Here is a 57,671-nt window from a genome sequence, read left to right as displayed (position 1 = left end):
TCGAGATTAAAGGCGTCCTGCGCGTGGGCAGCATCGCCAAGCGCCAGCGAGAAGATGAGGGAAAGGGCTGAAGCCGCCATCCGCCGCCGCCGCTCGCCACCACATCGGTTCTTGGTCATGATATTCACTGTGTCGGTCCCCCCGTTATTTCTTGTAATTCACACGCCAGAAGTCCTGCCAGGTTTCGCGCGCATCCCAGTCTTCCAGGCTGGTGGCCATGCTGTAGGGCAGAACGCGGTCGAGCACGGCGCCGATACCCGAAGGTTCGTCGGCAGGCAGTTTCACGTCTTTGTTGGTGGACATCTTGCCGTCGATCGCCTGCGGCGCGATGCCTTCAGCAGTCATGACGTAGTGAATGAAGAGCTTTGCAGCATTGGGGCTATCCGTGCCCTTGGTGATCAGGCCGACACCTGGATAAAGCCAGCCGATCCACGGCTTCAGCTCCTTGCAGAGGCCGAGTTTCATGCCCTTGTCGGCATTATCGCGAAACTTCGCCGAGCTGATGAGGCCCATGAAGGGCTGCTTCTGGCCAGGCGTGCCAACGGCTTCCGCCGCCGCTGCATCGGCATCGGTCAGCAGCGGCGCGTTGGCGGCAAGTGCCTTGACCCAGGCCGCTGTCGCGCTTGACTCTGCGGTCTCGAGGTCCTTGCCGTAAAGCGCCTTGTAGGCCGCCTTCACCTCCCCATCGCCATGCTTAGCCATCTGGTTGAACCAGTCGACATAGGATGCCTTGCCGAGCGGATCCTGCATCGCCACCTTGCCCTTCCACTTCGGGTCGGTCAGTTCCCAGATATTGGAAACGGGGCATTTGTCGAAAAGCTCGGTATTGTAGGCCCAGACATTGGCGCTGGTGACGACGGTCAGCGGATCCTGATATTCCAGCGGAATATTGCCAGCGAGATCCGGCGGCAACCAGCTTTCGACAAAGCCCATTGGAATAAGCTGTGCCATCGCCGCCGGGGCATCGCTGATGATCGAGACGTCACCCTGAATATTGTTGGCCCGCGCCTCGCGGATGACCATCTCCAGCTGCGCTGTTGCCTTTACCTTCGCACCCTCCGCGCCCACGCCATACTTCTTGGCGAAATTCTTCGCCATTTCCACGATCTTGCCGGTGCTGTCATAGACGGTGATCGGCTTTTCCTTTTTGGCAGCCTCGATCAGGGCGTTGAGGTCGAAAGGCTCCCCCGCCTTCGCCACGCCGCCAAACGTTGCCAGAATTGCCGTTGCACACAGGAGACGGCTAAGGCCGCCCGTCATTTTCCGCTTCATACTGCTCCTCCTTCAGCAAGCGATTGTCAGTCTTTTCGTCGTTGTCAGTTGTAGCTACTGCTCCTCAGCACGGCGTCCGCTTCGGTAATCCGTTGCCCCTTGGCATCGAACACATGCAGGGCGTCGGGAGGCACGTGGAAAAACACACGGTCGCCACTATCGACGCGCGGCAGGGCATGGGTGGTCAGGAACAGCGTGTGGTTCTCGCTCCTCAATTCGAGAATCCAGCTGCCGCCCGTCGGAAGCACGCCGGTCACCGTCATTTCACCGAAGAGGCTGCCCTGCGGCACATCCTCAGACCTTTCCGTGTAACCCATCGCCTCCGGCCGCATGCCGACCGAGGCGATGCCGCGCAACTGCGGATAGCGCGTTGCAAAATAAGCCTCCGCATTGTCGGCGATATCAGACACGCCGGGCTGGCCGAAGGTCAGAATATTGATCGGCGGACTGCCGACGAATTCGGCGACGAAGCGGTTGGCCGGACGGTCGTAGATATCGTTCGGCGTACCCATCTGCTGGAGCGTGCCCTCGTTCATGACGGCGATTGTCGTTGCAAGTGTCATTGCCTCCCACTGGTCATGCGTCACGAAGACGATGGTGGTCTTGAACTCCTTGTGCAGCCGCTTCAGCTCGGCGCGCATTTCCAGCCGCAGCCGGGCATCGAGGTTGGACAGCGGCTCATCCAGAAGCAGCACACCGGGATTGACGGCAAGCATGCGGGCCAGCGCCACACGCTGCTGCTGCCCACCGGAAAGCTGTGACGGATAACGGTCGCGGTACTTGGCAATGTCGAGCGCCTGCATGACGCGCTCGACGCGGGCCTCCCGCTCGGCTTTCGGCAGCTTGCGCAGGCGCAGGCCGAAATCGGTGTTGCGCTCGATGGTCAGATGTGGCCAGAGCGCGTAGCTCTGGAAGACGAGCCCCATTTCGCGCTTTTCCGGCGGCACGAATATGCCGTCATTGACGGAATCTATCACCCTGTCGCCGACACGGATTTCACCGCCGGAGAGGTTTTCAAGACCCGCGATCATGCGCAGCGTCGTGGTCTTGCCGCAGCCGGAAGGGCCAAGCAGGCACATGAATTCGCCGTCGCGGATTTCGAGATCGAGATCGGAAACCGCATTTGCGGAATTCACGCCGTAGTTCTTCTGCGCCCCGCGCAGGTTGATGGTAGGCATCAGCTTCCAAGTCCTTCTGCAAGATTTGTGCGGGTCAGCTTCTGGGCCAACAGGGTACCGAAATAGGCAATGCCGGCGATGATCAGCACCACGGCGTTTGCGGCCTGCGTATAGTGGTAGTCGACCAGCCGCAGCGAATAGGTGGTCAGAACATCCGTGCTCGGCACCGCGAGGATCACGAACAGGCTCAAGCCCTTGATGCCCGAGATGAAGGGCAGGAGAACCCCCGTCACCAGCGATCCCTTCTGGATCGGGATGACGATCGAGACCATGCGGCGGAACCAACCGGCACCGGCGATCTGTGCTGCCTCTTCCGGGTCCTTTCCAAGCTGTGTCATGGCCGAGATACCGGCGCGCGAGGCATAGGGCATCTGGTCGGCAATCAGTGCGAGGATAAGGATCGTCACCGTGCCGTAGAGCGCCGGCATCGGCCCGCGTGGAACCGCAAACAGCGAGAGATAGGCGGCGGCAAAGGCGATGCCGGGCACAAGATAGGGCAGGAACGTGACCTGACGCAGATAGACCGACAGGGCGCGCACCGGCGTGCGGATGACGACATACCCGACCAGAAGACCGAGGACGCCAGATGTGAGCGAGGCAAGACCAACAATCATCATGGTGTTCTTCGCGGCTGCCCATAGATCGGGGCTTAAAAGAACGCCGGTCTGCAAGGCCACCGTGTTGAGATTGCTGCCGATCCAGTAGTCGAGCGTGAAATTGTCGAACGTGAATTTGGCCGGCATCTTCATGACGGTCGAGAGAGCGAGGGTGAGCAAAGGCAGACCAACGCTGAGAATGAAGACAGCGGCCGCAAAGCCCGTTGCCGGAAGACGCATTTTGCCGAGGCGGCTTTGCCGGTTCATCGACCCCTTCGAGCCGATCGTCACGAAACGGCGGGCTTCGCGAACCAGGCGGGCATCGATCATCAGCGTGATGATGCCGATGAGCATGATCGAGGCCGCGACGACACCGGCAACACCGGTCTGGCGCGAGGCGATGCTGCGGAACAGCGATGTCGAGAGGACTTCGAACTTCACTGGAAGCCCGAGAACATAGGGTACGCCGAATTCGCCAAGGCACTTTGCAAAGATCAGCACCATGGAAGAGAGCAGCGCCGGGCGCATCAAGGGCAGGATGACCTGCAAAGCCACCTGATAACGATGGGCGCCGAGAATGCGGGCCGAATCCTCCAGCTGCGAGTCGAAGCGGCGCAGCGCCGAGCCGAACAGCAGGATAACGAAAGGTGTGTAATGCAGGGCAAGGATGATGGTGATCGGGAAGCGCCCATAGGCCACCCAGTCCGGCGGTGTCAGGCCCATCGCCTCGAACCAGCCGGGCTGGCCGCCAACGGTGCGGTTCTTGAACAGCGTCGTCCAGGCGAGAGCGAAGGTCCATGCGGGCAGCATGTAGGGCACGATCAGCGCGGTCGCGAACCAGCGGCGACCGAACATGTCCGTGCGGCTGATAAGCCAGGCAAGCACCGTGCCGATAACAAGCGAAAGCGCAATCGCCCCCAAAGCGACGGTGAGCGTGTTGAAGAGCGGATGCCAGAAAAGGTCTGTTGCGACGGGCGAGAAGAACGCCCTGTCGAGATAATAGAGCGTGAGGTCACCGACATCCTTGCCAAGACGCCGTTCGTGGCCGAACTGGACACGGACGGCATCCAGAACGATAGAGATGATCGGAACGACGATCAGATAGGTGAAAAGTAACGCCGTCAGCACGCCGATGAGCGTCGTCGGCTCCCTGAGCGCGATCTTGAGGCGATATCGCCAGGCCTGCCATGCCGAAGGCGCGGTCGCCGGGGGACGCCCCAGTGCCTCCGCCTTCGTTGATTCGCTTAAAAGAGCCATTATTCCTCCCCATATGGCCGCAACATTGCTCCGACACGCCGGCAAGCATCTGCCTGCGCGCAACCTGCGGAACAGGCGGCGCGTGCGTCGAACATGAGCAATGCGTCAACGCTTCAGCAGCGGGCACATCAGGCCCGCGAGCAACGATGATCCAGCTCCTCCCGGAAACATCGCCGGCAAGCAAAACGTGGAATAAATATTCCATATAGCGCTTAACCTTGGAATGCATGATCCATCCTAAACGGCATTTTGTCAACGAAAAAATGCACACGTGATCATTGATATATGCCATTGTTTTTAAATGGTTTTATTGAACGTGTTTTGCAAATTTTCTTATCGACGCACAAGCAGTCATTTTTTCCCGCAGAATGAAAATGGAAAGGACGATATATTTGCCGGCGAAAGCGAGAACCGCCTTCCATCAGCAAGAGCGCTTCGCACCTGAAATATTTCGATTGGAATAGTCGGCCCTTATGGCCTGTGATATCAGACATGAGGTTTTGCAACGGGGAAGTTGAATGGCGAGAGGGTTCGTGACGGCCGAAGAGGTGGCGAAAAAGGCTGGTGTCTCGCGCTCCGCCGTCTCGCGCACATTCACCCCCGGCGGCAGCGTATCGAAGGCCGTCCGGCGCAAGGTGTTGAAAGCCGCGCATGAGCTTGGCTACCGCGTCAACCGTCTGGCCCAGGGCCTCAACAATGACCGATCCAATCTCATCGGGGTGGTCGGTGCCAATCTCAGCTCGCCGTTTATTTCAAAACAGCTCGACCTCCTCAGCATCGGCCTTCTGCGTCGCGGCTTGCAATGCCTGCTGCTGAATGCGGCCGATGCACGCAAGGATATCGCGCCGCTGATCGAACTGCTTTTCGAGTTTCGCGCCCAGGCCATCGTCGTACTCTCCGGCGAGCCGCCAGCCTCGATTGTCGACGAATGCATTGCCAATGGCGTGCGCCTCATCCTCATCAACCAGCGCCTCGACCGGACCGATACGAACATGGTGCTGAGCGACGATTCCCACGGCGCCGATCTCGCCGCCATGCGGCTTGTGGCGGCTAAATGCCGGAAGGTCGCGGTCGTTTCCAGCGGCAGCCAGACACCGGCACAGCTGCGCCGCGCCGGCGCTTTCACCCAGCGCATGAGCATCGAGGGTATCGAGGTCGTTCCATGGTCGGGCGGTCCGACGAGTTATGACAGCGGCTATCAGGCAGGCTGCGAGTTGCTGACGGACAAGACAATAGACGGCGCCTTCTGCGTGACCGATCTGCTGGCACTCGGCTTCATGGATGCAGCAAGGCTAGAGATGGGCCGCCGAATTCCTGAAGACCTGTCGATTGTCGGTTTCGACGATATTCCGCAGGCGGGCTGGAAAAGCTATCAGCTGACGACCGTTGCCCAATCCTTTGACGCGCTGACCGAGAAGGTCCTGACCGCCCTCGACAGCGACGAGCCCGAGACCCGGCTTCAGGTCGTGCCCGTTGAGATGGTCGAAAGGATCACCGCGCGCTAGAAGCCCACTCCCGGGCAAAAACCACAGCGCCGTTTTACTGGCATGGCTTCAACCCGCCTGCTTGATCCGGCTTTCGATCAGGAGACCGCTTTCATCGAGGATCGGATGTGCGACGGCGGCGATATGGGCGTTGATGCGCTTCAGATCGCGCAGCATGTCGAGATGCACTGAGCTTGTCTGGATGCTGTCAGTCAGGCCGTCGCGCAGGCGCTGGAGATGTCGCTCCGATGACTGTTTTTCCAGCCGGCGCACGTCTTCCTTCACCTCCACCAGCCGACGGGCAAGGTCGGCATTGCGGGTGGCGAAAACGGATTGCGCCATGCGAATATTGTCGAGCGTGATGGAGAATAGACGTTCCAGCTCGCTTTTGCCATCATCGGAAAACCTGAGACCAAGATTGATCTTCTTGGCGATTTCCGGGCGGATGCCCTTCTCGATGATATCGCCGATATGTTCGAGATTGATGGCATATTCAACGATATCCATCGCACGTCGCTGATCCTTCTGGCACAAACCATCCTGGCCCACCTTCGAGACATAGACCTTGATGGCATGCTGGATACTATCGACCCGGCCTTCCAGCGTACTGATATCATTGAGTTTGGAAAGATCGCTGTCGCGCATGGCGTCATTCGCCTGACGCAGCATGCGCTCGATCAGGTCACCAACCAGCATGACCTCGCGGCTTGCACCGGCAAGCGCCGCAACCGGTTGACCCAGATCATGACTGTCGAGATAGCTGCGGCGGCTTTCGGCTCCCTCTTTTTCCGGCAGCAGCGCGGTCGTCATCCGCAGCAACAACGGCGATAGCGGCCATGCGATCGCGGCAACAGCAAGATTGAAAAGGAGATGCGCATCGACCGCTAGATTGGCGTGCGAGAAAGGCGACATGTCGAGCAGTGCCGCGCCGTATCCGGCAAGAGGCAGGGCTGCGACACAGCCGGTGGTCCGGACGATGAGGTTGCCAAGCGCCACCCGGCGCGCCGCGACCGGCGCCTTCAACGTCGCCAGCACCGGCGGAACCGCGCCGCCAAGATTGGCGCCGAGTACCAGCACGATAACGAGGCTTGTTTCAATGCCGCCGCTTGCCGCAAGTGACAGGATGAGGACGACGATAGCAAGGCTCGATGATGCCAGCACGGCCAGCACCGCGGAAAAGATCAACGCGACCGGCCAGGCATTGCCGAGCATGGAAATGAAGAGGTTAAGCGCCGGCGACTGCCGGATCGGATCCGTCGCCGCAGAAAGAAGATGCAGGGAAAGCAGCATCAGGCCGACACCGGCAAGGGCAGCACCCGCACCCTGCCGCTGCACCGACTTTCCACGCAATAGAATGACACCGGCAAGGATCAGCATCGGCGACAGCCAGCCAAGACCGAGTGCGACAATCCACGCGGTCGTCGCAGTACCCACATTCGCGCCGAGCAGCACGATTTGCGCCATCGCCGGTGCGATCAAGTCTTTTTCAACGAAGGAGGCAACCATCAGCGCCGTGGCTGTCGAACTCTGCAGGGCGATCGTCGCCACGAGACCGGCGATGAAGGAGCGAAACCCACCCCGTGTACCGGCGGCAAGCCCGATGCGAAGCTTGGCGCCGAAGGCACGCGACATTCCGTCCTTGATCTGCCCAAGGCCGAAAAGCAGCAGCGCCACCGCGCCGAACAGATTGATGCTGACAACGACCGATTCCACTAGATCACCTCGCCTGTCCTGCTTGCCGCCACTCTTCCCCGAGGGGACGTTGAACTGCCCCGTTGACATCGCGGATTGCGTCGAAAAAACCTACGGATCACACCGCAACGGATTGGAGTCGCGGTGTGAGTGGGAGCTCCAGATGCCGCAAACCGCCTTCGGCACGGTCGAGAAACAGCCCAAGGGCACCGAAGAAGATTTCGATAAAACTCTTAACCGAACCGTCGTGGTGATCGGGCTCACGGCCGAACCGCTCCGCCAGCATCCGGTAAAGGGAAAGCCGTTGAGGCGCGATATGGACAAGCGCCAGACCCGCGCTTTGACGCAGGCAATACCAGTCAGCAATAAGCTCGAACATCGGCAGATCGGAGGAAAGCCCGGCATCATGCGAGGCAAGGCTTTTTTCACCAAGCAGGCCGATAACCTCGGATATGGTTTTATCCGCGATAGCCGCCACGATCCCGGCTGGCCACTCCTTGGTGAAATAACGATGCCTGATAAGCGCGCGTTTGTGGCCAAGCAGGAAATCACCATAATTGCCGGCCGCAAATGCGCGGTCCTCATCCTCGCCCGCAAGTGCCATTTCCTGCGCATACCCACGGCAAATGCGGCTGTTAATCGGCAGCGCGGCCATTTCCACCGTCTCGATGGAAATCTCGTGCTGCTGGGGATGGACGACCTTGAAGGCGGGTGGAAAGGCAACCAGAGACGGCACGGCGATATTGGTGAGCGAGGTTTCCCCTTCCCCACGCCGGGTTACGCCTTCCACATGCAGATGCCCGCTGAAATGGACTTGGAGCCCGGCCTCAACCAGCGCATCCTCAACCGCCTTGCGCGGCGTGCGACGCACCACGTTGGTTTCGCCGAACAGCGCACTTTCGGCACCGCTTGCGCCATCGAAGGGATCGAGCGCCGGATAGTGCGAAAAGCCGAGCAAAGTCTTGCCGAGCGCCTGCGCTCTTTCGCGCACATCGGCAATCCAGTCGATGATGAAGGGCTTGCAGCGCAAAAGCGCATTCCAGCCGCCAGAGGTACTGTCGGTGAAAGCCGCTTCCTCACCCGTCTCGAAAGTGCCGTCAAGCGGTTCGAAAATATTGGCGTCGATCATGAGCAGCCAGAGGCCCGGCTCCGGCTCAACCAAATAAGATGCGTCCATCAGCCGGTAGATATTGGTGCCATCGGGGGAACGCACCTCGTAGAGACGATCTTCCGTCGCATCGGAAAGCCCGAACGGTGTTTCCCAATGCAGATAGTCCGGCTGGCGGAAATATCCGAAAGCCGCCATCGGGCCAAGGCCAACGGGGTAGCCTTCGCAATACATCCGGTCGCTGATCACCACCCGATCACCGGCCCGCCGCGCATCGCTTGAAACGGAAAGGCATTTGCCGTTCTCCGTCAGAAACTCCTTGGTATGATGTCGGCCACGCGGGCCGAAAATATCGTGGTTGCCGGGCAGCGCATAAAAGGCGGTGCCATGGGTATCACGATGACGCTCCAGAATACCCTTCAGCGTTTCGGATGTCGCGCGCTGGCCGTCGTCGGTATAGTCGCCAAGCAGCACCACATGGCGAATGCCCCGCTGCCGCACTTCTTCGAGTGCAGCATGCAGCGCATCGGCGCTTTCGTTGAAAACACGGGTGGATTCGCGTGTATCCGACCAGCTACGCATGGTGATGCGTTCTCCATCGACCTCTATGCCGGGAAAACCGAAATCGGCCGCCGTGTCATGGAAATGGGCGTCGGCAATGACGGCGACGGAAGGAAGCGTGCGTTTCAGCATGGTTGGACAGTCTTTCTGCCTTCGACCATATCGATCCAGTCGGAAGCGCGGCGGGCAGCAGCATAAAGCATCGGTTTCGGTGTCTCGAACCATTCGTCCGGCCGCAATTCCCGCTTCGTGCGGATCACAGCCAGTGCATCGTCGAGGTTAGGGTAAAGATGCGGCTGCTGCTTGTGCAGGAAAAGCGCGACCAGCGATACCGAGCGGCTGCGGCCGCTGCGGCAATTGACGAGCACATTGCCGCCATCGGGGAACGGATAGGTTTCGCGTTTCGGCATGGTCTGCCGCAATGCGCCGTCGAGAATATAATAGGCCCCCAGCATCATCGTGTCCGGACTGCCTTCGCCGTCGATAAGACCGAGCTTATAATAACGGATATCGCCATACCCCACCGCGCACCTGTCGCCATCTTCCGCCGACGCCTGCACGAGATTGATATCCAGATTGACGGCGCAGTTGACGACGGTGTTAATGCCGTGCCGGTGAAGGAGCCCAAGGTCGCTCGCACCATCGCTGCCGCCGATATAGAGCGCAACGTTACGCGGGCCGAGCCCTTCCGCAATCAGGCTGATCGCAGGCCGGGCATAAACGGGTCCATCCATCTCATTCCTCCACATGCACCAAGCACCCTTCACGGACAGGCGCTCGTCTAAACTCAGGCCGATACGGCCCGCTGCCGATCCGAAGGCTGCCGCTCTGCCAAAGGTATCTTCGATGCCCGGCTGACGCCGCTTGCAACACCGCTGGCTGCGGCCAGCACCGGCCCGCCATCTTCAAGACTACCGATCTCCAGGAAAGGGCAGACGTCGCCGCCAGCTTCGCTGACGAGTAGCAGTCCCGCAAGACAATCCCATGAATTCATGTGCAATTCGAGATAGGCATCGGAGCGGCCATCGGCCACATAGGCAAGCGCCAGCGCACCGGAACCGGCGCGGCGCACATTGGTGCCCATATCGAGCAGGTTCTTGACGACATCAAGATAGGTGGCATTCGCGATGCGGGTCGACCAGCCCATTTCGATTGAGGCCGCATCGAAACGTTCCGTCTGCGCAACCTGGATCGGCTGCCCGTTACGCGTTGCCCCCTCGCCGCGTCGGGCGAAATAAAGTTCATTCAGAGCCGGATTATAGATAGCGCCGATTTCGGTTTGCCCGTTTTCGACATAGGCGATGGAGATGCAGAAGTGCGGAATGCCGCGGGCGAAATTTGCGGTGCCGTCCACGGGATCAACGACCCAGACGCGATCACCGATCACACCGCCGCCCTCCTCGCCGAAAAAACTGTCCTTAGGAAAGCAGGTCGAGATCGCGCCGCGAATATGCGCTTCGGAGGCTGCATCCGTCACCGTCAGAAAGTCCTGCGGGCCCTTCATTGAGAAGCTGCGTGTCGCCTCGCCCTGAAAGCCTTTCAGCACCAATTCCCCGGCGGAAAGAATAACGCTGCGGCACAGTTCGGCACGGGCTGCCAACGTATCCGGATAAGGCATCAGGTCCATGCGGAATAACCATCTCTCAAAAGATTGAACACGCGTTCATATTGCACACGTGTTCAATCTTTTCAAGCGTGATTTTGCGGCGGGCGGTCCGCTGGAGTTCATACCAGTCCCCTAAGCGTTCAGACAACCGGTTTAGCCCAAAATCCCCCAGACGCGATGGAACGGTTTTGCACTGCGGGAGTTTCCATATCGCAACCCAAGCAGGAGGAAGAAAAATGGATCATGCCAATCACGTACGCCTCGTTGAAACCGAACTGACCCCGTCGGTTCTGGAAGGTGCAACAGTTTATGGCGCAGATGACCACAAGGTCGGCAAGGTCGATCACGTCCATGGCGTCGGCGCGGCAAGCACCGCGATCATCGACGTCGGCGGCTTTCTCGGCATCGGCGCAAAGCCCGTCGCAGTACCGCTCAGCGATCTCGATTTCATGCGCGATGAAGACGGCGATGTCCACGCGATTACCTCGTGGACCAAGGATCAGCTCAAGGAAATGCCTGAGCACCACCACTAATCTTTAAAAAACGCCCGGCTACCAGCCGGGCGTTTTTTTCTCCTGTCGGGCGACCCCGCCCATACTCCCCATGAGATGAGCTAAGGCCCGATTGTTCTGCCGACCGATGGAACGCTTAAGCGTATCAAGCATTTTCTTGGCGCTCAAAAAATTCGGGCGCAATGCAGTTCAGGGGGACAGTGATTGAACAACCAGATACAGGCCACTCCGCTGAGCATCGACGACGTCACCGTTATCGATGACGAGAAGGTCAAAAAAGCAGTTACGGCAGCCGCTCTCGGTAACGCGATGGAGTGGTTCGACTTCGGCGTTTACGGCTTCGTCGCCTATGCCGTCGGCAAGGTCTTCTTCCCTGACGCGTCACCCGCCGTTCAAACGGTGGCGGCGCTCGCAACCTTCTCCGTCCCCTTCCTCATCCGCCCATTGGGGGGCGTATTTTTCGGCGCCATGGGCGACAAATTCGGGCGTCAAAAAGTCCTCTCCCTGACAATCATCATCATGGCCGCGAGCACCTTCTGTATCGGCCTCATCCCCGGTTATGCCACCATCGGCATATGGGCACCCATTCTGTTGCTGTTATGCAAGCTTGCCCAAGGGTTTTCCGTTGGCGGCGAATATACCGGTGCGGCCATTTTCGTGGCGGAATACGCGCCTGACCGGAAGCGCGGTTACCTTGGAAGCTGGCTCGACTTCGGCTCCATCGCCGGCTTCGTGCTTGGCGCGGGGCTCGTCGTGCTGCTCAGCACCGCGATGGGTGAAGACAAGTTCCTCGACTGGGGCTGGCGCATTCCGTTCTTTCTGGCGGCACCCCTCGGGCTGATCGGGCTCTATCTGCGCCACGCGGCAGAAGAAACACCAGCCTTCACCGAACGCCTGCAGCGCTCTGAAGAAGAAGACCGGCAGTCGCTGAAAGAGCGCCCCATGGTTCCCATCGCCGAGATCGTGAGCCAACATTCCCGCTCGCTGGCAATATGCATAGGCATGGTCCTCGTGACCAACGTCACCTATTACATGCTGCTCACTTACATGCCGACATATCTGTCGAAGACGCTGAATTACAGCGAGGACCATGGCGTCCTCATCATCATCGCGGTTATGGTTGGCATGCTGTTCGTCCAGCCCGCCATCGGGCTTTTGAGCGACCGGATCGGACGCAGGCCGTTTCTGGCGGTTGGCAGCACGGCGATCCTGTTTCTTTCACTGCCGGCATTTCATCTCATCGCCAGCGGACAGGTTGTTCAGATTTTCTTCGGCCTGCTCATCCTGGCGGTCGCACTCAACTGCCTGATCGGGATCATGGCATCCACCCTCCCGGCCCTTTTCCCGGCCCGCATCCGCTACAGCGCGCTGGCTATCGCGTTTAATATCTCGATCATCGTTGCCGGGCTCACGCCGACACTCACCGCATGGTTGGTGGAGGTAACGGAAAATATCTATATGCCGGCCTACTATCTCATGGTCGCGGCCATCTTTGGCATTGTGACGACATTTTTCCTCAAGGAAACCGCCAACCGGCCGCTTTATGGCGACACGCCGAATGCGTCTAGCCGAAAGGAAGCGAAGTCGCTTCTTGCAGAGCAATATCTGCACATCGAGAAAAGCGTCGATGAGATAGACGACGAATTGCTCAAACTTGAAGAACAGAAGGAAATTCTTCAGGCAAAACGCAACCAGCTGGTTGGCAGACATCCGGATCTGACCTGAGCGGATATCCAGTCCTGGAACAGGATGCGCGGCGATGCATTTGCACCCGCGCATCCCTTAAACGTCAGACGGCGAGGAACCCGCCATCGATAGGCAACACCGCGCCGGAAATCATGCTGCTATCATCTGACAGAAGCAGTGCGATGCTCTGTGCCACGTCTTCGGCCTCGGCAAAGCGCTGCAGAGGATGGCGAACCATCATTGGTGTGCTCTTGGCCGGATCGTTCCATGCTTCGGCAGCCAGTTCAGTCAGCGTGATGGTCGGCGCCACGGCGTTGACACGGATGCCGTGCGGCCCGAGTTCCTTGGCAAGAACGCGGGTTGCGCCTTCAAGCCCCGCTTTCGAGGCCGCGTAGCAGAGATGATCCTGAAAACCGCGATGACCGGCAATTGACGTGATGTTGACGATTGCGCCGCCGCCACCCTTTGCGACACGGGCACGGGCGAATTCCTGGCAGGTGACGAGCGCGGCACGCAGATTGATGCCCAGTACAGCCTCATAACCTTCGTCGCTCATATCAAGCACGCTTTCGAGCACGTTGATGCCGGCGCTGTTGATGAGAAAATCGCAAGGACCCGCCTCGACCATCGCGGCCCGCGTCGACGCCACATCTGCGAGATCGACACGGATCGAGCGTCCGCCGATTTCGCTTTTCAGGCTGTCGAGATCGGACTGGGTCCGGCTGATTGCCACGACCTCAGCACCGCGCGCGGCCATCAGGATAGCGCAGGCACGGCCGATGCCCTTGCCTGCGCCGGTGATGATGACGGATTTTCCGGAAAACTGCATGGAATCCTCTTTATTTTGCGGCCAAAACGGCCGGACGATGGAAGCTTGTGGCGCTTCAGGAATGGTTTGCGGAACGAATGGCGCGCGCCGCATTCTGCAGTGCCAGAAACGCGTCGTAGCGTGACTGGTGCACTTGGCTGAATGCAGCGTCCGGTGCCGAATATTTGGCAATACGCGACATGGCGGGCATTGCGGAAATCAGGTCGGGATAGGCCTTGGCAGCAACCGCGCCGAGCATCGCCGATCCCAGAAGCACCGGCTCCTCGCATTCAGTGAGTTCAACCGAAAGCCCCGTCGCATCCGCCAGCAATTGTCTGGCAAGCGGATGCGCGCCCGCGCCGCCGCTGACACTGATCGTTTCCACGGGAGCGCCATGACGCGCCTGCGTCTCGATGATCTGGCGAAGCCCGTAACCGAGGCCGAGAAGCCCCGCCACGTAAAGCGCGACAAGCGAATCCACCCCCGTCTCGGTGCCGTAACCGGCAATGACGGCACGGGCATGAGGATCGGCGAAGGGCGCGCGGTTGCCGAGGAACTCCGGCACCACGTGAAAATTCTCGGCAATCTTCACGGCAGCGGAAGCAGACGTGGCCAAAGCCAGTGCACGGTCGGCAAGCCATGCAGGTAATGACTTGCCTTCTTTTTCGGAAAGCGCCTTTGCCTCTGAAAATGCCGGGTGCAATTGCACCAGATAATCAATGGCCGCACCGGCGGCGGATTGGCCGCCTTCATTGAGCCATGCGCCGGGAACCATGGCGGAATAATAGGGACCCCAAACACCCGGCACGAAAGCCGGCTCCGAGGTGGTTGTCATGGTACAGGAAGAGGTACCAAAGACGTAACCGAGGCACCGCGAAGCGTCGCCGCCCGCAGCCACCGTGCCGACACCCCCGGCATGCGCATCGATCAGACCGGCGGCAACGGCGGTTCCAGCAACCAGCCCCATGGCTTTTGCGGCTTCATCGGTCAAACCATTACCCAGCGCCGTGCCTGGATGAACGACGCTTTCACCGATACGGCGGAATCCCTGCTCCGCCAGATCGCCAAGCCCGATGCGGGTGAAATATTCCGCATCCCAACGTTCCTCATGGGCGAGATAAGTCCACTTGCAGGTAACCGTGCACGCGGAACGATCGAGCGCGCCTGAGGCTTTCCAGGTCAGGAAGTCCGTCAGGTCAAAGAAGTGCTCGGCGCGCGCATAGATATCCGGCCTGTTTTCGCGAAGCCAGAGCAGCTTGGGCGTCTGCATTTCCGGGGAAATCCGGCCACCGACATATTTCAGAACGGCATGTTCGCCCGCATTGATCCGCTCCGCCTGTTCGACGGCGCGGTGATCCATCCAGACGATGATATCGCGCTCTGGATGATCCGGCGCGCCGACCGGAAGGGTCTCATCCTCAGGCCCGCGCACCACGAGCGAGCAGGTGGCATCGAAACCGATGCCAACCACGGCTGCGGGATCTATGCCGGCGCGCGAGACACTTTCCCGCACGCTGTCGCAAACGGCTTTCCAAACCTCACCACTCGATTGTTCGGCTATGCCGCCGTCTTCGCGATGCATCGTGATCGGGCGCTTGGCGGTGGCGAGAAGCCTGCCCGCCACATCAAAGACACCGGCACGGGCAGAGCCGGTACCGACATCGACGCCAATCAGGTAGGAAGCCATTTGCGATACTCCTTGGGAGTGTAGTTTAAACGCGGTCGAAGTTGGTGGGCAGCACCAGCATGTCGCGGATGGTGACGGTGCGCTTGCGGGTCAGCATGTAAACCACCGCATCGGCCACTTCACTCGCGTCGATGAGGCTACCCGATTCCTTGGCCTTGCGAAGATTTTCTTCCGGCCAGTCTGCCAGAAGGGCCGAGACGACCGGGCCGGGAGAGACCTGCGCGACGCGCACACCATGCGGGATCATCTGGCGACGCATGCCCTGCACGAAGCTGGTGATCGCCCATTTCGAACCCGAATAGACCGGCTCCCAATAGGTCGGGAAATGTCCGGCGATCGAGCAAGTGACGATGATGTCGCCGGTCTTGCGCTCCGACATGTGCGGCACGACGGCCTGTACATTCTTCATCACGGCATTGACGTTGAGGTTCAACATCTTGTCGATGGCTTCCGGCGTGGTTTCGGTGAGATCGCCACCAATATAAGTGCCTGCGTTGCAGTAGAGAATATCGATGTGATCGACCTTCTCAAGGATTTCCGGGATCATGGCATTGCAGCTGTCTGCATCCAGAAGGTTCGTGACCTGCGCGATGGCGCGCTTGCCGAGTTTACCGACAAGTTCATTCAGGGCTTTCTCGTTCCAGTCGACCATGACGACGGTTGCACCGTTTTCCAGTAGCGCCTCGGTGGTGGCGAGGCCAATACCGGACGCGGCGCCGGTGATGACCGCGATCTTGCCTTGCAGCAATTCAGACATTTAATTCTCCTGCTTCTTTGAAGATATGACGCGTGGGCTCAACGCCAGTCGCGCCCGATATAGATGGCGAGCAGAATGATGCCGCCCTTGATGACATCCTGCAGATAAGGGTTGATACCCATGAGATTGAGGCCGTTATTCAGGATGCCGAGCAGCACCGCGCCGATAAGGGTACCAAGAATGAGCCCGCGTCCGCCGGCAATCGCCGTGCCGCCGAGAACCACGGCCGCAATGGCATCCAGCTCGAAACCGACACCCGCATTGGGCTGTCCGCTCATAAGCCGGCCGGTCAGAATGAGAGCTGCAAGCGCTGCCGTCACGCCTGAGATACCATAGACGGCAAGCTTGACGCGCCGGGTCTTGACGCCGGAGAGGCGCGCGGCCAGCTCGTTGCCGCCGAGTGCATAGACGTGACGACCGAAAGCCGTACGCTGCAAAAGCACCCAGGCCACGGCGTAAATCACCACCATGATGATAACAGGCACCGGCACGACGCCAACGCGGCCGACGCCAAACCAGGAAATCCAGCTCGGAATGCCGCTGACGGGATAACCGCCGGAGTAGATGAGGCCGAGACCGCGCGCCATTCCCATCGTCGCAAGCGTGACGATGATGGCCGGCATCTTGCCCCAGGCGACAAGTGCTCCGTTGAAGATACCGATGCCAAGTCCGATGAACAGCCCGGCCGGCAAGGCGAGCGACGCAGGCAGGCCGGTATTCACCATCAGGCCTGCAGACAGCGTGCCGACAAGCGCCATGACCGCGCCGACCGACAGGTCGATGCCGCCTGTGAGGATGACGAATGTCATGCCCACGGCCAGAATGCCCACGACTGAAACCTGTCGCAGCACGTTCATGATGTTGTTCACGCTGAAGAAATTGTCGCTCGCAAGACCCATCAGGATCGATACGACAATCAGGCCCGCCAGAGGCAGGGCGAGAGGCGAGCGCAGCATGCTGCCAAGGCCGAAACCGCTCGTCTTTTCGGCAATGCCGGTATTTGCATCAAGCGACATGTTCAACCCTCCCGGTGGTGGCGTTTGTCATTATTGTTTCTGAATTGATGTCTGCGCCCTCGACGGTGGCGACGATGCCCCCGGAGCGGAACACGCAGACGCGGTCCGACATGCCGATCACTTCCGGCAGCTCCGAAGAGATCATGATGATCGAATAGCCCTTGGCTGCGAATTCGCGCATCAGCGCATAGATTTCCGCCTTCGCGCCGACATCGATGCCGCGCGTCGGTTCGTCGAAGATCAGGACGCGCATGTCATGGTTCAGCCAGCGGGCGATAACGATCTTCTGCTGGTTTCCACCGGACAGCGTGTCCACGCGGGCATAGGGTCCCTGTGCCTTGACCTGAACCTGCGCCATCGCCTTTTTCGTGTGCTCCAGCTCTTTTTTCAGGTCGATAAACCAGTGAGCCTTCTGGTACTTGCGATAGTTGTTGAGGGAGATGTTCTGCAGGATGGAGAAACTGGTGATCAGACCCTCTTCCTTGCGGCTTTCCGGCAGCAGGCCAATGCCGCGCATCAGCGCCTCATCCGGGCCGGAAAAGCGGGTCTCGACGCCATCGACCTTGATCTTGCGGCGCGAAGCGGAATGCGCGCCAAGCATGGCCAGCACCGTTTCCGTGCGCCCGGAACCGACAAGCCCGGCAAAACCGAGTATCTCACCCTGCCGCAGGGTAAAGCGCGAGACCGGCCCGCCTTTTTTCAGTTGAAGCTCTTCGACCTCGATCACGTTGCGCGCAGCTGTATCGATCTTCGGTTTGGGCGGAAAATTGGCCTCGATGCGCCGGCCGACCATCATCTCCACCAGACGGTCATTATCGACGTCAGAGGTGAGGCAGGAGCCGATGAGTTCGCCATCACGCAGGACGGTGATGCGGTCGCAGATCTCGAATATTTCCTCGAGATGATGGGAAATGAAGATGATAGCGACACCCTGACGCCGCAGCTCGCGCATGACCTTGAAGAGATGCTCGGTCTCGGACGGGGTAAGCGTCGCAGTCGGCTCATCGAGAACGAGAATACGGGCATCGAGTGAAAGCGCCTTGGCAATTTCCACGAATTGCTGCTGGGCAACGGAAAGGCGGTGCACCGGCACATCGAGCGGAACGTCCACGGCCAGACGGCTCATGATTTCGGCGGCACGTTTACGCATCGCGCGCTTGTTCAGCAGGCGCAGCGGTCCGCGGATTTCGCGTGCCAGAAACATGTTTTCAACCGCATCGAGATAGGGGATCAGGCTGAATTCCTGAAACACGATGCCGATACCGGCGGCAATCGCCTCGTCGTAATTGGCGAAGCGGCGGTCCTTTCCGTCAATGCGGATCGTGCCCTCCGAGGGCTGCAAAATGCCGCACAGGATTTTCATCAATGTCGACTTGCCAGCGCCGTTCTCTCCCAGAAGCGCATGCACCTCGCCGGCGCGCGCCTGCAGGTCAACGCCGCGCAGGACCTCGATCTTGCCGAAGCTTTTTCTTATTCCATTCAGTTCCAGCATTTTACCCTCCTCGATGGTCGGGACATGTCCCGCCCCCACACGAGGCGGGGACGGGACCTGGGGAGGAATTCTTACCAGCTGAAGTCGCCGGCGTTCTTGCTGTCAACGACCATGACGTCGATCGGCACTTCCTTCGGAACGACGCGGGCGCCCCACTTCTGGGCAAGCGCCATGGCAAGGCCAACGCGCACCTGGTCACGCGGGAACTGCGCGGTCGTTTCGATGAAAGGGCCGCCGTCGGCAATTGCCTTCACAGCTTCGGGAGCACCATCAACCGAGGTCAGCTTGATGTCCTTGCCGGAGCCCTGGATCGCAGCGAGTGCACCCATTGCGCCGCCATCATTCACCGAGAAGATACCGGCGAGGTTCGGACGGGACTGGATCATGTTTTCAACGACGCCGAGCGCAACGGAGCGGTCCTGACGACCATTCTGCGTGTCGACAAGCTTGATGTCGGCAAATTCGGCAAGCGCTGCCTTGCAGCCTTCGACGCGCTGCAGGATCGGCACGACCGGGATACCGTCGAGGATTGCGACTTCACCCTTGCCGCCGAGCGCATCACCGAGATGCTTGCAAGACTTGTAGCCTGCGTCACGGTTCTTCGAGCCGACGAAGGTGTCGACCGGGCCGTTTGCGTTGGCGTCGACAGCAACGACAATCACGCCGGCAGCTTTGGCAGCGTGCACGGCGGCTTCGATGCCGGCGCTGTCGGTCGGGTTCAGAAGCAGGATGTCGATCTTCTGCTGCAGCATGTCTTCCACGTCGGAAATCTGCTTTGCCACATCGTGGCCGGCGTCGGTGACGACAACATCAGCGCCGATGCTTGCCGCGGCTTCCTTCAGCGCTTCCTGCATGGACACGAAATAGGGGTTGTTCAGTTCCTGGAACGTCATGCCGATTTTCAGCTTGTCCTGTGCCAATGCCGGAGCGGCCATCATTGCAAGTGCGGCCGATGCCATCAGGAACTTGGATTTCATTCTCATAGTAACTTCCTCCCGTTTGGAAAATCTGGGCAATAAGAGCCCGTTTCCGGACAGTCCTCTGCCCGAATTGGTGAAAAATCGCGATGTATCTTGGTTTAATCCGCCATGACCGCTGCCTTCTGGGCCGCGAATACCGTACGAAACCTCGATGGCGACATTCCCTTCAGCTTCAGGAAATGCCTGTTGAAATTCGAAAGGTTTGAAAAGCCCACGTCGTAGCAGACTTCCGCCACCTTCACGTCCTGATCCACCAGAAGCATCTGGCAGGCCAGATCGATGCGCAGCTGATTGCGATAGCGCACCAAAGTCGTTCCCGTATGTCGCTTGAAGGCACGGGAGAAGGCACTCTGGCTCTGGCCAACCATGTCGGCCAGATCGATTTCCTCGACCTGTTCGGTCAGGTGCTGGCGCAGATGCGACAAGGCGCGGTTGATGCCGCTATCGCCGATGCCCGTCAGGTCCAGCTCGTAGCTCAGGCTCGCCAGCACCTCGGGCGCCGGCGCATTGACCAGCAGATCGAGAATTTCCCAAAAAATCGCAAGACGCTTCAACCCCTGCGCCTCGATCAAACGCAGTATCAGCGGGCGAACGCGATCGCTGGTCTCATCGTCGAACAGAATGCCGCGGCGGCTGCGGTCCAGAAGGGCGCGAACTACCTCCATCTCGGACATGGAAGCGCAGGCATCCTCGATAAAAGCTTCCGGAAACTGGATGACGAGAGAGCGCGTGGGAACGATCTCGTCCGGCTCGATCTCGCTGATCCAGTTTTGAGGGAGATTTGGGCCAGTCATGATTAGCTGGCCCGGGCCGAAGCGACCGACGAAATCGCCAATGTAGAACGTGCCTGACGTCGCCACGACCAGATGAATTTCATATTCGGGATGGTAATGCCAGCGCACGGTGCGGAACGGATAGCCATGCCGCCAGGCGGCGAAGGATTCGCCCTTGCGGATATGTACCAGTTCCAGATCGGGCTGCATCGATGTTTCCTCCCATCGGTCACGTCCGCCGTATTCGCGGAGCAAAGCCATTCCTCTTTATGGCTCGTCCCAGGCGTTGATGGGGAGCATATGGCCTGCGGCACGTTTACTTCCACATCATACCGGGGAAATTACTGATACTTTTTTGACTGTTTTTTGTCAGAAATTGAAGAGTGCCGTGCATCGTCCGACAACTAAGCCAGCGGTTGCGCCCATTTTTTCGCGCAGTTGTACGCCATACGCCCAGAAAATGCGCATCTTAAAGATCGATGTGATGATTTTTTAAAGCTCGACCCGCCGATCACCGGCAGGTCGAGCTTATACTTTTCCGAAGGGTTTTTGACGCCCCTGCATCGGCAGGCGGCTTGCCGGAAGGGATTATTGCGGCATCAGAATTTGCAGCTTCACGTCCGTTTCCCTTGCCTCCACCGCACGGTCAAAACCGGCAATGCTGTCTTCGAAGGGAATGGTCGCGGAGATCAGCGGCTTCAGATCGACCTTGCCGGACGCGATGAGAGCGACCGCACGGTCATACACATTGGCGTAGCGGAAAACCGTCTCCACCCGCAGCTCTTTTGCCTGCAAGCCGACGATATCAACCGGCACCGGATCGACCGGCATACCGACGAGGACGATGGCGCCGCCGGGACGTGCGAGTTTCGCCATACCGAGCACGGCGGGTGCGGCGCCAGAGCATTCGAAAACGACATCGCAACCCCAGCCATCCGTCGCATCAGCCACGGCCTGCGACAGGTCACGTTCGCGGATGTTGACGGTCTCGATGCCGTCATAGGCTGCGATGATATCCAGCTTCGGCTGGGCAAGATCGGCAACGATAACCTTTGCGCAACCGCCGGCTAGCGCCGCCAGCGCAACCATCATGCCGATCGGACCGGCACCCGTCACGATGGCAACATCGCCGGGCTGAATACGCGCCCTGAGTGCTGCCTGCATCCCGATGGCGAAGGGTTCCACCATGGCGCCTTCGGCAAAGGAAACGTTGTCGGGCAACTTGTATGTAAAGGCGGCGGGATGAATGACTTCCGGTGTCAGGCAACCGTGAATGGGTGGCGTTGCCCAGAAGCTGACGGCCGGATCAACATTGTAAATGCCAAGTTTGGAGGCGCGCGAGGTCGGATCGGGAATGCCCGGCTCCATGCAGACGCGATCACCCGGCTTCAGATGCGCAACCTCGGCACCGGTCTCGATTACCGTTCCGGAAGCTTCATGGCCCAGCACCATCGGCGCATGCACAACGAAATGGCCGATTTTGCCATGGGTGTAATAATGGACGTCCGAGCCGCAAATCCCGACGGTATGGGTACGGATGCGCACATCCTTGGGTCCGAGCTTGCCGGGAATGTCGAACTCCCTGAGCGAGAGCTTTCCTTTTTCTTCCAGCACCAGTGCTTTCATCTCATCCTCCGTAGTTTGCGAAAGGCCTTACAGCGAATTCAAACAGCGTGATGCGTTGCAATTTCGACAAAAGTAAACAGAAATCAGCCGGATCGGCCGGTTTTTCTTCAACGAGGAAAAACTGTATCGATGGGCCGGCAATTTCTTATCATCCCTGGCGCGTTAACGAGTCTACGGGGGAGAGAGACAGCACGATTCGCTCAGCGCGCTGCAGGGAATATCGCCGGCTCAGGGTTACCCACTCAGCCGGAACGAGATTGACACTGATGTGTACGCAGAACCGGCGACAAGCGGATCAGCGTGTGATCCTCAGCCCTTCCAGAAAGGTGCGGAAACTGTCGACGGCGCGTTTCGAGGTCGTTTCGGGGTCGTCGGAATTCGCGATCCACTGGGCTGCACTGCTGCTCGCCGCATTGATGAAACGCGCACAGGCCTCCGGATCAATGTCGACGATCGTCCCTTCCTGCTTCAGCGCATCGAGACTTCGCGCAACGGCCGAGATACAGCCGTTGGCATTTGGCCAGCGTGAAGGGTCGCCGAGAACGGCTGGCCCATCACGGAACATGATCCGCTGGATTTCCGGCTCCAGAGCCATGAGAATGTAACCGACATTTTCCTCAACGAAACCCTCCCAACGCGTCGCGGCCCTAGACGAGATGTCACAGAGCCTTTTCGTCATCTCGGCGTCGATCTCACCCACAACCGCCAGCAGCAGGCCTTTCTTGTCGCCAAAATGGTGATAGAGCGCGCCGCGGGTCAGCCCTGCTTCGGCAGTGAAGTCGTCCATCGAAGCTTCGGCATAGCCGATGCTGCCAAATGCCTTGCGGCCAGCGACCAGAAGCTTCGCCCGCGTCTCGGCAATCATTTCACTGCGAGGTTTGCGCATTTTTTCTCCGAATTCTACATACGCCGCGTATACTAGTTGACATACGCGACGTATGCAATTATTTCATTTGCATACGCCACGTATGTTTGTGGTGGGTACTCCCTAAACAAGGTGCATCCCGATGTCTAATCCATATAGAGAAATTTTCCGGGCTCCGGGCGCCAAAGGCTTTTCCGCCGCAGGCTTCTTTGCCCGTCTTCCGATTGCGATGGCACCGATCGGCATCGTCGCCATGCTTTCCCAGACCCATGGTGAATATTGGCTTGCCGGTGCGGTCTCGGCCACCTTCGCGCTGACCAATGCCGCGGTTGCGCCGCAGATTTCCCGATTGGTGGACCGCAAGGGCCAGAGCAGCGTCCTTGTCCCGGCCACCATCATATCGGTCATCGCCTTTGCTATCCTGATTATCGCGACCAACCAGAGATGGCCTGCCTGGACGCTCTTTCTTTCGGCCTTCCTCGCCGCGGCCATGCCGAGTATTCCCGCGATGATGCGCGCCCGCTGGACGGAAATCTTCCGTGACCGGCCTGAGCTGAACACTGCTTTTGCGTTTGAATCCGCCGCCGACGAACTTGTCTACATCGCCGGCGCCTCGCTCTCCGTCGGTCTCGCGGTCTCACTCTTTCCGGAAGCAGGTATGATGATCAGCACCGCCTCGCTGGCACTCGGTACCTTTGCCTTCCTGTTGCAACGATCGACCGAACCCAAGGTACGCGCGGTTGAAAGTGGCAGCAGGCAACATTCGGCTATCCGGCTGCGTTCGGTCCAGATCATCACGGTCGCCCTGATCTTCGTAGGCTCGACTTTCGCCACAGCCGAGGTAAGTGCCGTTGCCATCACCAAAGAACTCGGTCAACCGGAAGCTGCCAGCCTCGTCATCGGCGTCTATGCCATCGGTTCGTTTGTCGTCGGCCTGCTTCTGGGGGCGATCAACCCCAAAATGCCGCTGCAAAGGCAATTGCTGATCGCCGTCAGCGTCCTTGCGCTCACCGCGCTGCCGCTCCTCTTTGCAAGCACGACAGTTTCCCTGCTTGCCTTCGCCGTATTCCTCAGCGGCGTTGCAATCTCTCCCATCTTCATCACGGCATTTGGCCTGATCGAGCGCCGCGTGCCGGAATCGATGCTGACGGAAGGCGTGACCTGGGTGATGACCGGCATCGGTATCGGCATGGCGCTCGGCGCCTTTATTTCCGGCTGGGTGATCGATAATTTCGGCCCGAGCAACGGCTTCTGGGTATCGATTGCCGCCACCCTGTCGACAGTCACCATTATCAGCCTCGGTCAGCGCAGCCTTTCTGGAGAGACCAACCGCTCTGCGACGACAACCGCAGCGCAGCCAGCCGAGTAAAGCACAGGCGTATGAAGCGCGCGCCGGCGCGCTTCTTGGCATATCCGGCCGACGCAATGCACAATCGGCATGAAAAGCTGCAAGCTATGTCGCCAAATAAAACAGTCTGGCATTGCGGTGGCCGATCGATGCCTGCTCGTCGGGCGAGAGCGTTGAAAGAAGCTCACTCGTCATACCGATCCATTCCGGTAGACCCGAGCCGAGATCGACCACCGGCCAGTCGCCGCCCCAGACCATTCTCTCAGGTCCGAACAGGTTGAGCACGGTTTCCACATAGGGTGTCACGCTTTCCAGCGTCGCGCATCCCGGTGCACAATAGGCGGTGATGCCGGAGAGTTTGACGAAGAGATTGGGCAGCGTCGCCAAGTCGGCCATACGCCCACTCCACTCCCGAAAATCGTTTCCGGCAATGTCCGGCGTGCCGCAATGGTCGAGCATGAAGCGCACATCGGGGCAGGCCCCGACAAGTTCGGCGGCAATGGCAAGCTGGCGGGAATGAAAACACAGATCGACCGGCCATCCGGCCTTTCCAATCGTGCGCACGTTTCGTCGGTAATTTTCCTCGCGGCTAAGGTCGTCGGGCATAACGTGGAGAATGCGCCGGAAACCGACCACGTTGAGGTGGCGGCACTCCTCCAGCCAGGCTTCGAAACCATTATCCGTTTCCGGTCGGCAACTGGCGATCTGGCCGAACATCGGCAAGGCACCCTCGCCGATCATGCTGGCGATGAGGCGAGCCTCAGCCTGATAGTCGCCGTCATCCACCCCGCTTTCCATGAAGATCGTACCCACTACGCCACATCCCTCGACAAGCGCTGCGTAATCAGCCTGGGTGAAGCTTCCCGCAAGGCTGGGCTCCCCTCGTGTCCAGGCATAACCGAGCTTGCCTCGCAAGATCAGATGCTGGTGAGTATCGATCAGATCCATGGCGTCCTCCTCCCTGTCGTTGCAGTTAATTTTCGAGGGCGAGCGCGTCGAAACCCGCCCAGGCGGCATCCGGCACGGCCGTTTCGAAAATAGACAGGTTGCGCAAAAGGCTGTCCGGTTTTGCGGTGCCGATCAGGACACTTGCGACATCGGCATTTTGTAGCGGAAAATGCAGGGCAGCGGCCGCAAGTGCAACCCCGTGCCCGGCAGCGTGGACCTCCATGGCGCGCACCCGCTCCATGACATCTGCTGCTGCTTCACTATAGTTGAAAGTCGCACCCGGCCTTGCCCCCGTCGCAAGAATGCCAGAGTTGAAGACGCCGCCGATGACGAGCGAGGTGCCGGTTTCCGCACAACGCCCCAGCAGCTTTGCTGCAGCCGACCGGTCGAGCAGCGTATAACGACCCGCCAGAAGAATGCAGTCGATCTCGTCTATCTCCATGAGGTTCAGACAAGCCGGAACCTCATTCACGCCAAGACCGAACGCGCCGATCCGGCCTGTCGCCTTCAACTCGTGCAGGGCCTCGATGCCGCTTTCGGTGAATATCCTGAAATGATGGCGATAGGCCTCTTCCCCAAGCGTGGTCTCCTCCAGGTCGTGGACATAGAGAATATCCACTGAACCGAGACCAAGCCGGGCGAGGCTCAGTTCATGCGAGCGCATGATGCCATCATAGCTGTAGTCGTATTCCACCACGAAAGGCAGTGCATCGACAAAACCGTAATCTGGTGTCACGCCCGCTTCAGCCGGTTTCAGGATCCGCCCGACCTTGGTGGACAGCACGAATTCGTCGCGTGGTTTCCCCTGAAGAAAATCCCCGAGGCGGCGTTCGGAAAGGCCCTGCCCGTAATAGGGTGCGGTATCGAAATAGCGGATGCCGGCGTCCCAGGCGGCTTGCAACGTCTCCATCGCATCTTCGCGGCTGACGCTGCGATAGAGATTACCGATACCGGCCGCGCCGAAGGAAAGTTCGCTCAGCGACAGCGCCGTGCGACCAAGTTTGCGGGTTTTCATGCGGTACCCTCCTCGCGGCGAAGCTGGCGCTCAATGGTGCGGATGACGCCGCGGAGTTCGCCGAGCCCCTTCATGCGGCCAATGTAGGAATATCCGGGATTGGTCTTTTTGGTGATGTCATCACCCAGCAGATGGCCGTGGTCAGGCCGCATTGGAATATTGGTGCGGCGGCCAGCCTTGGCGGCGGCCCGCTCCTCGCGCAACAATGCCTCGATGACTCCAATCATGTCCGTTCCGCCATCCAGATGATCGTCCTCAAAGAAGGAACCATCCGCTTCAACGGTCACATTCCGAAGATGGGCGAAATTGATGCGAGACGCGAACTCCCGTGCCATCGCCACAAGATCATTGTCGCTACGGGCGCCGTATGAGCCGGTACAAAGGGTGATGCCATTGTTCGGGCTTTCAACGGCCGAGAGGATGGCGCGAATATCTGCAGGTGTCGAGACAACGCGCGGCAGGCCGAACAGGGAGAACGGTGGATCATCAGGGTGGATGCCGAGATGCACCCCCACCTCTTCCGCCACCGGCACGACCTCTCTCAGAAAGGCCAGAAGATTGCCCTGCATGGTCGCGCTGTCGATGCCATCGAACGAAGCAATCAGAGCGGCGATGGATTCGCGCGTCTGCACCAGGGCGCCGCCCGGCAGGCCGGCGATGATGTTACGCTCGAGAAGCGACTGGTCATCTTCGCTCATTTGCGCAAAACGCTTTTCGGCTCGCGCCACGAGGGCAGGATCGTAATTTTCAGCAGCAAGAACACGCTTCAGGATGAAGACGTCATAGGCGACGAAATCCGCCATTTCGAAGCGCAGCGCCAATCCGGTATTGCGTGCCTGCCAGCGCAGGTTCGTGCGTGTCCAGTCCACCACCGGCATGAAATTGTAGCAGACGACGGGAACGCCCGCGTGACCGAGACGGGAGAGTGTATCTTTCCAGCGCGCAATCGCCTTCGGCGCATCGGCATCGCCGCGCTTGATGGACTGTTCCATCGGAATGGATTCGCAGACACTCCATTCCAAGCCGGCCGCCTCGATCATCGCCTTGCGTTTGGCGATCTCTTCGGCCGGCCACGCCGTGCCGTCGGGGATCTGGTGCAGCGCCGTTACAACGCCGCTGGCGCCGGTCTGCCGCACATGCTGCAAGGTGATGGGGTCCGATTCACCGAACCAGCGCCAGGTTTCCTTCATATTCTACTCCTCCGAAAAATGCCGTTCGATGGCGCCGAGCGCGCCGTATTGGACGATGTCGCGATAGGCCGCCCGAAGCGCCGTTACGAATGCCTCATCCGCCTGCCATTCAGGCCCGAAGACGCGACGGAATGTTAAAAACCGGTCGATGACCGCGTCCTGCTCTTCGCCGTTGCCGATGGGTGCACTCCATTCGGAAAATGCCGGATCGGCCATGACAATTGCCTCTCCCCGCTCGTTCAGCGCTGCGCAGGACCGTATCCACATCGCAACCGCAAAAAGAGCGGCCGTATGCGGCGCGCCTGCGGCACGCAGCTCCGCAAGCGGCGCGAGAATGCGTTGCGGCACTTTCTGTGAAGCGTCAGAGGCGATCTGGGCGGCGCGATGACGAAGGGCGGGGTTGGCGAAACGCTGGCGCAGACCGGCAACGTAATCCGGACCACTGACGGCCGGGCTCAATGTCGAACCAACCTCCCGCCAGTAACGGTCGACGTAACCGCGTACACGCGCATCGGCATAGATATCGGAGATCGTCTCAAGCCCGCTGCATTGACCGATTGCGGCCATGGCGGTGTGAGCGCCATTCAGCATCCTGAGCTTCATATGCTCATACGGCTCGACCTCATCAACGATTTCGGCACCTGACAGCTCGATGCCGGGGCGACCGTGCGGAAAGCGATCCTCGATTACCCAGCGGAAGTAGGGTTCCGCAATTACCGGCCAGGCATCCTCGCAGCCGAGACGCGCCGTCACACGCTCGCGGTCAGTTGCGGTGGTGGCGGGCACGATGCGGTCCACCATGACGCAGGGGCAGGAGAGATTTTCCGCGATGAAGGCAGCGAGATCATTATCGGTGAGACCAGCCATCTCCACCAGAAGACGGTGCAGGATGCGACCGTTGGACGGAAGATTGTCGCAGGAGAGCAAAGCCAGCGGCACAGCCGCGGCGGCCCGCCGGCGTCTTGTCGCTTCCAGCAGAAAACCGAGCGCGGAGCGCGGCTTTTGCGGATGCGCCAGATCATGAACGACATCGGGATGGTCACGAAGAAGCGTGCCCGCCGACAAATCGGCGAGGTAACCCTTTTCCGTGACCGTCAACGTGACGATTCTGACCCGCGGATCGGTCATGGCTTGCAGCAGCCGCTCCGGATCCTCAGGAGCGACGATGGTCTCGAGGATTGAACCGACAATCCGCAGCGTTTCGTTTTCACCGTCACGCAGGCAGAATGTATAGAGATTGTCCTGCGGCGCGATGGCATCGCGAGTATCGGGGCTGCGCAGCGAGGCAGCGACAATGCCCCAGCCGCTTTCGCCCCGCGCCAGGCAATCATCGATGAAGACGGCCTGATGGGCGCGGTGAAAAGCGCCAACGCCAAGATGCACGATGCCCGGTGTCACCGCTTTGCGATCATAGGCGGGCAAAAGGACGTCGTTTGGCAGATGCTGCAACGCAAGGGACGAGAGGCGTTCTGTCATGGTTATTTATCTCCGTATCTCAGCCGAATTGCAGGCCGCCATTCATGTCAACGACCGTGCCGGTCATGAAGCCGGACAGCGGCGAGGCGAGGAAACCTACTGTATGGGCCACCTCTTCCGGCTGGCAGAACCGCCCGACCGGAATGGCTGCAAGCTGGCGCTGGCGGTCTTCCTCTGACAGTTGCTCCATGATCATCGGCGAAACCACATAGGCCGGCGCGACTGCATTGGCGGTGACGCCGAAAGGGGCAAGTTCGCGAGCGGACGAGTAAGTGAGGCCCACCAGCGCCGATTTCGAGACCGAATAGGCCGTGCCCGCCGTCAGGCCGCCGGACTTCCAGGCATAGGACGAGATGTTGATCAGCCGCCCCCAGCGGTTTTCCTTCATGGCGGGAACGACGGCCTGCGTCAGCAGCAGGGCGGCATCGAGATTGACGGCCATCAGCCTGTGCCAGTCATCAAGCGTGGTCGCTCCTAGCTTGTGCGGCGACAGCACACCGGCATTGTTGACGAGAATGTCTATGACCTCGAAACGGTTGGCGACATCTTTCATGACGGCCTGCAGCGCCGTCGCATCGCCGAGATCGACAGCGACGGGATCACAAGCACCGCCAAACCCCTCCGCAAGCGCCGCAACAGCTTCGATGTCGCGATCGAAGGCGATTACCCTCGCCCCTTGCGCGACCAGCGCCGCAACCACGGCACGGCCGATGCCGCCACAAGCGCCTGTCACGAGCGCCGTCTTGTGTTTCAGTTCCATTCTGTCTCCTCCACGTCCACTATCAAATGGACAAATGCTTCCGCTCTTCTTCAGGCAACTGTTCGTAGATCACGAAAACCATATCCAGATGCGTCACCAGCGCCTTTTCCGCACCTTCGGCATCGCCACGGTCGAGAGCATCCACGACTGCCAGATGCTCTTCGATGACGGCGGGCAATCGTTCCGGCTTTGCCCAATAACGATGGAACCGCGACAGGGTCACCTTGGCGGCAAGGATCGCCTGCCAGACACCTTCGCGACCGGAAAACGTGCCAAGCAGGCGATGAAACGCCTCGTCGGCATGGAAGAAGCCAGATGCGTCGTTGGCGGCAATCACTCTTTCCTGCTCGGCGATGACGTCGCGCATCGTACGGCTCATTTCTTTCGTCCACTTCGGCGCGACTTCGCGCAGCAAAGCCACTTCGAGTGAACGGCGGATAAAATGGCTGTCCTGAATTTCGCCAAGCCTGATCGGCGCAACAAAGCTGCCGAGTTGCGGATAGACGTCCACAAGACCCTCTTCCGACAGGCGCTGGATCGCGGCACGCACCGGGGTGCGCGACACCGAAAACTGACGGCAGATCGAGTTTTCACTGATCGGTGCCCCGGGCGCTAGGCGGACCTCGACGATCGCCTGACGCAACGCCGCATGAACCTGATCGGCAACCGAGCCATAACGATTGACCACAAGCTCCACGCTTTCGATTCCGGAGCCGGGGGCCTCTTGATGAGCGCCGCGCCCAGTGAAACCGGCAGTGGTGTTTTTCGTCATGAACGCTCCCCTTCAAAAGGCGGTCGTGAAAATCTCATTGCTACTTGGATACAAGTATACTAGTGTCCATGGCGCTTACGCAAGTCGGCTGTTGGGAGAAAGAGCGATTAAGGGAGGTTCCAGTCGCTTTTTTTAAGGAGCAGGCCGTTTCATGGAGGAGAAAAACATGACGTATTTCATGCGCAGCCTCGTCGCTGCCGCAATCATCGGCGCGGGAGCGTGCGGTGTCGCGCAGGCGGCGGACGCCAGCAAGATCGCCCTCGTTCCGGGCGGTCCGCACCCTTATTTCGCCGCCTGGGAACAGGCCGGCAAGGACGCGGCCAAGGACTTCGGCCTGGCTGGCGCCGACTATAAGGTGCCGCAAAAGTGGGAACTGGCACAGCAGAACCAGCTTCTCGAAAGCCTTCTGAGCCAAGGTTATAACGGCTTCCTGATTTTCCCAGGCGATCCCGTCGGCGCGGTCTCGACAGCAGAGGAACTGACCGGCAACGGCGCGAATGTGATTGCTGGCGCCGGATGCTTCAAGGACCCCTCGCCCGCCGCCTTCTGCCTTGGTACCGACACCGGTAATTCCGCTTATCTCGGCACCAAGGAGCTGATCAAGGCGATGGGAACGGGCAAAAAACGCATCGCCCATTTCACCGGCTTCCTTGTTGACCCCAACACCCAGCTTCGTATCGATGCCGTGAAAAAGGCAGCTGACGAAGCCGGCGCCGAGGTCGTTCAGGTCATCGCCGATATCGACGCGCCGGAACCGGCGGAAGAAAAGATCAGCGCCTACCTGGCCGCCCACGCTTCCGAAGTGGACGGCATCGTGACCACAGCCTGGGTTCCTGCGGTCGTTGCCTCCAACGCACTGCGCAAGATCGGCGACAAGCGCATCCACATGGTCGGCATCGACCACGACGAAGTCGTGCTGAAAGCGATCAAGGACGGTTTCGTCGACGGCACGATGCTTCAGAACCCCTATGGCCAGGGTTATATCGGCGCGTTTGCACTGAGCAAACTTCAGGCCGGCTGCAAGGTGAAGGAAGATGCGCCGTTCAAATCCAATGCGCTGACGACCAAGTTCATCGATTCCGGCACCGCCTATGTCGATGCCGCCAAGGTGGACAACTACATCGATGCCATGCGCGCCGAGACCAAAAAGCTGCTCACCAACTTCGATACGACCTATCTGAGCTGCAACTAATCATGCCTCGAGCGATTGCCGGGCGGCAAACGACCGCGCCCGGCAATCTGCCCCGCCAGAAAATATTCTTTCAGGCGGCAGCGCAATGACCAGGCGACCCGCGCAGGCGCTTCGGGCGAACCAATACCGGGACAGTTTCATGACCGTGAACGATACTTTGCTCACAAAGGGCTCGCAGGAGGGCGACAGACGAATGGGGTCCAGCCTTTCGCAAGGCCGCTTTTTTCTGACCAATGAATTCGGCCTCATTCTGCTGATCGTCGTCTTCGCCGTCATTTTCGGCGTCGCGGCCAGCGGCTTCCTTTCGCCTTTCAATCTGTTCACGCTTGGTCGCAGTGCCGCGATCAACATCATGATCGGCCTGTCGATGATGGCGGTGATCGTGACCGGCGGCCTTAATCTTGCCGTTGGAGCGATCGGCGTCTCGGCGGCCATGGCCTGTGGTTATCTGATCGAGGTGCTTGGCGTGCCGTGGCCGCTCGCCCTCATTGGCGGTCTCTCCACCGGCGCGTCGCTCGGTTTCGTCAATGGCTGGACCGTCATCCGCACGGGGCTGCACAGCTTCATCATCACGCTTGCCACCATGAGCATCTTTTTCGGCGTGATGATCTTCCTGACGCGCGCCGAGGCCTACCGTGGCCTACCGCCGATCTTCGCAGCCTTCGGAAAAATGAAGCTCGCGACCTATTTCTCGCCGCTGCTTCTCGTCACGCTTGCAACGGCGCTCGCCCTGTCCTTTCTCTACCGGCGCACCGTTCTTGGCCGCGAAATGCTGGCGGCAGGCGCGCGCCCGGAAGCGGCGGAACTTTCCGGCATTCGGGTCGACCGTATCTTCATTGCCTGTCACGTGCTGTCGGGCCTGCTTGCAGCACTCGCCGCCCTGATGCTGGTGACGCGCACGGGCGCCGCCATTCCTTCCATGGCAGGCCAGCTTGGGCAGGACTGGCTTCTGCCAGCTTTTCTCGGCCCGGTTCTCGGTGGCACGCTTTTGCAGGGCGGCAAAGTTTCGGTGCTCGGCACCTGTCTTGGCGCACTTTTGGTCACCATGCTCACCAGCGGCCTGCTGCTGCTTCAGCTCGGTGAATTCTGGGTCCAGACATTTCTCGGCCTGCTGCTGTTGCTAGCGGTTTTGATGGACAAGGCGCGGCGAAGCTATCTCGCCCGACGCAACCTGGCTTGAGGACTGGACGATGAAGACCGACAACACCCTTCTACGCCTTGCCAGAACCGACTGGTTCGGCCCCCTATTGGTCACGGCGCTGGCAATCGCGCTTATCCGCAGCTTCAGCCCCAACTTCCTCTCTTCCTTCAACATCCAGATTCTGCTTCTTGCAATTGCGGTCAATGCGCTCATCGCCTTTTCCCAGATGATCATCATTGCCATTGGCCAGATGAACCTGTCCGTGGGCGCAATCGGCGGACTGGCGGCAATCTCCTTTGCGGGACTGATGCAGGTCCGGGGGTTTCCGGCACCGGTGGCCGCCATTGCCGCGGTGCTGATCGGTGTTGTCTGCGGCATGCTCAACGGTCTGCTGATTGCCATCACCGGCATTTCCGCCTTCGTCATCACACTGGCGACGCTGTCGATCTACAAGGGTATCAACCTTGGCATCACCCGGGCGGAGCCGTTCTACGGCGTGCCGGAATCGGTGAAAGCCTTCGGCTCGGCGCTGCTCGTCGGCCCAGTTCCGTGGCTCGCAGCACCCACCATCATCATCGCATTCGCGCTGTGGTTCATGCTGCGCCGCCAGCCGATAGGCCGCTTCATCCTTGCCATTGGCGGCAACAGCCATGCGGCAGAGCTTTCCGGCATTTCGATCCGCACGACAATGATTGTGGCGCACGGCATTTCCGGCCTTCTGGCGTCGGTCGCCGGCATTCTGCTCGTATCCCGCCTGCAGATCGGCCAGCCTTCCATTGGCGATGACTGGCTCATCCTGTCCTTTGCCGCACCCGTTATCGGCGGTGCCGTACTGGCTGGCGGGCATGTCAGCGTCGGGGCGACCCTGCTCGGCGTCGTCATCGTCGCCATCATCACGCAGGCACTCGTGCTGTTCTCCATCGATCCGTTCCTCGTGCAGGTGGTGCTTGGCGCAATGATCCTCGCCGCCGTCGGCATCAACCGCCTGCGCGAAACGCATCTCGGCAAAAAGACAGGAAAGGCCTGACATCATGGACAAGCAACCTGTTTTTCAGGCGCGCAACATCGAAAAAGTGTTTCCCGGCGTTCGGGCGCTCAAGGGCGTCAATCTTTCGCTGGAGCCGGGATCGATCCACGCGTTGCTGGGTGAGAACGGCGCCGGCAAATCGACGTTGATCAAGGTCATTACCGGCGTCCACCATCAGAGCAGCGGCCAGATCCTTGTCGATGGGCAGGAAGTACGCTTCGGCAACCCGCGCGAGGCCATTGCCCGCGGCATCGGTGTCGTCCATCAGGAACGCAACCTCATCCCGCGCTTCTCGATTGCCGAGAATATCCACATGGAAAAGCTTGGGGCGCACTATCTCAAACCCATCGACTACGCCGCGCTGAACCGCGACGCACGCCGCTGGCTGCAGGCTCTCAATCTGGAAGTCGATCCGGCGATGCCGGTATCCGAGCTTTCCGTCGCGCAAATGCAGCTCGTGGAAATTGCGAAGGCGCTTTCCCTGCAAAGCCGGGTTCTTTTGCTCGACGAACCCACGACATCGCTGACCCCGAGCGAAACGGACAACCTCTTCCGCATTCTGCGCCGCCTGCGCGATGATGGCGCAAGCCTTGTCTTCGTCAGCCACAAGCTGGAAGAGGTTCTGGATATCTGCGACCGGGTAACGGTTCTGCGAGATGGCGAAAACGCCTGCGAAAGCCGGTCTATGGAAGGTCTCGGACGCCAGGACCTGGTGCGCCTGATGATTGGCCGTGCCGAAGGCGGCGGTGGCTGGCGCAAACGCGCGGTCGAGCACAATCCGCTGGTGCTTGAACTCAAAGGTGTCTCTACCGCAATCGGCCATCGCGATGTCAGTCTTTCCGTGCGCAAGGGTGAAATCGTCGGCCTTTACGGGCTGGTGGGCGCGGGGCGCACCGAATTGGCAAAATCGATCATGGGTAAATTCGCCGTCACGGAAGGCGAAGTCCGGATCGAAGATCGCCCGGCCCGCATCCGCTCCGTTGCCGAAGCCATCCACGAATACGGCGTCGGTTATGTCAGCGAGGACCGCAAGGGTGACGGCCTCATTCTCCAGCATTCCGTTCTCGCCAATGCGGGCGTTCCCATCTGGCGCAAGCTCTCAAACGCATTCGGCGTGCTTTCCGACAGCCGCATCCGTGCGGCGGTCACCCCTTTCCTGCAGAAACTTGAGGTGAAGACGCCGAGCCTGAGCCAGACCGTGGGTAATCTTTCCGGCGGCAACCAGCAGAAGATCAGCGTCGCCAAGTGGCTTGCCGCCGACGTGAAGCTGCTGATCGTAGACGAACCTTCTGTTGGCATCGACATCAAGACCAAGGCCTATCTGCACGATCTGCTGCGCGAGCTTGCAGACAGCGGCACCGCCATTCTCGTCATTACCAGTGACATGCCGGAGATGGTGGCAGTGGCCGACCGCATTGTTGTCATGGACCGCTATCGGGTTAAAGGCGTGGTCGAAAACAATGGCGTCTATGCCGATATGAGCGAGGGTATCATGGGCTTGATCCATGATGCGGAGCGCGAAACGGCCCTTTCACGTCAGGCATGACGCACTGCCTTGCCGAAGTGTCACCGCAAAAACCGCACGCTGTTCCGGTAGGGCGTCAGGTACCATCGGACGGCTGCTCGAAATCTCTCCCGGCACGACGCCTTCTGCTGGGCGGGACGGCGTATTTCTGGGTGTAGCAACGGGTGAAATGGGCAGCGGTCGAGAACCCCGTCAGCAAGGCCACGTCAACGATCGAAAGCGAGGTCTGCTGCAGCAGCTCATCCGCCTTTGCCAGCCGAAGACCACGGTAAAAAGACATCATGGACTGGTCGAAATGGCTGGAAAACAGGCGGTGGAGCTGGCGAATACTGCTGCCGCACAATTGGCCCAGCTGCTCCGGCGACAGGGGATCCGCAACATGGGTCGCCATGAGTTCAATGGCAGCTTCGAGTACCGGGTGGTGGACGTTGAAACGTTGGCCGGCGCGGCCCAACTGAGGCTCATCGGCCGTTCTCAAACGCGGATGTATGAACCATTCGCTGACATCGCGCGCGAAGGCAGAACCATGGTCTTTCGCAATAAAAGCCCCCATCATGTCAATGGCGGCAACGCCGCCCGCGCAAGTGTAACGATCGCGATCGATGACGTAGAGCGCACGCTCGATCAGGAGATCGCTGGCATATTCACTAAGCGGATCGATGTGGGTCCAGTGAACGGTAAAACGTCTGCCCGTCATCAGACCGGATTTGGCAAGGATCGCCGCGCCGCCGGAAATGCCTCCGAGCTTGACACCCCGCTGGTTGAGCGTGCGCAGGTTTCGCACAAGTGCCGGATCTTCATAGAGCATGGGATTTCCGCCCGCGACGATGAAGACCAGATCCAGCTTCTCAGACAAAGCCCGCGAAACGGGCGCGGTATCAAAACCTCCGCCTGACGTGGATGCGCCAAACCCGCCATTCGCCGAATAAAACCGGCAATGGTAGAGCGTTTTGCCGGCAAGGTGATTGGCCGCGCGCAGCGGCTCAACCGCCGCAGCCAACGACATCAGCGCATAACCCTCAATGAGTATGAACCCGATCGACATCGACCCTTCGGCGTGCATGACCTGCTCCAAGACAATCCCCAGGACAAGCTTAGCCGAATTGGCCAAATTGGACAATAATGCGTCCGTCACGGATAAAAAAATCGTCCGGTATCGCGCTATAAACTTGGACAACCGCCCTGTTTTCGAGGAACACAGATTTGCGCTATTCGGCTCTCCAGGTTTTCAAACAGGCCCTGACCGGCCACAAGGGCTGGCACCCACTGTGGCGGAACCCCGATCCGCAACCTCATTACGATTTCATCATTGTTGGCGGTGGCGGTCATGGACTTGCAACGGCCTACTATCTAGCCAAAACCTTTTCCAAGTCGCGGATCGCCGTTCTGGAAAAAGGCTGGCTGGGATCGGGAAACATTGGGCGCAACACCACGATCATCCGCTCAAACTATCTGCTGCCCGGAAACGAGCCATTCTACGAATTTTCAATGAAACTCTGGGAAGGGCTTGAACAGGAATTCAATTTCAATGCGATGGTAAGCCAGCGCGGCATTGTGAACCTGTTCCACACCGACGCGCAGCGCGATGCCTACCGCCGTCGCGGCAACGCCATGCTGCTGGCCGGTGCGGACGCGCAACTGCTAGCGCAAGACGATCTCCGCGCCATGATCCCGTTTCTCAATTTCGACAATGCACGCTTTCCGATCAAGGGCGGCCTTTACCAGCGCCGCGCTGGAACTGCCCGCCACGATGGCGTTGCCTGGGGTTACGCGCGCGGCGCCGATCTGGCAGGGGTCGATCTTATCCAGAACTGCGAAGTCCAGGGATTTCGCATCGAGGATGGAACGATCAAGGGCGTGGAAACCAGCCGTGGCTACATCGGTGCCGGAAAGGTAGGCGTCGCCGTGGCGGGATCGACCGGCCGCGTCATGGCCATGGCGGGCATGCGTCTGCCGATTGAAAGCCATGTGCTGCAAGCCTTCGTTTCGGAAGGGCTGAAGCCGACCATACCCGGCGTCATAACCTTCGGAGCAGGCCATTTCTACGTCAGCCAGTCCGACAAGGGTGGCCTGGTCTTCGGTGGTGATATCGACGGCTATAATTCCTATGCCCAGCGCGGCAATCTGCCCGTCATCGAAGATGTCGCCGAGGGCGGCATGGCGCTGATGCCGATGATCGGCCGGGCGCGCCTGCTGCGCATCTGGGGCGGCATCATGGATATGTCGATGGACGGTTCACCGATCATCGACCACACGCCGGTGAAGGGCCTCTATCTCAATGCCGGCTGGTGTTACGGCGGCTTCAAGGCGACGCCGGCCAGCGGCTATGCATTCGCTCATCTGCTGGCCACGGATACCCCGCATGATACGGCCAAGGCCTACCGGCTCGACCGGTTCGAAAAGGGCTATGTCATCGACGAAAAGGGCGCCGGCGCCCAACCGAACCTTCACTGAGGCTTGAACAATGCTGATCCCTCACCCACTGCTCGGGCCGCGCGACGCTCAGGAATTCACCTATCTCGGCGATGCCGCCCTGTTGCGTCGCCCGGACGGAATGGCCGAGAGTGCTGCGAAAGACTTCAACGATTATGTCTATCTGCGTGACAATCCCGCCGGCCTGCATCGGGAACTGTGGTTTCACGAACAGGGTGATCGCAGCTGGCTCGTGGTCACGCGAAACACCGTCACCCATGAAATCCTCGGAGCGGAGCTCGCAAACGAGGTAGCGCTCCGTCAGAAGGCAGATGAAGCATGAGACTGAAGGACGGCTTGATCGACCGCAGCAAGGTGCTGCATTTCACCTTCGATGGAAAGAATTATCAGGGGCATCCCGGCGACACGCTCGCCTCGGCACTTCTGGCAAACGATGTCCGCCTGATGGGGCGCAGCTTCAAATATCATCGCCCCAGAGGCGTGATCTCTGCCGGCTCAGAAGAGCCGAATGCGCTGGTCGAATTGCGCACGGGATCGCGGCTGGAGCCGAATACCCGCGCCACGACGGTCGAACTGTTCGACGGGCTGGAGGCGAAAAGCCAGAACCGCTGGCCGTCCCTGGCTTTCGATGCCCTTGCGATCAATGATCTGTTTGCCGATTTCCTGACCGCAGGCTTTTACTACAAAACGTTCATGTGGCCGAAGGCATTCTGGGAAAAGCTCTATGAGCCCGCCATTCGCAAAGCTGCGGGACTTGGAAGCCTGTCGATGAAACCGGACCCCGACAGTTACGACAAGGGGTTCCTTCACTGCGATCTGCTGGTCATCGGCGCCGGAGCCGCCGGTCTGGCTGCTGCCCTGACTGCGGCGCGTGCCGGTGCCAAGGTTATTCTGGCGGACGAGGACAATCGCCTCGGAGGTCGCCTGCTTGCAGAGAGCCACCTGCTCGACGGCGCCCCTGCAACCGACTGGATCGGAACGCTAGAGGCGGAGTTTTCAACCCTGCCGAACCTGCGCGTCATGCGCCGCACCACGGTTTTCGGCTCATTCGACCATGGCATATTCGGTGCGGTCGAGCGGGTTTCCGACCATCTTGCCGCACCAAAGGGCGTACGCCAGTCCCTCTGGCGCATCACTGCAAAGCGCACGGTGCTTGCCGCCGGGGCGACAGAGAGGCATATCCCGTTTAAAAATAACGACCGGCCGGGGATCATGCTTGCCGGTTCGCTGCGTGCCTATGCCAATCGTTGGGCAGTCAGTCCGGCAGGCAGGGTCGCAATCTTCACCAATAACGATGACGGCCATCGGACCGCTGTCGACCTGGCTGCGAAAGGTGTCGAGATCGCCGCAGTCATCGATCCGCGCCCGGATGCGCGGGCGCTTGCGGAATACCGCCTGATTGCGGGGGCGACAGTTACCGGCAGCAAAGGCAGGCTGGGGTTGGTTTCCATCGCTGTCCGCAAGGATGGCTATGACGAAACCATCGATTGCGGTGCGCTTGGTATCTCCGGGGGCTGGAACCCCAATGTTCATCTTACATCGCACCAGCGCGGTCGCCCGTTATGGGATGACGGGCTACAGGCATTCCTGCCCGGCGACGTACCCTCGCATATGCTCGTTGCAGGGGCGGCGGCCGGCAAAGGCAGCACAGGGGCGGCGCTGATCTCCGGTGCATCCGCTGCCATAACGGCTCTGGAGCAAATGGGGATTGCCGCATCCAGGCCAGCCCTGCCGGAGGCCGAGGATACGCAAATCGGCATCAAGCCCCTGTGGCATGTGCCGGGGAAAGGGCGCGCCTGGGTCGATTTCCAGAACGACGTCACGGTCAAGGACATCAAGCTCGCCCATCAGGAAAACATGCGGCCCATCGAGCATCTCAAGCGCTGGACCACGCTTGGTATGGCAACTGACCAGGGCAAGACATCGAATGCCACCGCTTTGGCAATCATGTCCGAACTGACGGGCAAATCGATACCGGATACGGGTACGACGATTTTTCGCCCTCCCTATACGCCGGTTTCGATGGCGGTACTCGGCGGCGGCGACACCGGCGCACATTTCCGTCCGCGCCGCCTGACACCCAGCCATGCCTGGGCTGAAGCACATGGCGCCGTTTTCGTCGAAGTCGGTCAATGGATGCGTGCCCAATATTTCCCTCAAGCCGGGGAGACCCATTGGCGGCAATCCGTCGACCGCGAGGTTCGGGCCACCCGAAAGGGCGTCGGCATCTGCGATGTGACGACGCTTGGCAAGGTGGATGTTCAGGGCGCCGATGCGGCTGAATTTCTCGACCGTCTCTACTGCAATGCAATGAAGAGCCTCAAGGTCGGCATGGTCCGTTACGGCCTGATGCTGCGGGAAGACGGCCACGCCTATGATGACGGCACCTGTGCCCGTCTGGGTGAGGATCATTATATCGTCACCACGACCACGGCCCAGGCCGGCCCGGTCTATCGTCACATGGAATTCGCCCGCCAATGCCTGTGGCCGGAATTGGATGTGCAATTGATCTCGGCAACGGATGCCTGGGCACAGCTCGCAGTCGCTGGTCCGAACGCCCGCCGCCTTATCGAACGCATTGTCGATGGTTTCGACCTTTCCAACGCAGCCTTTCCCTTCATGGCCTGCGCCGAACTGACGGTTTGCGGGGGATTGCGAGCACGGCTGTTCCGGATCTCGTTTTCAGGGGAACTTGCTTACGAGATTGCAGTCCCCGCCCGCTACGGTAATGCCCTGATGTCCCGGCTGATGGAGATCGGTGCGGATCTTGGAGCCACCGCCTACGGGACGGAAGCGCTTGGTGTCATGCGTATCGAAAAAGGCCATGCTGCCGGAAACGAGTTGAACGGCCAGACGACGGCGCAGATGCTGGGCATGGGCAGGATGGTTTCGGCCAAGAAAGACGCGATTGGTACCGTCATGACTCGCCGCGAAGGGCTTGTCGGCGAAAGCCGGGTGCTCGTCGGCCTGCAGCCGCTTGCGGCAACGGACCCTGTGGTGTCAGGTTCACATCTGTTTACCCGCGGCGCCAGCCAGAATACCGAGACCGATCAAGGCTGGATCACATCCGCCTGCTATTCGCCCAACCTCGGTTTCAGCATCGGTCTTGGTTTCCTTGCCGATGGTGCAAACCGTATCGGAGAGATCATCGTCGCGGCCAACCCCTTGCAGGGACAGTCGGTCGAATTGCGTGTGGTCTCGCCCCATTTCATCGACCCTGAGGGAGAGAGACTCCGTGCCTGATTTGAAGCCGACAACCGCACTCGGCGCGCAAACTTCGCGGCGCGCCCGCCATGGCACGTTGCGACTTGAGGAAAATTCGGGGCTTGCCCTCGCATCGCTCAGCCTGCGCCGCAACGTCAAAGAACCGGTGCCCTTTGACCTCACCTTGCCGGGTCCCGGAAAATGGGTCCAGCAAGGCCCGGTTTCAGCTTTTTGGACGGGGCCGGGCCAATGGCTGATTGAGGCCGCAGACCGGGCCGAAACGGATTTCGCCGCAGAACTCACGAGCCTTTGCCCTTCCTGTTCCGTGACGGAACAGACCGATGGCTTCGTCGCCTTCGAAATCGAGAGCGACGCAGGCGAGGCGCCGATTGTCGCGCTCATGCAGAAGCTGGTGAACCTCGATCCCTCGGTATTCGGGCAAGGGACCGCCACGCGCACAGGCATGGAACATATGAGCGTTTTCGTCATCCGGCGCGCGCCGGACCGCCTTGCCATCCTCGGCATGCGCTCCGCTGCGGAAACACTGTGGCATGTGATCGAGACTGCGATCCGTCGTCAGGCGGAACTTCTTGGCGCTGCCGCATAAAGCGGGACTGCAAAGCCACCAGACCGTTTTTTGCCAATCGTCGACCTGTACGGGCGAACTGTGTCGTGTTGACATGGGCACATCGGGATCATCTCGAACGGTTACCGTTCTGAGCCATCAGTGAATAATCGCTCTGACGACGGCGCAAATCATATTGTCGCAAAAATCGACTAGATGGGCTATCGCCGCCTGTGAAAACGGCCGGACTAGTGCAGCGGAAATATGAGGTTATCGTAGTGACAAGCGACAATGTTCAATATTTTTCGGCAACACTCTATTTTGACGATTTGCCCACCCTGTCGGCTGAGGCGCTGATCGAAGCCTGGGGCCTTGAAGGGTACGAATGTGAGCAACTGGAGAGCGAAGGCGTCTTTGACGGCTTTCGCGGCGGAACCCGCGTCTTCGTTGGCATTCCCGAGGCGGTGGGAACGCTGGCAATTCCTGCTCACTATCCTGCGGTAGCGCGGGTCGAAGTCGACTGGACGAACACGTTCTGCATCAATGCAAAAGCTGCGCATGATGACCTGTGCCGTGCGACCCATCAGGCGAAATTCAAACTGATGATCGTGGCGGATGACGACGACCCCACAGTGGCACATAACGAGATCGCCATGACCCTGCTCGGCATTCACAAGCTTGCACCGATGCGCGCCGTTGTGTTGCATTATCTAGACCTCATCGTCGGCCGCACCGATCTCGACGACTGTCTGAGCTACGCCAACAGTCACCTGGATCAGCCGCAACAGACAGCAACAATGCTTACCTATGGCGCCTTCGTGATCCGGGAGAACGGCGCGACCAGAGCCTGGACTACGGGTCTCGAGCATTTCGGCCAAACGAATTTGCTCTTCGACACGTCGTCGGATAACCCGACGGAGGCTCTTCTTGCCGTATTTGGGCTTGGACATCTCGCCGTCCACGGAAAGTGCTTCAAGGCGGGCGAAGCCGTAACCTCATTCGACCTTCTTGCCCGGTTTGAATCCGCCGAGATGGGCGGGCAGCCCATGCTGCGGATTGTCAAACACGAAGCCGGCCAAACTGTATTGAATCGGCCGGGCTAGCAACAACAGAGCATTTTCATTCCCGCTATGGAAATGCCGTCTTCCGCCCCGCTTTCCTTGCGGTCGGATGACGAGTTTTGTTCTGGCGAGCTGGGGAAAACGCTTCGCGTATATCGACAGGGCGTGAATTATGGTGCTCCAAGGAATGGCAAAGCCTGACGCAATCTCTTCAAACGGACGACAGGCAAATTCTAAGGGACGCCAATGTTTGCATTCACACCTTTCCTTCGCGGCACCGTCGTAATGTCCGTAGCCATTACTGCGCTTCATGCCGGTAGCGCTTTGGCTGCCGAAATCGATCCCGCATTCTATGATGCGGCCCTGTGCAATCCGCCCTATTCGATGACATCGGCGACCGAAATTTATGATGCCGCCGAAAAACTTGCAAAGGCCGACACATCGTCTTTGGGTGCGGCTATCTATAAGCTTCCGAACCAGATCGGCCGCGATGGGTTTGAGAGTGACGAAGTCTTCTTCGCCAATGGTGCAGTCGGTGTTTTGATCAAGGGCCAGCGTGCCGATGCTCTGGCAGCGAAATATGATTTGAAACCAGAAACTTCAGACCTGATGGGTACATCGAGCAAGGGTTATGCCCGGCAGCTTCCGCAGGACCATCAGCCGCCTGAAGGTCTGGCTGGGCCGGGAAAAGTCTCCATTGTGGCGCGCGAAGGTGCGGCACTTGGCGACAAGACCCTGTTGGCGTGCGAATTCGCAGCGGACTGAATGGTGGCGAAGCACTGCCAATCCTAACGCCTTGACTAACAAATGTAATTGCCGCCCGCATACCGCTTTCACAGCTCTCCTGCTGGCGGGCGCGGCTACATATTCATATCGAGGTTTGTTTCATACGCCAGCCTGATCGCCCAGGCCGGCGCCGCTTGGAACAATTTCAGGATTTCGCCTGAGCGCCCTCATGGAAATGGATAGGGGCGTGGTGCAGATAGTGCGCAACCTTTCGCTTGGCGGCGATATCGGTCCAGACGAACCGGACATTGTCCTCCGTCAACCCGGTCGCCGTGGCGATCTCGGTTGCAGGCATGCTGTGTTCCAGACCGTAGAGGCAGATATCCATCTTGTCGTAAGGAAGCGCGAAATAGAACTCTTCCTGCGTCTGCGGCATGGAATAGGTGTCCGTTGTCGGCGGGCGGGAGCGGATTTCCTGCGGGACGCCGAGATGGGCCGCGAGTTGATAGACCTGTGATTTGTAAAGATGGGCGATCGGCTTGATGTCGGCAGCGCCGTCGCCGTTCTTGACGAAGAAGCCCTGGTCATACTCCAGGCGGTTCGGGGTTCCGAGCACCGCGAAGTTCAGGCGGTCGGCGTGATAATATTCGAACTGCTTGCGCGTGCGCTGCTTCATATTCGTCGCCGCAACGATGCCGAGATAGGCTTTTGCGGAGAGGCGAACCTTGCGCGTTTCGCCCGATGGCGAACGGACGACCAGCGAGGAAATATTATAGGCGCCGGTGCTCATGGCGTTGTCGAAGACGATCTTCGAGGCCCAGCCAGGCCCGTATTCAGGGACAACCTCGCGGATGAAGCCATCGCGCCTTTCATAACAACCCATGGCGGCAAGCGAAGGGCCGATATCTTCCAGCACGCAGTCCATACCCAGCTTCGTCGCCAAAGCCTGCCCCAAGCGCAGGCTTTCCGGGTCGGAATCGTTTTCCGGCATGAACAGGCCAATAACATTTGCTGCCCCGAGCGCGTGAACGGCAAGTGCGGCGCAGACGCTGGAATCGATACCGCCGGAAATGCCGAGCACCAGCCCACGCTTGCGCAGGTTGAAACGAAGCGACTGGCGGATTTTTTCGGCGATACGCTCTACCTCCGCCGCCGCATCAAGTTCAAGCGGCGAGAAAGGCAGGCTTTGTGCATTGTTCGTCATCGATTGTTCTCCGTATCTTGAGCAGCGAGGCGACGACTGACCTTGCCGGTATCCGTCGTCGGCAGGAAATCGCGAAATTCAACCAGTGTTGGCACCATGTGGGTTTCGAGGTGCAGAGCGCAGTAGCGCATGACGTCTTTTGCGGTGATCGCCTCGTCGGATGCGATCACGATCGCCTTCACCGCCTGACCGAAAACCTCATGCGCAACGCCGACGACCAATGCGTCCGAGACGCCCGGCATGGCTTGCAGAACGGCCTCGACCGCCTGCGGCGCAACCTTTTCGCCACGCGACTTGATGATATCGTCCTTGCGGGCAACGAAGGTGAGATAACCCTCGGCATCGCAGGTAAACAGGTCGCCGGTGTGAAGACGCGTCCGGCCCGTTGCGGCATCAACGCGCAGCGCGCGCGCTGTGGCAGCCTCGTTGCGCCAATAACCACGCATGACGTGCGGCCCGCTGACCACGAGTTCGCCGACCTCTGCGGGCAACAGGCTGTCTCCGTCCTCGTTCACCACCGCGATGGCAGTGCCCGGAATGGCGATGCCGACAGAACCGCGTTTCCTGTCGAGGTCTTCCGGCGGCAGAAAGCTGATACGGGTACACTCCGTCTGGCCATACATGCAAAACAGGTGCACATGCGGCAGAAAGGTCCGCAGCCAGTCGCTATGGGTGGGCGACAGGGGTGCAGCGGCAGCGGTGACGTAGCGCAGGCTTTCAAACAGCGCCGGCGACAGATCGCGCGTCTGCATCATGATGGACAGCATGGTCGGCACCAGCGCGAAGCCCGTGATCCGCTCGTCGCGGATACGCTCGAAAATCAGATGCGGATAGGCGAAGGATTTCTCGATCACCAGCGTACCGCCGACGAAAACGCTGGAAAGCAGCTGGTTCAGGCCATATCCGAACGAAAGCGGCAATACGCCGAGCAGAATATCTTCCGGCCTATTGCCGAGATACGAGGTAATCGAACGGACGGCCGCATCCATGTTATCATGCGCCAGCATCACGCCCTTTGGCTCGCCGGTGGAGCCAGATGTATAGATGATTACTGCCAGATCGGTATCGAGCAGGTTTTGCGGCAGCGCGCCTATCGGTTCCTCGAGCATCGCGTCAAAATCGACACCATCGGCCGTTGGGTTTGGCGCGCCGGAAACGATGCGCAACAACGGAGAAGAACCGGCCGCATCCGAAACGACCTTTTCCAGCCGGGCCTCGGCAACCACCGCAAAGGGCGTACAACTGTCCAGAATTTGCGAAAGGCGTGCGGCCTTGGACGATGGGTTGATGGGGCAGGCAACAGCGCCCGCCATCCAGCAACCGAAAACCGCAACCGCCATGCGCCAGCCATTGTCCAGCACAAGGACGACACGGTCTCCCGGGTTTGCGCCTCGCGCTATCAGAGCAGTGGCGAAAGCCTCGCTCATCGTCTTGAGTTCGCCGTAACTCAGGCGCGTCTCACCGGCCACCAGCGCCGTCTTGCCGGCATGGCGCTCCGCACTTCGATGCAGGTAGTGGTCGATACGCAATTGGCGCTTCCCGAAATTTCAGGCGGTCTGCTTGCGACCGATGAAAGCGGCGATGTTGTCGATCGTATCGAGGTTGGCCGGTACGATATCGCCGTCGGCAACGCGGACGCCGTAGCGTTCCTCGATGAAGCTCACCAATTCGAGGATTCCCGTGGAATCGACCATGTCATTGTCGATCAACGAAAGATCGTCGCCAAACGGCCGGCTTTCGTCACCGAACAGAAAGTTTTCGATGATGAAACCGCGAATTTCGGCTTTCATGCCGGTGCTTTCATTGGTCATTTGGAGCTTCCTTCGATTTTTTGCGATGACATTGTGGAATTCTGGGTCGTGGCAGCATGCAGAAGCTGGGTCGAGAGTATGCCGACGAAGGCGGCGTTGTCGCGAAAGCCGGTCGCCTGTTTTTGCCGCACCTTGGTTGTCAGCTTTTCCACCGCCTGGGCATTGAACAGGCCGGTGGTCCTCACTTGACCGGTAGAAAGTACGGTTTCGAGATAGCCGGCATCCGCGAAGGCTTCTGCGTCGGGCGCGCGATAGGGCTGCTTGGGTCGGTTTAATATCGCATCGGGCACCAGCTCGGCTGCAGCCTGTTTGAGGATATACTTTTCCTTCAGACCGCGCAGTTTCGCCTCGGGATGGAGCGCTGCGGCAAAGTCCACCACACGGGGATCGAGGAACGGAAACCGGCCTTCCACTCCATTTGCCATCATGACCCGGTCTCCCTGACTGGACAGAATATAGCCGGGCAAGAGAAATGCTGTCTCGAGGTACTGCGCCTGATGAAGCGGATGCCAGCGGCGGAAATCCTCCGGCAACTGCGCGGCAAGATCGGCCGCAGCGTCGTAGTCGCCAAGCTGCGCTTTCAATTCCGCTGAAAAGAAGATTTTCGCCGCCGCCGTAGAGCGCAAGCGCGGCCGATGGGAAAACAGCGGTTCGTCGGTGGCTTCTGCGCCGAAGGAGAAGAAGCGTGCCAGATAATCCGGCGTCTGCTGTTTCAGCCCCGGAAGGTAGGGATAAAGCCGCTGGAACAGTTTCGGCCGGCGAGCCGATTGCGGCTGGCGGCTGCAAAAGCGCCGTACCCGCGCTTCGCGGAAAATATCGTAGCCAGCGAACAGCTCATCAGCACCTTCACCGGTCAGCACCACCTTCATTCCCCGTTCGCGCACATGCCGGGAAAGCAGGTAAAGCGGCACCGGTGCTGTGCGAAGAATGGGCGTCTGCACGTGCTCCATGACCTCAGGCATGTATTGCGCTATGTCCGCAGTTGAGCACTCCGTGGTTTCGGATGCGACGCCAAGATGCTGGCTCATTGTTTTCTGCCAGATACTTTCGTCGTGCTCCGCACTTTCGAAGGCCAGCGAAAATGTGCGCAGGCCTCGGCTAACGCTTTGCGCAGCCAGGGCAGAAACGAGGGAGGAATCGAGCCCGCCGGACAGATAGGAGCCGACAGGCACATCGGCGCGAAGCCTGATCCGCGTTGCGTCGGCCAGAAGCGCCGTCAGCTCTTCCACCTGCGCGCCAAGGCTTGCCGGCGGTGCTGCGTCCTTGCCGTCAGGATAGGAAAGTTGCCACCAGCGCCGTACCGTGGACGCGCCATCGCGCAGGATCATCAGATGACCGGGCGGCAATTCGTGAATGCCGCGAAAGGCGGTGCGCGGCGGCAACGGGAACCAGAAGGTGAATATCTGATCCAGCGCCACCGGATCGATCTCGGCCGTCATTCCCGGCAACGCCAGAAGCGCCCCGATCTCGGATGCGAAATAAAACGTACCTTCATGCCACGTATAATAAAGCGGCCGGACACCCATCCGGTCACGCGCAAGCACCAGCGTGTCGTTGCGGGCGTCGTGCAGGGCGAAGGCAAAATCGCCGTTGAATTCGTTGAGGCAATCCAGCCCCTTGTCTCGATAGTCATGCAGGATGACTTCGGTGTCGGAGTGGGTGCGGAAATGGTGGCCGCGTGCGGACAGCGTTTCGCGCAGTTCGACGTGATTAAAGATTTCGCCGTTGAAGGAAATGGCAAGATCGTCTTCGACGGTGCGCATCGGCTGCGTGCCATCGGCAATGCCCACAATCGCCAACCGTGCGTGGGCAAGGCCGACATCGCAGCGCAGCAGGGCTCCATGCGCATCTGGACCACGATGCTTAAGACGCGACGCCATCAGCGCAAGGCGCTCGTTTGCGTGCTCGGCCGGCATGTCGTGTCGATAAAATCCGGCAATTCCGCACATTACTCGACCGCCTGACCAAAGCTGTCACCGATGAGGCGCGTCCAGCTTTCACCGCAAAAGCCGTTAAAGAATGCCGTTCCATCCGTCGCTGCCTTGAGGAGGTCCGCATTGCGCGAATGCACGATGGTGGATGACGCATGCAGAAACGTGCATTTCTTGCCGAGCATCGCCCGCAGCAGTGCCGGCTGGGTGCGACCTCTGATGGCCGCGAGACCACGATCATAGGCATTGCGGATCAGCCGGTCGATCACGATCTGCTCCTGCCCGGGCACGGCCATGATCTGCAGCGTCCGGCCGATGCCCGTTGGATTGCCGTGGTAAAGAAAAAGCCCCACCGCTCTGCCGCCGCGGGCCCTCACAATCCGCTGGACTGGTTCGCCGTGCAGTCGTTTGCGTTTGGCGTGTTGGAGCATGTGCAACAGGCTTTCCTCGGTCCAAACGGGATGGAGCGGAAAGTGGCCGACGAGTTCCCGTGCCAGGCGCGCGAATTCGGTATCGCTCGCGTCGTCGTCGGTAAAGCTGTCCACCTTGTCCGGATGTGATGCGTAATAGGATAATGCTCGCCCATGGCCACGCGCCGAAATGGTGCGGTCGATGATCTTGCTGAACGGCGTCAGCGCGCGGAAAGTGCTGGAGAAACGATCAGCGGCTATTTCCAGCCCGAATGAAGCCGGGCGTAAAATCCGCAGCCAATCGAGACTGTAGGAGGCGAGCAGCTGGCCGCGCATCGTCTTCCACATATCAGCGGAAACGTCGTTGATCGTCTCCCCGAATGTCAGCTCCTGAGGTCCACCCAAAACTTCGCGCAGCAAACGCGCTCCGGCAAAGGGATCGGTCTCACGGTCTTCAGCGACAAAGGAAGAGCAGACAGCGGCCTGTATGTTCCGGCCATTAAGTTCCATTGCCACGGGCAAAACGCCCAGAAATCCAGACACGCGGCCATCGTCGCGCACATAGACCTTGGAGTGAATATCCGGGTTTATGTTTGAATTTTCGAGAAAGACGGCGCGCAAATATGAGGTCAGATCATCTGTCGCGGCCCCATCTTTCTTCCGCAAAAAACGGTGAAACATGTCAGCCACGGACACGAGATCGTCCGCAATAAATGAGCGTATTTCAGACATACTCGCCGCTTCTTGCCGGATAGATATTTAATCGAAAGTAATTATCATTCCTATTCTGCCGCAGGCGTATTAATCAGAAGTTATGTGCCGGCGTTTTTTCGCGTGATTGTGGCGTTTTGCAAAGAATTTGACGGGTAATTTCAACCCTAGAGCGCGTCCGGTTTCAACTGAATTCGGTGGACGCGCTCTATATCTTTGGTTTCAAACGTTTTTCCGGACGTAAAAGTCCTACGCCCGGAAATACTTTAGTATTGGACAGACAGGGAATCGATTGGCGCAGCTTTCGGCGGTGCGAACTTGGTCAGATCGATACCTACCACGGCGGCCTTGTATTCCTCAGCGCTCGGTGTGCGGCCAAGGATTGCCGACAGTACCACGACAGGGGTCGAGGCCAGCAGCGATTCACCCTTCTTCTCGGCAGTGTCCTCAACAACGCGGCCCTGGAAGAGACGGGTCGAGGTTGCCAGAACAGTATCACCCTTCTCCGCCTTCTCCTGGTTGCCCATGCAAAGGTTGCAGCCCGGGCGCTCCAGATAGAGGATGTTCTCGTATTCCGTCCGGTTGGCAGTCTTCGGCTTGAGATCATCGAACTCGAAGCCGGAATACTTCTGCAGGATTTCCCAATCCCCTTCCGCCTTCAGCTCGTCGATGATGTTATAGGTCGGTGCCGCGACCACGAGCGGCGCCTTGAACTCGACCTTGCCTTCGGCCTTCTCGATGTTCTTCAGCATCTGGGCGACGATCTTTATGTCGCCCTTATGCACCATGCACGAACCGACGAAGCCCAGATCGACCTTCTTGGTGCCGCCGTAATAGGACACCGGACGGATCGTGTCATGGGTGTAGCGCCGGGAGACATCGGTGTTGTTGACGTCGGGGTCGGCGATCATCGGTTCGTCGATCACGTCCAGATCCACGACGACTTCAGCGAAATATTTCGCATTGTCGTCAGGGGTCAGAGCGGGCTTTTCGCCCGAGCGGATTTCGGCAATACGCTGATCTGCCTTGGCGATCAGGCCCTTCAGTGTCTGGGCGGCATTATCCATGCCCTTGTCGATCATGATCTGGATACGCGACTTGGCGATTTCCAGCGACTCGATCAGCGTCTCGTCTTCAGAGATACAGATCGACGCCTTGGCCTTCATCTCGGCCGTCCAGTCGGTAAAGGTGAAGGCCTGGTCGGCGAGCAGCGTGCCGATATGGACTTCAATGATGCGGCCCTGGAAAACGTTGTCGCCATGCTGCTTCAGCATCTGCGCCTGCGTCGCATGGACAACATCGCGGAAATCCATATGCGGCTGCATCTTGCCCTTGAAGGTGACCTTGACGGATTGCGGGATCGGCATGGTCGCCTCGCCCGTCGCCAGTGCCAGCGCCACAGTGCCCGAGTCGGCACCGAAGGCCACGCCCTTGGACATGCGGGTGTGGCTGTCGCCGCCGATGATGATCGCCCAGTCGTCCACGGTGATGTCGTTCAGCACCTTGTGGATCACGTCCGTCATCGAATGATAGACGCCCTTGGGGTCGCGGGCAGTGATGACGCCGAAGTTGTTCATGAAGGACATGAGCTTCGGAATGTTCGCCTGCGCCTTCTTGTCCCAGACGGAGGCCGTGTGGCAACCCGACTGGTACGCACCATCCACCAGCGGCGAAATGACGGTTGCCGCCATCGCCTCAAGTTCCTGCGCGGTCATCAGGCCGGTCGTATCCTGCGAGCCGACGATGTTCACTTTCACGCGGACATCCGAGCCAGCATGCAGCACCTTGCCAGGCGTCACGCCAACGGCGTTGCGGTTGAAGATCTTCTCCACGGCGGTGAGGCCCTGGCCTTCGATGGAGATTTCCTTGTTGGGCGCAAAGACAGGGGTGGCCTCGACGCCAAGCGTTTCCGCCGCAAACGTCTGGAGCTTCTTGCCGAAGACGATGGCATAGGAGCTGCCTGCCTTCATGAATTCCATCTTCTGCGGTGTGAAGGAGGATGAGAGATCGACCAGTTCCGTGCCGTTCTCGTCACGAAGCTTGTAGTTCTTGGCGTCGATCTTCAAAACGGTGCCGGTCTCAACCGAATATTTCTGCTCCAGAACCGGATTGCCGTCATTGTTGAGGATAGGCTTGCCGTCTTCGCCGAGTTTCTTCACCCAGTTCTTGAGGTTGATGCCGATGCCGCCCGTCACATCGACAGTGGTGGCGAAGATCGGCGAAATGCCGTTGGTGCCGGCAACGATCGGGGCGAAGTTGACGAAGGGCACATAGGGGCTGGCCTGCTTGCCGGTCCACAGCGCCACGTTGTTGACGCCCGACATGCGCGACGAGCCGACGCCCATCGTGCCCTTTTCGGCGATCATCATCACCCGCTTGTCGGGATGCTGCTTCTGCAGCGCGACGATTTCCGCCTGCGCTTCCGGCGTGATCATACACTGGCCGTGCAGCTGCCGGTCGGAGCGCGAATGCGCCTGGTTGCCAGGGGACAGAAGATCGGTAGAGATATCGCCTTCGGCGGCGATGAAGGTCACGACCTTGATCTCATCCTCGACATCGGGAAGCTTGGTGAAGAACTCAGCCTTGGCATAGCTCTCAAGAACGCCCTTCGCGACGGTATTGCCCGCCTTGAAGGCATCGCGCAGCCGGAACATGTCGGCGTCATAGAGGAAGACCTGCGTCTTCAGCACTTCGCCTGCCGGCTGGGCAAGCCCGGCATCATCACCAAGGGCGATGTCGAGCAGCGCTTCGATGGAGGGGCCACCCTTCATATGCGACAGCAGTTCAAGGGCGAAAGTGGGCGTGATCTCCGGAACGACAGTTTCGCCCAGAATGATCTGCTTCAGAAAGGCGGCCTTGACGCCGGCAGCGCTCGTGGTGCCTGGCAAGGTGTTGTAAATGAAGAATTTGAGGGCATCCGCGCGATATTCGCTACCGGTATCCCTGATCAAGGCAATGATTTCGCCGGTTAATCCGCCATCGTCGATCGGCTTGGGAGCGAGCCCTTGAGTTTTTCTGCTTTCGATCTCAGCCAGGTAATCCAAGTAAAGGTTCATCGCAATCCCAACGTCATGAGGTGTATGGCGCCGAAACGCAGCGCCACGAAACACTATTGTTAATCGGCCCAGGGTCCTATCGATTTCGAGTACGTCAACCAGGGCCGGAAGGCAAGATAGCGCACTCTGTTTCTGTTTTCGATAACGGAACAGGAGAACATGCGGGCAGGCATGCCGTCTGCCGTCGTGCCCTCAGGGATGCGCCCGGCATTCCTCCCCGCGGCCTGCCGTACGCGATGCCGGCAAACCATTGCCTCACCGATAGAAGCAACGTCGAGCACAAAAAAATCCGGCCACCGAGGAGGTGGCCGGATCAGGCATGCAGAAGATAAGAGCAATCACATCTTCGGAAGCAGAACCTTGTCGATGACATGAATGACGCCGTTCGACTGCTTGACGTCGGCGATCGTCACATGCGCAACACCACCCGCTTCGTCGGTCAGGGTGATCTTGCCCATGCTTTCCTTCGCCTTGAGGATGCAGCCGCCGACCGTCTTCACATCATGGGTGCCGTTGTCATCCTTGATCATCTTCTCGATGGCGCTGGACATGGCATCGGCCGCCACGACATGACAGGTCAGGATCTTGGTCAGCTGCGCCTTGTTTTCCGGCTTCAGCAGAGTTTCGACTGTACCCTTCGGCAATTTGGCAAAGGCCTCATTGGTCGGAGCGAAGACCGTGAACGGTCCCTTGCCCTGAAGGGTTTCTACGAGACCGGCAGCCTTGACGGCGGCGACCAGCGTGGTGTGATCCTTCGAGTTGACGGCATTCTCGATGATGTTCTTGTTTTCGTACATTGCAGCACCGCCGACCTTTGGATTTTCAGCAAAGGCACCCGAAGCAAGAGTCGAGATTGCCGTCGCAAGGGCGAGCGTACGGATTGCGGACTTGAACATTGAATATTCCTCTTCCCTAATCGCCTCGGCGCGGAAGCGCGCCTCTGAAGGCCTGTCGTTCCTGTCTCGGGGAACAGCACAAGTGACGAGAGCGACAGGAGGAAAGTTTCAAGCAAAACGTAGTTTCATACGATCGCTTGCTACAGCGCTGATTCATTTCGGCTTTTTCTCAACCGAATTACACTCGCGATCGGCCAGCGCGCAGTGATCTGCAAACGGAGCAACCCTACGAAGGGGCGAAAGCACCCAGCAAACATTCGATTTACGACGCTCCCGTCGGCGCTAGCAGCTGGAGAAGCGAAGCCAAGAGCATGTTGCCACCCGCAATACTATGCTCCTGCTCCACATATTCAGCCTCATTGTGACTGAGACCATCCCGGCAGGGTACGAAAATCATGGCCGATGGCGCGACGCGGTTCATAAAAAGCGCATCGTGGAATGCGCCGGAGAGCATTCTCTTTGTTGCAAAGTCCCGCTCTTGTGCGGCCTGATCCAATACGGCAAGCAATTCATCCGGAAAACTTGCCGGCGGCATGTCGAAAATCTGCGAAATAGTCGCCGAGCAGCCTGTGTCCGCCGCTGCCTGCTGGATAGCCATGCGGATTGTCTGCTCCATGACGCCGATTGTTGTCAGCGAAGGGTGTCTAAAATCGATCGTGAAGCGCACCGTTGCCGGGATCGCGTTCACCGCGCCGGGTTCAAGGGCCATTCGGCCAATCGTGAAACGCGCGGCCGGATCGGCTGGCATGATGTCGCGATAGAGTTCAGACAGCGCGTTGACCGTGGCTTGCATGGGGTCATGCCGATATTGCAGCGCCGTTGTTCCAGCGTGGGCGGTCTGCCCGTCGATAATCACCTCCAGCCAGCGCGTTCCCTGTATGCCGGTGACGATGCCGATCGGTAAGCCCTCTTTTTCCAATGAAGGGCCTTGCTCGATATGGACCTCGAGATAAGCGAAAACCGGCGTGCCCAGAGGCCGCATCGCGGCAACCGGGAGACTTTCCAGCGTGGCGGAGAGTTCATCTGCGAAAAGCGCCCCGTCAGTCGCGCGCATGGTCTCCCAGGCGCTTGGAATTGAACCGGCCGCAAAGGCCATGGAGCCCATGCAGCCCGGCGCGAAGCGGCAGCCCTCTTCATTCGTGAACGACACGACCTCCACCGGCCGCTCGGTTTCCACCCCGCAATCTTCGAGTGTTTCCAGAACCTCAAAAGCTGCGAGCGTGCCGAGCGCACCGTCAAAACGACCGCCTGCAGGCTGACTGTCGAGATGACTGCCGATAAGCAGCGGCGACAGATCCGGGTTGCGCCCCTCGCGGCGAATGAACAGATTGGCAATCGGGTCCTGAAAGACCTTGAAGCCGCGCTGCAGCGCCAGCTCCGTCAGCAATTGCCGCGCCTGCCGGTCGAGGCCGGTCAAGGCCTGGCGGTTTACGCCACCCTTTGCCGTCGCGCCTATTTGCGCAAACCGGTCGAGTCGATCGATAAGTCGCTGCCCGTTGATCGAAAGAGTTTGCGTCATCATCATTTCCCGTTTGCCCTCAACCCGAAAGCCCTGGCTGCGCCGCCTCAACAAACGATCGCACACGGGCAGGCTCGACAGGGTTCCACCAGACACCGCCCTGTTTTAGCGACGAAGCGACGATGACACCGCTGGTGCGCTTCAGGATTTCAACGATATTGGCTTCCCCAACACCAGAACCGACCAGAAGCGGAAGATGTGTGGCCTGCCCGATCTCTTCGATTTCCGCGATCGTTGCGCTGTTGCCGGTTCGCTGGCCAGTAGCGATCACCGCATCCGCATCAAAGAAGGCAAGGTCGCGGGTCAGCTCATCGATGCTACGATCACCCGTGATAGCATGCGCGCCATGCTTGACGTGGCTGTCGGCGAAAACCTTTATGTGCTCGGCCCTGAGCAGGGATCGATAACGCATCGCTTCCGCCGCACGCCCTTCCATGAAACCCTCGTTGGCGACATAGGCATTGGCCCACTGGTTGACGCGGATGAATTTCGCCCCGCCTGCCATGGCAGTGGCGAAAGCCGGGATCGGCGCATTGGCAAGCACGTTGATACCGAGCGGAACGCCAGTCGCCCGCGCGACCCGGTCAGTCACCACGCTCATGAAGGCAGGTGTCTCATGACCGATATCCTCCGGCTTGGAAAAGGGAATATCGCCATGGTTTTCAACGAGAAGACCATGCATACCGCCTTCGATCAAAGCCTCGGCATCGCGCATGCAGACGTCGTAGATGGCATCCATGGCCGCGCCACGATACCTTGGTGCTCCGGGAAACGGCGGGCAATGCACCATGCCGATCAAGGCCTTGTCACGACCAAAGATTTCCTGGATGGCATTCGCCCTATTGTCGGATATGATCTGCATGCCTTGTCCTCTCGAAAGTTTTTCATGCGTGCCTTCGTCATCGGCAATATCGCGCTCGACGAAACCTATTCCGTTTCCGCCCTGCCGGAAGCCGGGGCTTCGATTTTCGGCCGGCAGGCCTTCCGCGATCTTGGCGGAAAAGGCTGCAATCAAGCCATTGTCATGGCCCGATGCGGGCTCGATACCACATTGACTGCTGCTGTAGGTACAGATGACAGGTCTGCGACCATCCGCGCCCGCCTTGCAACCGAACCTCTGACCGCCGACCTCATTGGCATGGATGGGCAGACCAGCGATCTCTCCATCATCTTCAACACGCCCGATGGTGAAAACAGCATCGTCACGACCACCGCCTGCGCACAATCCCTGACCCCGGAAGACGTGGCCGGAACCCTTGGTACAGCCAGCCCCGGCGACCTTCTCGTCGTGCAAGGCAATCTGGGCGAAACAACCACCCGTCTCGCACTGTCGCAGGCAAAGGCAACGGGAATGATCACCGCATTCAATCCGTCACCTCTCCAACCCTGGTTTGAAAGTCTCTGGCCGCTCACGGACATCGCTTTCCTCAACCGCGGCGAAGCGGCCGCCCTGACCGGGGATACCGGCTCGACAGCGATAAAATTGCTCATTTCAGCCGGTGTCCGCCAGGTCATCCTCACCCTTGGCGGCGAGGGTTCGATGCTTGGCACGACAAACCAATGCCTGACCGTGCCCGCCGAAAAAACTGGCGTTGTCGACACGACGGGTGCTGGCGATTGCTTCATGGCCGTCACGCTGGCCTCCGCCGCGTTGAGAAACGTCAGTGTGGATGAACGGGCGTTGAGGCATGGCGCAAAGGCATCTGCGCTGACCGTCAGTCGTCGGGGCACGCTTTCAGCCTTTCCCGATATCCTTGAGCTCGCGGATATTTTGTCCAACTGACGATCCTCTCCACCGATACATGCCGCCGCGCTCAGCGAGCTTCTGTCAGCCAGCCCAGAATGTTTTTCCACAAACGGCCGTAGCCCTGCCATTCGCAGAAGGCGGGAGAGAGCCAGTGCGGACCAATGTCGGACGTCCACGCCGCTGTCCGACCCTGGCCAAAAACGCCGGTGACCAGAAGCGGATGACCGCCCTGCTCCGCAGGCAGGCGGGCGACCACGTCCACATCCGCGCGCTCGCGCACCTCTACCTCATTGACACCGAGGAGAAGCGGCCATTCGCCGGAAAGACCTGCAACGGTGGGATGATCCGGCATCAGAATGTCGGCCGTCGATCCTTCTGGAATTTCAACGCGGTCATCCCATGGCAGGCAGGTCACGGGAAGCGTATCTTCCACGGGGGTGCGACGCCACCGGGCCTTGCCATCGATACCCTGGAACGAGAAATATCCGCCAACCATCAGCAGGCCGCCGCCCTTTTCGACCCATGCCTTGAGAAGCTTCAGACGGTTTGGAACGGTTTTCGAGTGCAACCAAACCGCAGGCGGCAAAAGCAGCGAATTGGCACCGATGTCAGAGAGGATGATCGCGTCATACGCATCCAGCCCCGCCATATCGAAGGGAAGTTTCTCGACAGCATCATGAGCCGTCAGGTAGGTCAGCTCGTATTCACTACCTTCGAGCGCCTTTACCAGAGGTTCCGCGCCCAAGTGAAAGGTGACGCTGCCGAACTGGTCGAAGCCCTTGTAGTGAGTGGCGGAGCTGACCCAGCTTTCGCCCACGAGAAGTATTTTCTTTATCATTTTTCGTTCCATTTCTATGGGTTCGTCACGTCTTCGCCTGGAAGACCGAGCGCGGGTTATCCCGCATGAGGATTTGCAAGGTGAGGTCATCCAGACCATGCCGCTTCAATCGCGGCAGGAAATGCTTGAGGATATAGGCGTAACCATTGCCGCCATACCGCGTCAGCATCATCTTCAGGAAAACATCGTGGGAAAGCAGGATGCGGTCC

At 59.4% G+C, this 57,671-nt stretch carries 50 protein-coding genes (2 of these 50 cut by a window edge); 15 read left to right on the top strand and 35 right to left on the bottom strand.

Annotation, left to right across the window (positions count from 1 at the left end; all coding sequences use genetic code 11):
* The 4 genes from AB4Z23_RS23030 to AB4Z23_RS23015 form a co-directional block, all read right to left on the bottom strand.
* Positions 1-80, bottom strand: the 5' end (the start) of a protein-coding gene (locus AB4Z23_RS23030) for an ABC transporter substrate-binding protein (RefSeq protein WP_441360829.1). It extends 1,021 nt beyond the left edge of the window; the window shows 80 of its 1,101 coding nt (coding positions 1-80); its start codon is at positions 78-80; its stop codon lies beyond the left edge, outside the window.
* Between the two features lie 64 nt (positions 81-144).
* Positions 145-1,272 carry an ABC transporter substrate-binding protein gene (locus tag AB4Z23_RS23025; RefSeq protein WP_441360811.1) on the bottom strand — a complete coding sequence of 376 codons (1,128 nt, stop codon included), beginning with the start codon at positions 1,270-1,272 and terminating at the stop codon, positions 145-147.
* 44 nt (positions 1,273-1,316) lie between these two features.
* Complete coding sequence (locus tag AB4Z23_RS23020) at positions 1,317-2,450, bottom strand: ABC transporter ATP-binding protein (RefSeq protein WP_441360810.1); 1,134 nt, start codon at positions 2,448-2,450, stop codon at positions 1,317-1,319.
* Entirely contained in the window at positions 2,450-4,303 is a 1,854-nt protein-coding gene (locus AB4Z23_RS23015) for an ABC transporter permease (RefSeq protein WP_441360809.1), read from the bottom strand. Before AB4Z23_RS23015 ends, AB4Z23_RS23020 begins: the two co-directional genes overlap by 1 nt.
* 518 nt (positions 4,304-4,821) lie before the next feature.
* On the opposite strand from AB4Z23_RS23015, the gene AB4Z23_RS23010 reads away from it, so the two are divergent.
* On the top strand, positions 4,822-5,808 hold the full coding sequence (locus tag AB4Z23_RS23010; RefSeq protein WP_003518188.1) for a LacI family DNA-binding transcriptional regulator: 987 nt from the start codon (positions 4,822-4,824) through the stop codon (positions 5,806-5,808).
* Positions 5,809-5,856: 48 nt separating this feature from the next.
* Here the strand turns inward: AB4Z23_RS23010 and AB4Z23_RS23005 are convergent, their stop codons facing one another.
* The 4 genes from AB4Z23_RS23005 to AB4Z23_RS22990 form a co-directional block, all read right to left on the bottom strand.
* A complete protein-coding gene (locus tag AB4Z23_RS23005) occupies positions 5,857-7,500 on the bottom strand; it encodes a Na/Pi cotransporter family protein (RefSeq protein ID WP_025595112.1) in 1,644 nt (547 codons plus the stop codon).
* A 97-nt stretch (positions 7,501-7,597) separates the two neighbouring features.
* Entirely contained in the window at positions 7,598-9,280 is a 1,683-nt protein-coding gene (locus AB4Z23_RS23000; protein ID WP_441360808.1) for a metallophosphoesterase family protein, read from the bottom strand.
* A complete protein-coding gene (locus tag AB4Z23_RS22995; protein ID WP_035200106.1) occupies positions 9,274-9,882 on the bottom strand; it encodes a dual specificity protein phosphatase family protein in 609 nt (202 codons plus the stop codon). The genes AB4Z23_RS23000 and AB4Z23_RS22995 overlap by 7 nt, the downstream gene beginning before the upstream one ends.
* 53 nt (positions 9,883-9,935) lie before the next feature.
* A complete protein-coding gene (locus AB4Z23_RS22990; RefSeq protein ID WP_013762245.1) occupies positions 9,936-10,775 on the bottom strand; it encodes an inositol monophosphatase family protein in 840 nt (279 codons plus the stop codon).
* 215 nt (positions 10,776-10,990) lie between these two features.
* Between AB4Z23_RS22990 and AB4Z23_RS22985 the strand changes: the two genes are divergently transcribed.
* Both AB4Z23_RS22985 and proP read left to right on the top strand, forming a co-directional pair.
* Positions 10,991-11,287 carry a PRC-barrel domain-containing protein gene (locus AB4Z23_RS22985; protein ID WP_003518197.1) on the top strand — a complete coding sequence of 99 codons (297 nt, stop codon included), beginning with the start codon at positions 10,991-10,993 and terminating at the stop codon, positions 11,285-11,287.
* Positions 11,288-11,470: 183 nt separating this feature from the next.
* A complete protein-coding gene (gene proP, locus AB4Z23_RS22980) occupies positions 11,471-12,991 on the top strand; it encodes a glycine betaine/L-proline transporter ProP (protein WP_013762244.1) in 1,521 nt (506 codons plus the stop codon).
* Between the two features lie 64 nt (positions 12,992-13,055).
* Here the strand turns inward: proP and AB4Z23_RS22975 are convergent, their stop codons facing one another.
* From AB4Z23_RS22975 to AB4Z23_RS22935, 9 genes are all read right to left on the bottom strand, one after another.
* Positions 13,056-13,781, bottom strand: a complete 726-nt coding sequence (locus tag AB4Z23_RS22975; RefSeq protein WP_013762243.1) for an SDR family oxidoreductase — start codon at positions 13,779-13,781, stop codon at positions 13,056-13,058.
* 55 nt (positions 13,782-13,836) lie between these two features.
* A complete protein-coding gene (locus tag AB4Z23_RS22970) occupies positions 13,837-15,447 on the bottom strand; it encodes an FGGY-family carbohydrate kinase (protein WP_013762242.1) in 1,611 nt (536 codons plus the stop codon).
* Between the two features lie 25 nt (positions 15,448-15,472).
* Positions 15,473-16,204, bottom strand: coding sequence for an SDR family oxidoreductase (locus AB4Z23_RS22965; protein WP_013762241.1), 732 nt, complete (start codon positions 16,202-16,204; stop codon positions 15,473-15,475).
* A 38-nt stretch (positions 16,205-16,242) separates the two neighbouring features.
* A complete protein-coding gene (locus AB4Z23_RS22960) occupies positions 16,243-17,220 on the bottom strand; it encodes an ABC transporter permease (protein ID WP_003518202.1) in 978 nt (325 codons plus the stop codon).
* Positions 17,210-18,712, bottom strand: coding sequence for a sugar ABC transporter ATP-binding protein (locus tag AB4Z23_RS22955; protein ID WP_013762240.1), 1,503 nt, complete (start codon positions 18,710-18,712; stop codon positions 17,210-17,212). The genes AB4Z23_RS22960 and AB4Z23_RS22955 overlap by 11 nt, the downstream gene beginning before the upstream one ends.
* Before the next feature lie 71 nt (positions 18,713-18,783).
* Positions 18,784-19,695, bottom strand: a complete 912-nt coding sequence (locus AB4Z23_RS22950) for an ABC transporter substrate-binding protein (RefSeq protein ID WP_013762239.1) — start codon at positions 19,693-19,695, stop codon at positions 18,784-18,786.
* A gap of 95 nt (positions 19,696-19,790) precedes the next feature.
* The gene (locus AB4Z23_RS22945; RefSeq protein ID WP_003518205.1) at positions 19,791-20,675 is read right to left on the bottom strand and encodes an AraC family transcriptional regulator; all 885 of its coding nucleotides are present in this window, start codon (positions 20,673-20,675) and stop codon (positions 19,791-19,793) included.
* Positions 20,676-21,053: 378 nt separating this feature from the next.
* A complete protein-coding gene (locus tag AB4Z23_RS22940; RefSeq protein ID WP_013762238.1) occupies positions 21,054-22,091 on the bottom strand; it encodes an NAD(P)-dependent alcohol dehydrogenase in 1,038 nt (345 codons plus the stop codon).
* Between the two features lie 295 nt (positions 22,092-22,386).
* Positions 22,387-22,977: a TetR/AcrR family transcriptional regulator gene (locus tag AB4Z23_RS22935; RefSeq protein ID WP_003518207.1), complete on the bottom strand. Its 591-nt coding sequence runs from the start codon at positions 22,975-22,977 to the stop codon at positions 22,387-22,389.
* A gap of 121 nt (positions 22,978-23,098) precedes the next feature.
* Between AB4Z23_RS22935 and AB4Z23_RS22930 the strand changes: the two genes are divergently transcribed.
* Positions 23,099-24,325, top strand: coding sequence for an MFS transporter (locus AB4Z23_RS22930; protein ID WP_035200093.1), 1,227 nt, complete (start codon positions 23,099-23,101; stop codon positions 24,323-24,325).
* Positions 24,326-24,409: 84 nt separating this feature from the next.
* Here AB4Z23_RS22930 and AB4Z23_RS22925 read toward each other — a convergent pair whose 3' ends face one another.
* The 6 genes from AB4Z23_RS22925 to AB4Z23_RS22900 are packed head-to-tail and all read right to left on the bottom strand — an operon-like array spanning position 24,410 to position 30,465.
* Positions 24,410-25,252: an amidohydrolase family protein gene (locus AB4Z23_RS22925; protein WP_013762236.1), complete on the bottom strand. Its 843-nt coding sequence runs from the start codon at positions 25,250-25,252 to the stop codon at positions 24,410-24,412.
* Between the two features lie 25 nt (positions 25,253-25,277).
* A complete protein-coding gene (locus AB4Z23_RS22920; RefSeq protein WP_065687434.1) occupies positions 25,278-26,267 on the bottom strand; it encodes an aldo/keto reductase in 990 nt (329 codons plus the stop codon).
* Complete coding sequence (uxuA, locus tag AB4Z23_RS22915; protein WP_013762234.1) at positions 26,264-27,457, bottom strand: mannonate dehydratase; 1,194 nt, start codon at positions 27,455-27,457, stop codon at positions 26,264-26,266. The genes AB4Z23_RS22920 and uxuA overlap by 4 nt, the downstream gene beginning before the upstream one ends.
* Before the next feature lie 3 nt (positions 27,458-27,460).
* Positions 27,461-28,933 carry a mannitol dehydrogenase family protein gene (locus AB4Z23_RS22910; protein ID WP_441360807.1) on the bottom strand — a complete coding sequence of 491 codons (1,473 nt, stop codon included), beginning with the start codon at positions 28,931-28,933 and terminating at the stop codon, positions 27,461-27,463.
* A gap of 19 nt (positions 28,934-28,952) precedes the next feature.
* Entirely contained in the window at positions 28,953-29,693 is a 741-nt protein-coding gene (locus tag AB4Z23_RS22905) for an SDR family NAD(P)-dependent oxidoreductase (RefSeq protein ID WP_003518213.1), read from the bottom strand.
* Positions 29,694-29,715: 22 nt separating this feature from the next.
* Positions 29,716-30,465: a GntR family transcriptional regulator gene (locus AB4Z23_RS22900; protein WP_003518215.1), complete on the bottom strand. Its 750-nt coding sequence runs from the start codon at positions 30,463-30,465 to the stop codon at positions 29,716-29,718.
* A 151-nt stretch (positions 30,466-30,616) separates the two neighbouring features.
* Here AB4Z23_RS22900 and AB4Z23_RS22895 point away from each other — a divergent pair, with 151 nt between their 5' ends.
* From AB4Z23_RS22895 to AB4Z23_RS22880, 4 genes are all read left to right on the top strand, one after another.
* Complete coding sequence (locus AB4Z23_RS22895) at positions 30,617-31,657, top strand: sugar ABC transporter substrate-binding protein (RefSeq protein ID WP_003518216.1); 1,041 nt, start codon at positions 30,617-30,619, stop codon at positions 31,655-31,657.
* Positions 31,658-31,796: 139 nt separating this feature from the next.
* The gene (locus AB4Z23_RS22890; RefSeq protein WP_013762232.1) at positions 31,797-32,837 is read left to right on the top strand and encodes an ABC transporter permease; all 1,041 of its coding nucleotides are present in this window, start codon (positions 31,797-31,799) and stop codon (positions 32,835-32,837) included.
* A 10-nt stretch (positions 32,838-32,847) separates the two neighbouring features.
* Positions 32,848-33,825: an ABC transporter permease gene (locus tag AB4Z23_RS22885; protein ID WP_441360806.1), complete on the top strand. Its 978-nt coding sequence runs from the start codon at positions 32,848-32,850 to the stop codon at positions 33,823-33,825.
* Between the two features lie 4 nt (positions 33,826-33,829).
* Positions 33,830-35,371 carry a sugar ABC transporter ATP-binding protein gene (locus tag AB4Z23_RS22880; protein ID WP_013762230.1) on the top strand — a complete coding sequence of 514 codons (1,542 nt, stop codon included), beginning with the start codon at positions 33,830-33,832 and terminating at the stop codon, positions 35,369-35,371.
* 55 nt (positions 35,372-35,426) lie between these two features.
* On the opposite strand, the gene AB4Z23_RS22875 is transcribed toward AB4Z23_RS22880, so the two are convergent.
* Positions 35,427-36,413, bottom strand: coding sequence for a GlxA family transcriptional regulator (locus AB4Z23_RS22875; RefSeq protein ID WP_025595125.1), 987 nt, complete (start codon positions 36,411-36,413; stop codon positions 35,427-35,429).
* Between the two features lie 140 nt (positions 36,414-36,553).
* Between AB4Z23_RS22875 and AB4Z23_RS22870 the strand changes: the two genes are divergently transcribed.
* The 6 genes from AB4Z23_RS22870 (at position 36,554) to AB4Z23_RS22845 (ending at position 43,378) form a co-directional block, all read left to right on the top strand.
* Entirely contained in the window at positions 36,554-37,804 is a 1,251-nt protein-coding gene (locus AB4Z23_RS22870) for a sarcosine oxidase subunit beta family protein (protein WP_025595126.1), read from the top strand.
* Between the two features lie 10 nt (positions 37,805-37,814).
* A complete protein-coding gene (locus tag AB4Z23_RS22865; RefSeq protein ID WP_003518230.1) occupies positions 37,815-38,105 on the top strand; it encodes a sarcosine oxidase subunit delta in 291 nt (96 codons plus the stop codon).
* Positions 38,102-41,026: a sarcosine oxidase subunit alpha family protein gene (locus tag AB4Z23_RS22860; protein ID WP_111782760.1), complete on the top strand. Its 2,925-nt coding sequence runs from the start codon at positions 38,102-38,104 to the stop codon at positions 41,024-41,026. Before AB4Z23_RS22865 ends, AB4Z23_RS22860 begins: the two co-directional genes overlap by 4 nt.
* Positions 41,019-41,594, top strand: coding sequence for a sarcosine oxidase subunit gamma (locus AB4Z23_RS22855; RefSeq protein WP_013762226.1), 576 nt, complete (start codon positions 41,019-41,021; stop codon positions 41,592-41,594). Before AB4Z23_RS22860 ends, AB4Z23_RS22855 begins: the two co-directional genes overlap by 8 nt.
* Before the next feature lie 191 nt (positions 41,595-41,785).
* On the top strand, positions 41,786-42,655 hold the full coding sequence (locus AB4Z23_RS22850) for a hypothetical protein (RefSeq protein ID WP_336510095.1): 870 nt from the start codon (positions 41,786-41,788) through the stop codon (positions 42,653-42,655).
* 204 nt (positions 42,656-42,859) lie between these two features.
* A complete protein-coding gene (locus AB4Z23_RS22845; RefSeq protein ID WP_441360805.1) occupies positions 42,860-43,378 on the top strand; it encodes a hypothetical protein in 519 nt (172 codons plus the stop codon).
* A gap of 166 nt (positions 43,379-43,544) precedes the next feature.
* On the opposite strand, the gene nadE is transcribed toward AB4Z23_RS22845, so the two are convergent.
* The 9 genes from nadE to AB4Z23_RS22800 all read right to left on the bottom strand — a co-directional run bounded on the left by nadE (position 43,545) and on the right by AB4Z23_RS22800 (position 55,739).
* Positions 43,545-44,543 (bottom strand): NAD(+) synthase, encoded by a 999-nt coding sequence (gene nadE, locus AB4Z23_RS22840; protein WP_013762223.1) that lies wholly within the window; start codon positions 44,541-44,543, stop codon positions 43,545-43,547.
* Entirely contained in the window at positions 44,540-46,072 is a 1,533-nt protein-coding gene (locus AB4Z23_RS22835; RefSeq protein ID WP_013762222.1) for a class I adenylate-forming enzyme family protein, read from the bottom strand. Before AB4Z23_RS22835 ends, nadE begins: the two co-directional genes overlap by 4 nt.
* 18 nt (positions 46,073-46,090) lie before the next feature.
* Positions 46,091-46,354 carry an acyl carrier protein gene (locus AB4Z23_RS22830; RefSeq protein WP_003518245.1) on the bottom strand — a complete coding sequence of 88 codons (264 nt, stop codon included), beginning with the start codon at positions 46,352-46,354 and terminating at the stop codon, positions 46,091-46,093.
* Positions 46,351-48,303 carry an asparagine synthase (glutamine-hydrolyzing) gene (asnB, locus tag AB4Z23_RS22825; protein ID WP_025595129.1) on the bottom strand — a complete coding sequence of 651 codons (1,953 nt, stop codon included), beginning with the start codon at positions 48,301-48,303 and terminating at the stop codon, positions 46,351-46,353. The genes AB4Z23_RS22830 and asnB overlap by 4 nt, the downstream gene beginning before the upstream one ends.
* Complete coding sequence (locus AB4Z23_RS22820) at positions 48,303-49,427, bottom strand: hypothetical protein (protein ID WP_013762220.1); 1,125 nt, start codon at positions 49,425-49,427, stop codon at positions 48,303-48,305. The genes asnB and AB4Z23_RS22820 overlap by 1 nt, the downstream gene beginning before the upstream one ends.
* Positions 49,428-49,672: 245 nt before the next feature.
* Positions 49,673-52,462, bottom strand: a complete 2,790-nt coding sequence (locus AB4Z23_RS22815) for a bifunctional aconitate hydratase 2/2-methylisocitrate dehydratase (protein WP_112178896.1) — start codon at positions 52,460-52,462, stop codon at positions 49,673-49,675.
* Positions 52,463-52,800: 338 nt separating this feature from the next.
* Positions 52,801-53,358: a fasciclin domain-containing protein gene (locus tag AB4Z23_RS22810; protein ID WP_003518253.1), complete on the bottom strand. Its 558-nt coding sequence runs from the start codon at positions 53,356-53,358 to the stop codon at positions 52,801-52,803.
* A 262-nt stretch (positions 53,359-53,620) separates the two neighbouring features.
* Positions 53,621-54,877, bottom strand: a complete 1,257-nt coding sequence (locus AB4Z23_RS22805) for a Zn-dependent hydrolase (RefSeq protein ID WP_025595131.1) — start codon at positions 54,875-54,877, stop codon at positions 53,621-53,623.
* A 19-nt stretch (positions 54,878-54,896) separates the two neighbouring features.
* Positions 54,897-55,739, bottom strand: coding sequence for a BtpA/SgcQ family protein (locus tag AB4Z23_RS22800; protein WP_025595132.1), 843 nt, complete (start codon positions 55,737-55,739; stop codon positions 54,897-54,899).
* Between the two features lie 24 nt (positions 55,740-55,763).
* Between AB4Z23_RS22800 and AB4Z23_RS22795 the strand changes: the two genes are divergently transcribed.
* Positions 55,764-56,660 carry a ribokinase gene (locus AB4Z23_RS22795; RefSeq protein ID WP_013762216.1) on the top strand — a complete coding sequence of 299 codons (897 nt, stop codon included), beginning with the start codon at positions 55,764-55,766 and terminating at the stop codon, positions 56,658-56,660.
* A gap of 31 nt (positions 56,661-56,691) precedes the next feature.
* Here AB4Z23_RS22795 and AB4Z23_RS22790 read toward each other — a convergent pair whose 3' ends face one another.
* A complete protein-coding gene (locus AB4Z23_RS22790; protein ID WP_025595133.1) occupies positions 56,692-57,462 on the bottom strand; it encodes a glutamine amidotransferase in 771 nt (256 codons plus the stop codon).
* Positions 57,463-57,487: 25 nt separating this feature from the next.
* Positions 57,488-57,671 carry the final stretch of a phosphotriesterase family protein gene (locus tag AB4Z23_RS22785; protein WP_013762214.1) on the bottom strand. 884 nt of this gene lie beyond the right edge of the window, so only the last 184 of its 1,068 coding nucleotides appear in the window; the start codon falls outside the window, past its right edge; it ends in the stop codon at positions 57,488-57,490.

It is taken from the genome of Agrobacterium sp. MCAB5, from assembly GCF_052114365.1.
Classification (GTDB): Bacteria; Pseudomonadota; Alphaproteobacteria; order Rhizobiales; family Rhizobiaceae; genus Agrobacterium; species Agrobacterium tumefaciens.
The sequence above is the reverse complement of the archived record's forward strand: the minus strand, read 5'-3'. Positions and strand labels throughout refer to the sequence as shown.

Coding starts and splice junctions, on each gene's coding strand:
- AB4Z23_RS23025 (WP_441360811.1), bottom strand. CDS start 1,272: ATGAAGCGGAAAATGACGGGCGGCCTTAGCCGTCTCCTGTGTGCAACG.
- AB4Z23_RS23020 (WP_441360810.1), bottom strand. CDS start 2,450: ATGCCTACCATCAACCTGCGCGGGGCGCAGAAGAACTACGGCGTGAAT.
- AB4Z23_RS23015 (WP_441360809.1), bottom strand. CDS start 4,303: ATGGCTCTTTTAAGCGAATCAACGAAGGCGGAGGCACTGGGGCGTCCC.
- AB4Z23_RS23010 (WP_003518188.1), top strand. CDS start 4,822: ATGGCGAGAGGGTTCGTGACGGCCGAAGAGGTGGCGAAAAAGGCTGGT.
- AB4Z23_RS23000 (WP_441360808.1), bottom strand. CDS start 9,280: ATGCTGAAACGCACGCTTCCTTCCGTCGCCGTCATTGCCGACGCCCAT.
- AB4Z23_RS22995 (WP_035200106.1), bottom strand. CDS start 9,882: ATGGATGGACCCGTTTATGCCCGGCCTGCGATCAGCCTGATTGCGGAA.
- AB4Z23_RS22990 (WP_013762245.1), bottom strand. CDS start 10,775: ATGGACCTGATGCCTTATCCGGATACGTTGGCAGCCCGTGCCGAACTG.
- AB4Z23_RS22985 (WP_003518197.1), top strand. CDS start 10,991: ATGGATCATGCCAATCACGTACGCCTCGTTGAAACCGAACTGACCCCG.
- AB4Z23_RS22975 (WP_013762243.1), bottom strand. CDS start 13,781: ATGCAGTTTTCCGGAAAATCCGTCATCATCACCGGCGCAGGCAAGGGC.
- AB4Z23_RS22970 (WP_013762242.1), bottom strand. CDS start 15,447: ATGGCTTCCTACCTGATTGGCGTCGATGTCGGTACCGGCTCTGCCCGT.
- AB4Z23_RS22965 (WP_013762241.1), bottom strand. CDS start 16,204: ATGTCTGAATTGCTGCAAGGCAAGATCGCGGTCATCACCGGCGCCGCG.
- AB4Z23_RS22960 (WP_003518202.1), bottom strand. CDS start 17,220: ATGTCGCTTGATGCAAATACCGGCATTGCCGAAAAGACGAGCGGTTTC.
- AB4Z23_RS22955 (WP_013762240.1), bottom strand. CDS start 18,712: ATGCTGGAACTGAATGGAATAAGAAAAAGCTTCGGCAAGATCGAGGTC.
- AB4Z23_RS22950 (WP_013762239.1), bottom strand. CDS start 19,695: ATGAGAATGAAATCCAAGTTCCTGATGGCATCGGCCGCACTTGCAATG.
- AB4Z23_RS22945 (WP_003518205.1), bottom strand. CDS start 20,675: ATGCAGCCCGATCTGGAACTGGTACATATCCGCAAGGGCGAATCCTTC.
- AB4Z23_RS22940 (WP_013762238.1), bottom strand. CDS start 22,091: ATGAAAGCACTGGTGCTGGAAGAAAAAGGAAAGCTCTCGCTCAGGGAG.
- AB4Z23_RS22935 (WP_003518207.1), bottom strand. CDS start 22,977: ATGCGCAAACCTCGCAGTGAAATGATTGCCGAGACGCGGGCGAAGCTT.
- AB4Z23_RS22930 (WP_035200093.1), top strand. CDS start 23,099: ATGTCTAATCCATATAGAGAAATTTTCCGGGCTCCGGGCGCCAAAGGC.
- AB4Z23_RS22925 (WP_013762236.1), bottom strand. CDS start 25,252: ATGGATCTGATCGATACTCACCAGCATCTGATCTTGCGAGGCAAGCTC.
- AB4Z23_RS22920 (WP_065687434.1), bottom strand. CDS start 26,267: ATGAAAACCCGCAAACTTGGTCGCACGGCGCTGTCGCTGAGCGAACTT.
- uxuA (WP_013762234.1), bottom strand. CDS start 27,457: ATGAAGGAAACCTGGCGCTGGTTCGGTGAATCGGACCCCATCACCTTG.
- AB4Z23_RS22910 (WP_441360807.1), bottom strand. CDS start 28,933: ATGACAGAACGCCTCTCGTCCCTTGCGTTGCAGCATCTGCCAAACGAC.
- AB4Z23_RS22905 (WP_003518213.1), bottom strand. CDS start 29,693: ATGGAACTGAAACACAAGACGGCGCTCGTGACAGGCGCTTGTGGCGGC.
- AB4Z23_RS22900 (WP_003518215.1), bottom strand. CDS start 30,465: ATGACGAAAAACACCACTGCCGGTTTCACTGGGCGCGGCGCTCATCAA.
- AB4Z23_RS22895 (WP_003518216.1), top strand. CDS start 30,617: ATGGAGGAGAAAAACATGACGTATTTCATGCGCAGCCTCGTCGCTGCC.
- AB4Z23_RS22890 (WP_013762232.1), top strand. CDS start 31,797: ATGACCGTGAACGATACTTTGCTCACAAAGGGCTCGCAGGAGGGCGAC.
- AB4Z23_RS22885 (WP_441360806.1), top strand. CDS start 32,848: ATGAAGACCGACAACACCCTTCTACGCCTTGCCAGAACCGACTGGTTC.
- AB4Z23_RS22880 (WP_013762230.1), top strand. CDS start 33,830: ATGGACAAGCAACCTGTTTTTCAGGCGCGCAACATCGAAAAAGTGTTT.
- AB4Z23_RS22875 (WP_025595125.1), bottom strand. CDS start 36,413: ATGCACGCCGAAGGGTCGATGTCGATCGGGTTCATACTCATTGAGGGT.
- AB4Z23_RS22865 (WP_003518230.1), top strand. CDS start 37,815: ATGCTGATCCCTCACCCACTGCTCGGGCCGCGCGACGCTCAGGAATTC.
- AB4Z23_RS22860 (WP_111782760.1), top strand. CDS start 38,102: ATGAGACTGAAGGACGGCTTGATCGACCGCAGCAAGGTGCTGCATTTC.
- AB4Z23_RS22845 (WP_441360805.1), top strand. CDS start 42,860: ATGTTTGCATTCACACCTTTCCTTCGCGGCACCGTCGTAATGTCCGTA.
- nadE (WP_013762223.1), bottom strand. CDS start 44,543: ATGACGAACAATGCACAAAGCCTGCCTTTCTCGCCGCTTGAACTTGAT.
- AB4Z23_RS22830 (WP_003518245.1), bottom strand. CDS start 46,354: ATGACCAATGAAAGCACCGGCATGAAAGCCGAAATTCGCGGTTTCATC.
- asnB (WP_025595129.1), bottom strand. CDS start 48,303: ATGTGCGGAATTGCCGGATTTTATCGACACGACATGCCGGCCGAGCAC.
- AB4Z23_RS22820 (WP_013762220.1), bottom strand. CDS start 49,427: ATGTCTGAAATACGCTCATTTATTGCGGACGATCTCGTGTCCGTGGCT.
- AB4Z23_RS22815 (WP_112178896.1), bottom strand. CDS start 52,462: ATGAACCTTTACTTGGATTACCTGGCTGAGATCGAAAGCAGAAAAACT.
- AB4Z23_RS22810 (WP_003518253.1), bottom strand. CDS start 53,358: ATGTTCAAGTCCGCAATCCGTACGCTCGCCCTTGCGACGGCAATCTCG.
- AB4Z23_RS22805 (WP_025595131.1), bottom strand. CDS start 54,877: ATGACGCAAACTCTTTCGATCAACGGGCAGCGACTTATCGATCGACTC.
- AB4Z23_RS22800 (WP_025595132.1), bottom strand. CDS start 55,739: ATGCAGATCATATCCGACAATAGGGCGAATGCCATCCAGGAAATCTTT.
- AB4Z23_RS22795 (WP_013762216.1), top strand. CDS start 55,764: ATGCGTGCCTTCGTCATCGGCAATATCGCGCTCGACGAAACCTATTCC.
- AB4Z23_RS22790 (WP_025595133.1), bottom strand. CDS start 57,462: ATGATAAAGAAAATACTTCTCGTGGGCGAAAGCTGGGTCAGCTCCGCC.